Origin of the sequence: Acinetobacter beijerinckii CIP 110307 (assembly GCF_000369005.1) — a bacterium.
In the GTDB taxonomy this organism is placed as follows: Bacteria; Pseudomonadota; Gammaproteobacteria; order Pseudomonadales; family Moraxellaceae; genus Acinetobacter; species Acinetobacter beijerinckii.
The window spans coordinates 402,735-460,405 of the sequence record NZ_KB849766.1 but is presented as its reverse complement, the minus strand read 5'-3'; the positions used below and the strand labels follow the sequence as shown (position 1 = coordinate 460,405).

Genomic DNA, 57,671 nt, shown 5'->3' with positions numbered 1-57,671 from the left:
AAGCATTTTTTAATAAAATAATACGCATATAAGGGTAATCGTAAAAGCTATTAATAGGGTTTTTTCTTCTCATACCTGAAAAAGTTGCTAAGGGAACCTTGTCATGATCTATAGTATTTAAATCTACATTAATAGATTTCAAATAACCTTTAGTGATTGTTTGTAAGACATTAATAGCTAGGGAAACCTGAGAGCTGGTTATCCAGGAGGTTTTGATTGGACCAGATTTAGTAAATTTGCTAGTGTATCCATTTAAAATATAGATAGTTTTATTATTTAAATTTATTTTTTCATAGCAATTGAAAGGAAGAAGAAGAACTTCAGAGTGTCGCATCCCAGAAAACATAATTAATTTAATTTGTGCTAAATTAGCTATGTAAATAAAATGATGGCTTAATTTTAAGAAACTTGAAATTTTGTACCTTAAACAATAGTCATAGATATTATTCTCTTTGATGAAATCATAAAATTTTTTATTTTTTATATTCTTAATTAATAGGGATTTTTGAAGAAATATTGAGTGTTGATCAAAATTTTTTAATATCTCATCTATAAATAAATTTAATTTAAAGTAAATTCTTGATGGGATAACTAAAAATTGCTTATATGGTTCGTTACTCATAAGGGATTTTAGTGTTAGTAAGTGTTTTTGTTGTTCTTGATTTAAACTTAGGTCATGATTTTTAAAAACTATAGATATAGCTGATAGTTTTTTGAAAAGATTAGAGAAACGACCAAATTTACAACGCTTGTGAAATGAAATATATTCAAATATTTTTTTTATTAAAAAAATATTCTTTGAAAAATTATTTAAAGATGTATTGCACTCAATTGCAAATCTTAAAAAATTTTTTATTACTATGCTATAGTCTCCAAGTATAGTATGAATGGATGAAGATTTTGCAGTATTGGTGTTACAAAAAATGAAGCCATATATAATTATTTTATATTCATAAATAATTGTTTTTTTCAAATTTACATTACAATTATCAAAAACATCGAAGTAAATTTTTTTCTTTCCAGTCGGTCTGTGAGAATAATATGTGAAATCCCAGATGTCATCTTTGAACCTTGATAATATTTGTTGATTGGAATCATAGCTAATAGGTGTATCATCATTTGGATAACAAGATGAAAATTCATCATTAAAAAAGTGAATTTTATTTTTTGTACTGATATTTTTCATATTATATTGACTCCATTTCAATTAACATGTTTAAATGGTTGTTCCAATATTCATCCAAAAATCCTTCATTAACTTCTTCTGTAATTTTGATAATTGTTTCTTTCAGATTGTGATTGTTTTCTATAATAAAATTCAAAATTTCATCAATTCTGTAAATGATCCTTATTTTTTCTTCTTTTATTTGATTGTTGAATTCTAAAATAAATTTTAAAGATATTAATTTTCTTAAGTCTTCTTCGTTTAAAAAAATAACATAACTTTCACAAAATAAACAACTTTTTGGGTTTTTGCATTCTAAAGTTGTTATTTCTTTGTTAAAACCAGAGATTAATTGGGGGAGATGGGTGGAGCAATTCCCAATTACAGTATTTTTGGTGTGTTTACTTTTAAATTTTACTGGTATTATGTTGTCATTATTCCTTCCTTTTAGAATTATATTTTTTTCAAAATGATCAAAATAATCAGTGATTTGATAGGCCATTTCTTTGAAACTGGCATCAGAGTAAAACTTATCTAATATTTTTGGTGTATTACCTAGTTTGACAGAAGTTAGAATTAGACTATTAGTGGAATTTAAATAATTATTAGCAACATTTTTTCTTAATTCTCTGTTTGTTGCTGTTGTAACTTTAAAGATACTTTTATACTTTTCGTTAAATTTATCAAATAACACACTATCTATTTCAGTTATTTTATTTATACTTAAGAATCTTTTTATGGGTAATTTTATAAATAGTAGAGATTTATGGTAATCCGAAATATCATCTTTATAAATATTGTTTATTTTTTCTCTAAGTAAAATGTATTTTTTAAATAAATGTTTAAATTTTAATCCAAACTCAATATTAACTTTTTTTGAATTGGATCTATTTTTTATTCCATAGGCTCTTTTGCCTTTTTCATTGGAAATTGTTTCAAAGGCATCTATTTTTAACTTATAAATCGTTGATTCATTTGCACCTGAAACAGATATTAATAATTTTGCAAAACATATAATGCAGAAATTTGTCATAATTATTTTTATTTCACAATCTTTAAAATTTAGTGTATTTAAGTAATTGATTCTTTTTATTTTTCTTTTATACTGTGTTATGTATTTTTGCTTTTCATATTTGTCTTTTGTTTTTAAGTTTAACTTCGTTTCAAACTCATCAAGTGTAACTATTTTATCTTGTTCATACATGGTTTCTAAATAAAAATCATTGGCTTTGTTTATTAAATTGAGATCAATATAGACCTTTTTTAAGTTGTATTCATTTAAATCTATCATGCAAGGAAGTTCCTTGTTGTTTAAGATATGATCTGATAGTGTGTTGAAAATTTTTAATAATATTTTAATTTTATTAGTTATGCTCTCATCTATATTTTTTTTAATTTCAATATTTTTAACTCTATATGATTCAATCATTCTTATTAATGAATAAAAATGATTGATGTCAATCTGGGTACAATATGATAAAAATTTTGCAAGTTGTGATTGCTGATTTTTAAATGCTTCAGTAGAGACAGTTTTTCCAAGTTCATTCTTTTTAATTTCAATGTCGGCTATTAGCTTTTTGGAGTAACCTATATATATTTCTTCAGCATCTTTTAGATTGCTTAAATCATGTTTTTCAAAATTTTTATTAATAAATTTTATTATACTGCTTATGGTTTTGTAGAGACTATAAATTGAAGTATAAGCTAAATTCTTGTTAAAAATATCATTTATTATATTTTTAACACCTCTGATTCTATCCTTTTTTAAACTCTTTAATTTAACCAAGCAGCCATAATCTTCTGTAATATTTTTTCGGTCAAATTTAGTGTGGGTATAGCACCAAGAACCAAAATCCAAATGAAGTAGTCTATCATTTTTTTTTATTGTGCAAATTAGATTGGGTATGCTTTTGTCTTTAATTTTTAGAATTTTATCTATACTTCCTTTATCATTTAATAAGATAAATTCAATTTTACGTTTTGTATATAATTTAAGAATTTCAGTCATTAAGCATACTCCCAAATATTTTATTTTCTAAATCTTCCTGTGCTGTACTAAATTGATCAATTATTTCTTGATAATTCAAATAATTTAAAGTCGTTGATATATTGTTGTGACCCATAGCTTCTTTTAGTAATAGTAAGCATTGATCCTTGTTGAGATTTCTTTTAAGCAATAGTTTTAAATAATTCATTCCAAAAGTTGCCCTTAAATCGTGAAATTTAAAAGCCCTAAAATCATGGTGTTCTTCTTTTATCTTTTTTACCAATTCATCTAAATTTTTCCTAATGGCCTCACCATTTCTTATTACTATTTTTTGATTTTGAGTATTTTTTATCTCTAAAATTTCTTCTTTGCTAGTGTAGTAGGGTAGACCTGACTTTGTTATAAAAACATAATTTTCATCTGTTGTTCCATAAAAACTTTTTAATGCACGTTTATGCCAAGTTTTAGAGTTTATATAGTTATCTAATGAAAATATTAGGTTTTTGGGGAAGTATAAATTTAATGATTTGTTGAATTTTGTATCTACTCCAGTATTTGCCCCGGCTTGTAATATATATGTATTGTTGATCTGATTTTCTTTAATTTTTTTAATAAGTTGCTTTAAATGATATACTTTTAAAGTACCAATAGTTTGTATTCTTGCACCTGTTAAAAGTGAAATTAGACATATCAATTGTAATTGTCTATTCCCAAAACGTTCTAAATATTCTATAAAAATCTTTTGCTGGTTATCCGTTAGTGGTTTTAAACCTCCTCCATCATGAATCACATCATATTCTATATTTTTTTTCGGTTGACGTATTGCCAAATCAGAGCTTTTAATAATTTTTTGAAATTCGAGACCAAGAGTGTTGTTTAATGTTATACGTTTTATAATCCTTTCATAAGGGGGTCGTCTCAGGAAACGGAAAATATAGCACGCTAAGGATTTTCACTCCGACTTCTTTTAACGATATCCAACACGGTATTTTTGCTTAGATTGACCAGCCGACCGACTTGTCGATAAGAGTGTCCAGCAGACACCAACTCCAACACTTTAGGTGCCAGACGATCTGACTTGGTACGTTGACCAGGACGACGACCAAACACAACGCCCCGCGCTTGTGCCGCTGCTACACCAGAGCGCACACGTTCACGTAGTAAATCTCCCTCAAACTCTGCTAATGCAGACATCACAGAAGCCATGAGCTTTCCCTGAGATGTGGAAAGGTCAAACTGCAAACCTGTTTGTGCCACCAGAGATACCCCGAAATGCCCAAGATCTTGTAATGACTGTACGAGATCCACGGTGCTTCTGCCCCAGCGTGTCAATTCCGTCACCAAGATGGCATCGATTTCACGAGATTGCGCCATGGTCATCAAGTATTTTCTTTGCAATCTCTCATCCTTACTGCCTGATGCAGTTTCTTTCCAAACACCGACAACATCGTAGCCGCAACGATTGGCGTAGGCACGTAGGTCATATTCCTGTCGTTCGCAGGACTGATCGTTCGTTGATACTCGGCAATAAATGGCCGCATTCTGTCCCAATTGAACCTCCTTGCGAAATTGCAGCGCAAAGCTAAGCGTGGCGGTACAAAATAATGTACCTTTAATAGTTTAGTTTATTTGGGACTAATGAGCCATGCCGCGCCATTCTATTTTGTCGTCCACGGAATTGGGAAGCCTGTTCGAAATTCCAGATGATAGAGCTTTTATGCTTCAGCATTACACTCTGAGTGATTCTGATAAATCCATAGTCCATCAACATCGAGGGGCATCCAACAAGCTAGGCTTTGCAATTCAACTTTGCTACATGCGTTACCCTGGAGTGATATTGGGTATTAACGACGAACCATTCAAACCCTTACTTTTCATGATGGCTGCTCAACTTAGTATATCAGTGGACTGCTGGAATGATTATGGTCAGCGCGAGCAAACAAGACGAGAACATATTGCCGAATTGAAAAAAGTTTTTGGGTTCAAACTATTCACCTTGAGTGACTATCGGCAATCGGTCAATATGATGGTGGATTTGTCCCTTCAGACAGATAAAGGTCTTATTTTAGCCACAACTCTCGTTGAAAATTTACGACAAAAATCAGTCCTTTTGCCAGCTATAAATGCAATTGATAGTATTTGCGCAGAAGCAATCACATCTGCCAACCGCATAATTTATACTGCTTTGACGAGCTCACTTTCAGAAACTCATCGTCAAAATATAGATGCTTTGCTGAACCGTAAAGAGGGCAGCAAACTGACAATATTGGGGTGGCTTAGACAGTCACCAGCTAAACCAAACTCAAAGTACATGCTTGAGCACATTGAGCGGCTGAAGTGCTTACAAGCCATCGATCTACCTGAAGACATTGGAAAACACGTTCATCAAAATCGCTTACTGAAAATTGCTCGCGAAGGTGGGCAAATGACTCCTGCTGATTTGGCCAGATTTGAATCTCAACGTCGATATGCCACTTTGGTAGCAATCGTTGTGGAGAGTATGGCCACGATCACCGACGAAATTATTGACCTGCATGATCGCATTATTGGAAAGCTATTTGCTATCGCAAAAAATAAACACCAGCAACAATTTCAATCATCAGGTAAAGCGATCAACGACAAAGTGCGTTTGTATGGGCTTATCGGGAAAGCCTTGCTAGATGCCAAGCAAAATGGCAGTGATCCGTTTGCCGCCATCGAAACTGTTATTTCATGGGATGCTTTTGCAGCAAGTATTACTGAGGCAGAAAAACTGGCGCAACCCGAAGACTTTGATTTTTTACCACGAATTGGCGAGAGCTATGCAACTTTACGCCGTTACGCGCCAGAACTTCTTGCCATACTTAAATTGCGTGCTGCCCCAGCAGCAAAAGATATGCTTGCCGCTGTAGAGTTGCTCCGCAGCATGAATGTTGATAATACACGAAAAATCCCCTCTAATGCTCCAATAGCGTTTATCAAAAAACGGTGGGCAAGACTAGTCTTTACCGATGATGGTATTGATCGCCGCTATTACGAAATATGTGTGTTATCTGAACTTAAAAAATCGCTACGGGCTGGGGATCTCTGGGTACAAGGCTCTCGCCAATTCAAAGACTTCGATGAGTATTTAGTGACTGCTGATAAATTTAATCAGCTAAAACAGTCCAATGAGTTACCTCTAACCATTACTACTGATTGTGATCTATATTTGCAAAGTCGCCTTTCACTATTGGAGCAGAAATTAGCAATCATTAATCGCATGGCAGCGACCAACGATTTGCCTGATGCGATGATCAATCAATCTGGTCTAAAAATAACACCTCTCGATGCCGTGGCTCCTGATACAGCCCAAACTTTAATTGACCAAACAGCAATGCTGTTACCACATATCAAGATCACCGAATTATTAATGGAGGTCGATGAATGGACAGGCTTTACTCGACACTTCACTCATTTGAAAACGGATGACACTGCGAAGGATAAAGCGTTATTGCTCACGACCATACTGGCTGATGCAATTAATTTAGGGCTGACGAAAATGGCCGAATCATGTCCTGGTACAACTTATGCCAAACTCTCATGGCTACAGGCTTGGCATATCCGTGATGAAACTTATTCAACGGCATTGGCCGAATTGGTGAATGCTCAATTGAAACAACCTTTCGCTGAAAACTGGGGAGATGGCACTACCTCCTCATCAGATGGCCAACGCTTCCGCGCAGGTGGCAGAGCTGAAAGTACAGGACATATCAATCCAAAATATGGCGCAGAGCCTGGAAGGTTATTTTATACACACATTTCTGATCAATACGCACCATTTAGCAGTAAGCTGATCAATGTGGGCGTTCGTGATTCAACCTATGTTCTTGATGGGCTGCTGTATCACGAGTCTGATTTACGCATCGAGGAACACTACACCGATACGGCTGGATTCACCGACCATGTTTTTGCACTCATGCACATGCTAGGGTTTCGATTTGCACCACGAATTCGTGATCTGGGCGATACGAAACTCTATATTCCAAAGTCAGACATAGACTATGCCGCACTTAAACCCATGATTGGCGGCACACTGAATATCAAACAGATTCGTACTCATTGGGACGATATTTTGCGTCTGGCCGCATCAATCAAGCAAGGGACTGTCACAGCGTCGCTAATGCTACGTAAACTCGGTAGTTATCCACGACAGAATGGTTTGGCATTGGCATTACGAGAGCTGGGGCGTATTGAGCGCACACTGTTTATCTTGGATTGGTTGCAAAGCGTAGAACTACGCCGTCGGGTTCAAGCTGGATTAAATAAAGGTGAAGCCCGTAATGCATTAGCGCGCGCCGTTTTCTTTTATCGATTGGGTGAGATTCGAGATCGAAGCTTTGAGCAACAGCGTTATCGAGCCAGTGGCTTGAATCTAGTGACCGCCGCCATTGTATTGTGGAACACGGTTTATTTAGAGAGAGCGACTAACGCCCTACGAGGGCATGGTCGCACAGTCGATGATACCTTGCTGCAATATCTGTCACCGCTGGGGTGGGAGCACATCAATTTAACTGGGGATTATCTATGGCGAAGCAAAGCCAAGATAGGTGGTGGAAAATTTAGGCCATTGCGCGCAATTGAAAAACCTTAGCGTGCTATATTTTCCGTTTCCTGAGACGACCCCTATCATTACGACGAACTTGAGCTTCTCGGAATGGAGCAATGTATTTGGTGATGCTAAGTTGACGACTGCACTGCTGGATCGACTGACTCATCATTGCCATATCATCGAAACGGGTAATGAATCCTATCGTTTTAAGCAAAGCACGGAGGAAGCCAAGCAGCGTATAAAGAAACGAGAAGCAGAGAAAGGAGAGTTATTTTAACCGTCGATCAGTGAAGAAAAAGCAACAGCAATTGATCGATTTATCCACAGCAGTGTAGTACGCTACATTGCTTAAATGCCTGGTCAATATTCAACGAGCATCGCTGGTCAATATTAAGTGAGCGTCAACAATCTTGGGCATTTCGGGGTATCTCTGGTGGCACAAACAGGTTTGCAGTTTGACCTTTCCACATCTCAGGGAAAGCTCATGGCTTCTGTGATGTCTGCATTAGCAGAGTTTGAGGGAGATTTACTACGTGAACGTGTGCGCTCTGGTGTAGCAGCGGCACAAGCGCGTGGCGTTGTGTTTGGTCGTCGTCCTGGTCAACGTACCAAGTCAGATCGTCTGGCACCTAAAGTGTTGGAGTTGGTGTCTGCTGGACACTCTTATCGACAAGTCGGTCGGCTGGTCAATCTAAGCAAAAATACCGTGTTGGATATCGTTAAAAGAAGTCGGAGTGAAAATCCTTAGCGTGCTATATTTTCCGTTTCCTGAGACGACCCCTAACTGAAGACATTGACGGTGGATGGGCTGCAATGGGAATTAAAACCTCTACAGAGTTCACAGCGGGTTGCAAGCGTTGGGTTGAGTTGAGGTTATCGGATTGGAAGTGGAGGGCTGCCATATGATTGCCATCTCTGACATAGCGTTTTAAGGTATTTTTCTAGGGCGTATTGATGTTTCAACGTATTAACAATCATACGAACAACCTCATTCTCTCAGGTCATTTTCTTCTTGCCGATGGGTGATTTTTCGCCGATAAGCACTTGGTGATACACCAAACCAGCGTTTAAACGCGCGCCGAAAATTAGCAGAGTCGTGGTAATTCAGTAAGCTGGCAATTGCCTCGACCGATATTTGAGGGTCATGTAAATAACTACTGGCTTTCTCAGATAAAATCCGATCTCGAATCAGCCGGTAACTCGTGTTCTCTTTGACCAGACGTCTGGCCAGCGTACGCTTATTCATAAACAAGGCTGCAGCCAGATCCTCTTCACTCAGTTGCCCGAGCGGATAGGACAGCATGGCTTTTTGCACTTGGTAGGTGGTGCTGTGTTGTTGGGTCTTGAGCCGGTTGAGGATCATTTCGCATTGTTGCATCGCCAGCAGATAGCTATCGTGCTGCGCGGATGCATTGGCAATCAAGCACAACTCGGTCGGCACTCGGATCGACAGTTGTGGCTGATCAAACTGATAGGTACCGGCAAGATAATCCGCGTAACAGGCATGATGATCGGGGGCGGGATGGCTAAACTGAATCACCGCCTCGGTCAGCGGTCGTCCAACAATAAATTCGGCACATTCCGAAAAAATCACCGCAACAGTTTCGGACAGTAGCCGATGTACTGCATGACTCAAGGTCTGCTCAAAGAAAATCAAGCAGGTCGTCCACTCAGCATTGGTGTGTGTTTCGAGCCTAATCAAACTCATACGGGTCGGCAAAAAAGTTTGAAACGCTTGTAACACGGCCAATAAGTTCGGGCTGCTATTGATTAAAAAGCCCATCGAGCCATGTGTTGACGGCGTGAGCCGCTGCCCTAAACGCAAGCCAAACTGATCGGATGCGGACAACTCCAAGCTATTTTGTAAGATTTGAATCTGTTGGCTGGCCGTGATCATCGTGTCGTCACGCATCAGTTGTTCAGCGGTCAGCGTGGTGAATTTTAATAGTTTAGGTAGGTCACGCGCCTGCAAGTCCAGCTCTCGGCCAATCAGACGGGTATAGCTACAGGGGATATTAGCAGATTCACTTGTACTGGCGAGACCAGTCAGCAGACTTGGATGCAACATGGCTCAAACACCTCAATAACAGACCAGTATGAAAGAACATCGACTAGAAAAATGCAATCGACGATGGGGCTACAGCGCCATAATCGTCTTTTAATGACCCTATATTGTCAACAAGAGACCTGTAAGCAGTATGGATACATGTCTATTATGAGTAAAGAGGGATGGCTATTTTCATCGGCGTCACCAGCAACCGTATACCACACAGGAGTAGTAATAATGGGTCAAATTACATTGATCGAGTATGACGGTACCGCCACCGTACTTGACATCGAAGCGGGCAAGTCGCTGATGCAACTGGCTATCGATCACGGCGTATCCGGCATTGATGGAGATTGCGGTGGCGAATGTGCTTGTGGAACCTGTCATGTGATCGTTGACGGTGCTTGGCTGGCGGCGACAGGACAGCCCAATGACGAAGAGGCGCGCATGCTAGAGATGGTACCAGAAGGTACGGCGTCGTCTCGTTTGGCGTGCCAGATTCAATTGTCCGATGCAATGGATGGCATGGTGGTGCATTTGCCTGAGTTTCAAATGTAGTGACGGCAGATTTCAACAGCTGTTAAGCATCATCATTGAGGAATGAATCATGAAAAACATGCAAGCCACACTAAACCAAATTTCAGCCCTGCTGCCGATACCCATGCATTTACAAGTGAAAGGCATGCAGGTGTTCCAAAAGGTCAAGCAACGGGTGACACAGGCGCAACCGTTCCCTGATTTTGTAGAAAAGCCAATCCCCGATGTTGCCACGCTCAAGCTCGAAGACATCGATATGAGCAATCCGTTTTTATATCGACAGCATCAATGGCAGTCATACTTTAAGCGGCTACGCGACGAGCGTCCTGTTCATTACCAAAAAAGCAGTCCATTCGGTGCATTTTGGTCGATTACCCGTTATGACGATATTGTGTTCGTGGACAAATCCCACGAGCTGTTTTCGGCGGAACCGGTGATTGTGATTGGCAAGCCGCCCGCCGGACTGGATGTGGAAATGTTTATTGCAATGGATCCGCCTAAGCACGATGTGCAGCGTCAAGCGGTACAAGGTGTGGTCGCACCGAAAAATTTAAAAGAAATGGAAGGGCTGATCCGCAGTCGGGTACAAGAGATTTTGGATGATTTGCCGCTCGATACGCCGTTTGATTGGGTGGAGCGGGTGTCCAAAGAAATCACCGCACGCATGCTGGCGACCTTGTTAGATTTTCCGTATGAACAGCGGCACAAGCTGGTGTACTGGTCTGATACGTTGGCGGGCAGCGCAGAAGCCACGGGCGGTGAGATTAGCGACAACGATGTGCTTTTTAATGCCGCCGCTGATATGGCCAAGCAGTTTGCCGCGCTGTGGCATGCCAAGGCGGCTCAGCAAGCGGCAGGTGAGCCGATGGGATTTGATTTGATTAGCTTAATGCTGAGCAATGACGATACCAAGGATTTGATTCACCGTCCGATGGAGTTTTTGGGCAATTTGGCCTTGCTGATTGTCGGTGGGAATGACACCACGCGGAACTCCATGACCGGCGGGGTATATGCGCTGAACCTGTTTCCTGAGCAGTTTGTCAAACTGAAAAACCAACCGAGCCTGATTCCAAATATGGTGTCCGAGATCATTCGCTGGCAGACCCCACTGGCGTATATGCGTCGCATCGCCAAGCAAGACATCGAGATGCACGGCCAAACCATCCGTAAGGGCGACAAGATCTTAATGTGGTATGCCTCGGGCAATCGTGACGAGCGGGTGATTGAACAGCCAGATGCGTTTTTGATTGATCGTAAAGGTGCACGCAATCATTTGTCATTTGGCTTTGGTGTGCATCGCTGTATGGGCAATCGCTTGGCCGAGATGCAGTTGCGGATTCTGTGGGAGGAGTTATTGCTTCGCTTCGACAATATTGAGGTATTGGGTGAGCCAGAGTTGGTGCAGTCTAACTTTGTGCGCGGCTATGCCAAGATGATGGTCAAACTGACTGCCAAAGCGTAGGTATCAAAATAGGCGACAGAGGCATTTTGCAACTGTCGTCGGCAACAATTGATGCTGTGCATCAACCATGAACTGAGTGAATTCATATGCAAACAATCGTCATCATTGGCGCAAGTCATGCTGCGGCGCAGTTGGCGGCAAGTCTGCGGCCAGATGGCTGGCAGGGCGAGATTGTGGTGATCGGCGATGAGCCGTATTTGCCGTATCATCGACCGCCGTTGTCCAAGACCTTTTTATGCGGTGCACAACTGGTCGATGAGTTATTGATTCGGCCAGCCGCTTTTTATCAAAAAAATCAGATCGAATTTCGGCACGGGCGGGTGGTTGCGATTGATCGGGCAGCGCGCAGCGTGACACTACAAGATGGCAGTACGCTTGCGTATGACCAGTTGGCGCTGTGTACCGGTGCACGAGTCAGGACGGTGTCGCTGGCTGGGTCTGATTTGGCAGGTGTGCATTATCTTAGAAATATCAGCGATGTACAGGCTATCCAGCCATTTGTACAACCCAACGGCAAAGCAGTGGTGATCGGTGGTGGCTATATCGGTCTTGAAACAGCCGCCGCATTGACCGAGCAGGGCATGCAGGTGGTGGTCTTGGAAGCCGCCGAGCGGATTTTGCAGCGGGTAACTGCACCGGAAGTGTCGGACTTTTATACGCGGATTCATCGCGAACAGGGTGTGACGATTCATACCGGTGTGTCGGTCACGGCGATCACGGGTGAGGGGCGGGCGCAAGCGGTGCTTTGTGCCGATGGTTCGATGTTCGATGCAGATCTGGTGATCATCGGGGTCGGGGTTGTACCGAATATCGAGTTGGCGCTGGACGCGGGCTTGCAGGTGGACAATGGTATTGTGATTGATGAGTATTGCCGTACCAGTGCGCCAGAGATTGTGGCCATCGGGGATTGTGCCAATGCGTTTAATCCGATTTATCAGCGGCGGATGCGCTTGGAGTCGGTACCAAACGCCAATGAACAGGCCAAAATTGCCTCGGCGACCTTGTGTGGCTTACAGCGGACCTCGAAGAGTTTGCCTTGGTTTTGGTCAGATCAGTATGATCTAAAGTTGCAGATTGCGGGACTCAGTCAGGGGTATGATCAGATCGTGATTCGGGGTGATGTGCAGCAAAGGCGTAGCTTTGCAGCGTTTTATTTGCAGGCGGGTCGCCTGATTGCGGCGGATTGTGTGAATCGTCCGCAGGAGTTTATGCTAAGCAAAAAGCTGATCACGGCTGGTACGGCGGTCGATCCACTGCGGTTGGCGGATGAGTCGATTGCGGTACAGGCGTTGATGGGGTAGCTTAAAACTACATCAGGCTAGATTTGCATTACGCTGATTCAGATGTTAATCAGAATGGCATCGATAGATACCTGTGAGAGCAAGTCAGGTGCAGCTTTGGCTTTGTGTAATTCACCACCCGTGATCGCAAACACGATGGGTAATCCATACCCATCTACGGCAAGATGGATCTTACTTGTCTTGCTACCTCGACTTAAGCCAATCGCCTCCTGATCGTGAGTTGCAGCACGTGCATTATGTTGATGTGCCTTGACGTAATTGCTATCCATAACCCCTACTCTATATCAGAGTCAGTAGATAAAACCCTGAGTATGCTTTGGAAAAAACCTTTTGCTGACCAGTCGTTGTATCTTTTGTAGAGATTAGGCTGCTGACCAAACTCAGTCAGGAGGTAGGTCTAGCCATGGACATTTCACCCACATTCTGTAGAGCATGGCTTCTACGGTGAGCCGTAAATTTGGTTTGTGATCAATGTCCTGTTGCTTGAGCATAGGAGAAATCTTTGCTCAATGTTGGTCGTTCAGCATAAAGCGTGGCATGGTGGACTCGGATGGGGAGAGCTTTAATTCTCTGAGTCTGCCTCCAATTTGCAATCAATATTTTCAAACGTCAACACACTCTAATGTAAAAAAACTAACATTAAAAAAACACCTCTGCCAAAAGGTCTGGTAGCTATATTCGATGTCAAAGATGATCTGGCTCACCTGCTGCGTTGTTAACTCATTCTATCAAATTTTGAGGACAGGCTTGACATTTGGTCAATCGACCAATATATATTCAAAATATGCATTTGGTCATTTGACCAATACCCGTTGAATTCTTGTGTGATATTTGCTGTGCCTGACCAAGGTGAAAAATATTGCTCAAGGTCAAATGTGATAGCAGGTTTACAGACATTCGATGCCTTTACAAGGAAACTCTCGCCATGACTCATATGATCAATATCCAGCCACGTAAGCCGCGGTTTGATTTAAGTGATGTTCCAGTTTTTTGGAACGACGGTGACCCGGTGTTAACACGCTTCTTTGATGCACTTTCTATTCACTTCCCCGATGGAGAGCGTTTTTTTATTCAGTCGGTGCGTAACTATCAGGATCTGGTCACAGATCCTAAACTGAGAGAAGATATCAAAAACTTTTTTCGCCAAGAAGCGCAACATGGCATTGTGCATGACCAGTATAATGCGGTGATGCAGTCGCAAGGCATTCATGTCGAAAAGGTCATCGCAAGATTCAAATTATTTATTCGGCTCTCCCAAAAACACCTGCCCGCCAAGTATCTGTTGGCCATGACAGCTGCCTTTGAACATATTACTGCTGTACTAGGCGAGGGTGCTATGGAGGGTGAGGGTGAGATGTTCAAGAATGCTCATCCCGCAATGCGTGCCATGTTCATGTGGCATGGGGTAGAAGAAGTCGAACACAAAACAGTAGCCTTTGATGTTTACGAAACAGCGGCAGGTGGGGGGTATTTCACCCGCGCATCTGCTTTGATTATCGGAACGCTACTGGTACATGCGGTGGTTGGCTCAGTTCTTTGGCATATGTTGAAAATTGACAAACTACAAGGTCAGCCATTGGTGCTTGCTAAGGGATTTTATCGCCTCTATGGACCACGTGGCCTGATTACCAGACTTATTCCACGCTATCTGGACTGGTTTAAGCCAGGTTTCCATCCTAGCGACACCGAAATCCCAGAAAAGGTTAATTCTTGGCTGGCTGAATATGATAAGCATCAAGACCCTATGGAAGCGTCACGAATTGTTTTTAATGTCCCCATTGCAAAAGCTGTATAGATCAGGAGAGACCGTGAAAGACTCGACTCGACTTGACCAAGTCGAGTAACCTGTCTTATTGATATAATGTTATGAGTCAAACTATGTTGAGTAGTGAATCTACGCGAGTCGAAGTTGCTGACCGCGAGAGAGTATTAGCCGCTTCTGCCAAGCTGTTTCGAGAAAAGGGTTTTGAGCGTACCAGTGTGCGAGAAATTGCCAGTGCTTGTGGTATTCTTCCAGGCAGTCTGCATTACCGCTATCGTAGTAAAGACGATATTTTGGTTGATATGATGCGGCTTGCTATTGAGAGAACTATTTACAGGATTGTTGAGGCGACTTCCGCGATTCAAGATCCACTCAAAAAAATGCAATCGGCACTGCAGACACATGTCGATATCCTTATGTCGGGTGACGATATGGTTTATGTGTTGTTGTTTGAGTGGCGCTCGGTACATGGAGTCGCACGTGAGCAGATTATTGCTGAGAGAGACAGATACGAGCGATATTGGCAGACAATTCTTGATGATCTGCAGTCTTATGGTTGTATCCGAAACGATGTGGATGCAGATCTGTTAAGACTGATTGGGCTAGGAGCAATAAACTGGGCTGCCACTTGGTATAAAGAAAATGGTAAGTACAATCTTGAACAGATCGCGGATGCGATATGGCAGATGATGACAAGAGGCATCCTTAATCCAGATTTTCACGAAGAGGCAAAAAACCTGTGACCAACTATAAGACTCCATCCCGTATCACGCACGCCATCGGGAGGCATTGTGGCAGCTCCGCAATTCGTGATTTGCTCGAGTTTAATGGGCTGAATATTTCCGAGGCCATGTGCTTTGGATTAGGCTCAGGGCTTGGCGTGACCTATTTGGAAATGGCTGACGCCCCTGTGCCATTTTTAGTGCATGTGCGGTCTTTGGGGTTTGAAGCGCGCGTATTTGAAAGTATCGGTATACCCTTTGAGTGGCAAACCTTCGAGTCACCCGAATCGGCAGCCACCGCGCTGGAGAAATGTTTGGATGCGGGTCACCCCACCCTGTTGCTGACGGATATTTTTTATTTACCTTACTTCAACAGCAGCACGCACTTTCCCGGTCACGCCATAGCCGCTTGGTCGAGAAATCCAGAGACAGGTGCGGTATTTGTCACCGATACCGAGCGTCCGAGTGTTTTGTCGGTGACGCGAGAGGCACTGACCCGCGCACGTTTTTCTACACAGCCCCCATTTATTCACTATGGCAATATGTTCACGCCCACCGCGTTTCAAGGCGAAATTACCCCCGAGATGATTACCGGTGTCATCCATGACAACGCCAAGTCATTAGCTGTGAGTGGCATATCGGCACTGGAAACATGGCTGGCCGAACTGAGTCGTTGGGGAGCCACAGGCGATTGGCACTGGACGACCCGATTTGCCTACCAAATTATTGAAAAGCGTGGCACAGGTGGCGGCGGCTTCCGCAAAATGTACGCTGAATTCCTTGATGAAGCGGTTCACTATGACGCAAGTGTACAGCAATATCGACTGCCCCTGTTAATGAGGGCTTGCGAAAAAGCATGGACGGCATTAGCCATGTGTTTGAAGTCTGCCTCGGAAAGCACAAACTTTCCATATGCCGCCATTGAAGAGGCCATTGTGGCGGTGATGCAGGCCGAACGTAATTATACAGATGCCGCCCTTGCACTTTGAGACGTGCCGCTAATTTTTTCGCAATAAAATCAGCCAGCAATGGCGGGAGTTCAAAAATGGACAGTAATAACACGGCACACCTGACCATGGCTAAGGCGTTTTTTGGTACTAATCACCCTTTATTCAATATGTTCAATATTAGTGTTGGTGCAGTGAGCGATGGTCATGCCGAGATGACGATGCCCTTCTCTGAGCAACTCTCTGACCGTAAAGGCTCACTGCATCGAGGGGCTTTGGTGACGCTGCTGGATACGACTTGCGGCTTATCTATTTTTTCGTCATTGCGGTCGTTAGAGCCGATTGCCACTATTGATTTGCGTGTCGATTTTTTGCGACGTATTCCCTCTGCGGTAGGTTTAAAGGCGATAGTGGATTGCATTGGTAGAACCGATACGGTGGCCTTTATCACGGGCCGAGCGGTTGCAGAAGACAGTGGTGAGCTACTGGCTACTGTCACTGGTTCTTTCGCAATCGGCACGATGGGACCCTCTTTTGACAGCAATGAAGCGCGAGGCGAGTGATATGAGTATAGTAAATCAGATGAGCGCGGAAACACCCCCACTAAAATTGTGTGACGAGCCTTTTGTCGATTTTCTAGGTTTTCGTGAGGAAATGCAACATGGAGAAATACAGTACTTTATGGACTTTCGTGATTCGCATATCGGCAACCCGATGATTGGCACGTTTCATGGCGGCATTCTCGCGAGTTTTGGTGAAGTGGCCGCCGCCGCCTATCTTGCCCGTCAGCGTGGTGATAATGAGCTGCCCTTATGCTCCACGATGACCTTTGATTACCTGCGGCCAGCATTTATAGGTACGTTACAGGCAGTCCCCAGTATTGTTCGTGCGGGTCGGCGCATTACGACAGTATCGGTTCAGTTACTACTTGATGGCAAGTTGGTTTGTATCGGTCGATTCCTGTTTACGGTTAGCAGCAAATAAAATTGGAGCAAGCTCAGTTCAGGATGCCGACCCTGTTTTACTCAGAAAAATTTTCAATAGATAGACAAATAATATCAAATAGCTGGAACTACTACTGATACCGATACAGCGTTGGCGCAGAAATCCCAAACTCCTTCGCCAATGCTCGCTTGGTTTTGTAGTCGCCAGATTCAAGACGTTGATGCAGCAGAGCCACTTGTTCAGGAGTCAGTGACGGCTTACGGCCCTTGTAGGGGTCGTCTCAGGAAACGGAAAATATAGCACGCTAAGGTTTTTCAATTGCGCGCAATGGCCTAAATTTTCCACCACCTATCTTGGCTTTGCTTCGCCATAGATAATCCCCAGTTAAATTGATGTGCTCCCACCCCAGCGGTGACAGATATTGCAGCAAGGTATCATCGACTGTGCGACCATGCCCTCGTAGGGCGTTAGTCGCTCTCTCTAAATAAACCGTGTTCCACAATACAATGGCGGCGGTCACTAGATTCAAGCCACTGGCTCGATAACGCTGTTGCTCAAAGCTTCGATCTCGAATCTCACCCAATCGATAAAAGAAAACGGCGCGCGCTAATGCATTACGGGCTTCACCTTTATTTAATCCAGCTTGAACCCGACGGCGTAGTTCTACGCTTTGCAACCAATCCAAGATAAACAGTGTGCGCTCAATACGCCCCAGCTCTCGTAATGCCAATGCCAAACCATTCTGTCGTGGATAACTACCGAGTTTACGTAGCATTAGCGACGCTGTGACAGTCCCTTGCTTGATTGATGCGGCCAGACGCAAAATATCGTCCCAATGAGTACGAATCTGTTTGATATTCAGTGTGCCGCCAATCATGGGTTTAAGTGCGGCATAGTCTATGTCTGACTTTGGAATATAGAGTTTCGTATCGCCCAGATCACGAATTCGTGGTGCAAATCGAAACCCTAGCATGTGCATGAGTGCAAAAACATGGTCGGTGAATCCAGCCGTATCGGTGTAGTGTTCCTCGATGCGTAAATCAGACTCGTGATACAGCAGCCCATCAAGAACATAGGTTGAATCACGAACGCCCACATTGATCAGCTTACTGCTAAATGGTGCGTATTGATCAGAAATGTGTGTATAAAATAACCTTCCAGGCTCTGCGCCATATTTTGGATTGATATGTCCTGTACTTTCAGCTCTGCCACCTGCGCGGAAGCGTTGGCCATCTGATGAGGAGGTAGTGCCATCTCCCCAGTTTTCAGCGAAAGGTTGTTTCAATTGAGCATTCACCAATTCGGCCAATGCCGTTGAATAAGTTTCATCACGGATATGCCAAGCCTGTAGCCATGAGAGTTTGGCATAAGTTGTACCAGGACATGATTCGGCCATTTTCGTCAGCCCTAAATTAATTGCATCAGCCAGTATGGTCGTGAGCAATAACGCTTTATCCTTCGCAGTGTCATCCGTTTTCAAATGAGTGAAGTGTCGAGTAAAGCCTGTCCATTCATCGACCTCCATTAATAATTCGGTGATCTTGATATGTGGTAACAGCATTGCTGTTTGGTCAATTAAAGTTTGGGCTGTATCAGGAGCCACGGCATCGAGAGGTGTTATTTTTAGACCAGATTGATTGATCATCGCATCAGGCAAATCGTTGGTCGCTGCCATGCGATTAATGATTGCTAATTTCTGCTCCAATAGTGAAAGGCGACTTTGCAAATATAGATCACAATCAGTAGTAATGGTTAGAGGTAACTCATTGGACTGTTTTAGCTGATTAAATTTATCAGCAGTCACTAAATACTCATCGAAGTCTTTGAATTGGCGAGAGCCTTGTACCCAGAGATCCCCAGCCCGTAGCGATTTTTTAAGTTCAGATAACACACATATTTCGTAATAGCGGCGATCAATACCATCATCGGTAAAGACTAGTCTTGCCCACCGTTTTTTGATAAACGCTATTGGAGCATTAGAGGGGATTTTTCGTGTATTATCAACATTCATGCTGCGGAGCAACTCTACAGCGGCAAGCATATCTTTTGCTGCTGGGGCAGCACGCAATTTAAGTATGGCAAGAAGTTCTGGCGCGTAACGGCGTAAAGTTGCATAGCTCTCGCCAATTCGTGGTAAAAAATCAAAGTCTTCGGGTTGCGCCAGTTTTTCTGCCTCAGTAATACTTGCTGCAAAAGCATCCCATGAAATAACAGTTTCGATGGCGGCAAACGGATCACTGCCATTTTGCTTGGCATCTAGCAAGGCTTTCCCGATAAGCCCATACAAACGCACTTTGTCGTTGATCGCTTTACCTGATGATTGAAATTGTTGCTGGTGTTTATTTTTTGCGATAGCAAATAGCTTTCCAATAATGCGATCATGCAGGTCAATAATTTCGTCGGTGATCGTGGCCATACTCTCCACAACGATTGCTACCAAAGTGGCATATCGACGTTGAGATTCAAATCTGGCCAAATCAGCAGGAGTCATTTGCCCACCTTCGCGAGCAATTTTCAGTAAGCGATTTTGATGAACGTGTTTTCCAATGTCTTCAGGTAGATCGATGGCTTGTAAGCACTTCAGCCGCTCAATGTGCTCAAGCATGTACTTTGAGTTTGGTTTAGCTGGTGACTGTCTAAGCCACCCCAATATTGTCAGTTTGCTGCCCTCTTTACGGTTCAGCAAAGCATCTATATTTTGACGATGAGTTTCTGAAAGTGAGCTCGTCAAAGCAGTATAAATTATGCGGTTGGCAGATGTGATTGCTTCTGCGCAAATACTATCAATTGCATTTATAGCTGGCAAAAGGACTGATTTTTGTCGTAAATTTTCAACGAGAGTTGTGGCTAAAATAAGACCTTTATCTGTCTGAAGGGACAAATCCACCATCATATTGACCGATTGCCGATAGTCACTCAAGGTGAATAGTTTGAACCCAAAAACTTTTTTCAATTCGGCAATATGTTCTCGTCTTGTTTGCTCGCGCTGACCATAATCATTCCAGCAGTCCACTGATATACTAAGTTGAGCAGCCATCATGAAAAGTAAGGGTTTGAATGGTTCGTCGTTAATACCCAATATCACTCCAGGGTAACGCATGTAGCAAAGTTGAATTGCAAAGCCTAGCTTGTTGGATGCCCCTCGATGTTGATGGACTATGGATTTATCAGAATCACTCAGAGTGTAATGCTGAAGCATAAAAGCTCTATCATCTGGAATTTCGAACAGGCTTCCCAATTCCGTGGACGACAAAATAGAATGGCGCGGCATGGCTCATTAGTCCCAAATAAACTAAACTATTAAAGGTACATTATTTTGTACCGCCACGCTTAGCTTTGCGCTGCAATTTCGCAAGGAGGTTCAATTGGGACAGAATGCGGCCATTTATTGCCGAGTATCAACGAACGATCAGTCCTGCGAACGACAGGAATATGACCTACGTGCCTACGCCAATCGTTGCGGCTACGATGTTGTCGGTGTTTGGAAAGAAACTGCATCAGGCAGTAAGGATGAGAGATTGCAAAGAAAATACTTGATGACCATGGCGCAATCTCGTGAAATCGATGCCATCTTGGTGACGGAATTGACACGCTGGGGCAGAAGCACCGTGGATCTCGTACAGTCATTACAAGATCTTGGGCATTTCGGGGTATCTCTGGTGGCACAAACAGGTTTGCAGTTTGACCTTTCCACATCTCAGGGAAAGCTCATGGCTTCTGTGATGTCTGCATTAGCAGAGTTTGAGGGAGATTTACTACGTGAACGTGTGCGCTCTGGTGTAGCAGCGGCACAAGCGCGTGGCGTTGTGTTTGGTCGTCGTCCTGGTCAACGTACCAAGTCAGATCGTCTGGCACCTAAAGTGTTGGAGTTGGTGTCTGCTGGACACTCTTATCGACAAGTCGGTCGGCTGGTCAATCTAAGCAAAAATACCGTGTTGGATATCGTTAAAAGAAGTCGGAGTGAAAATCCTTAGCGTGCTATATTTTCCGTTTCCTGAGACGACCCCATAAGGGTTGTTTTCAAAATTCGATTTGCTTATAAACTTATTTTTTAAAAGTCTTTCATAGAAGTCCACAATTCGGTTAATTCTTCTGCTAGCAGTGGATTTGTGGTATTTACTCTTATGCACTTGGTCTAATAAATAACTTCTATATTGATATGTGGCTCTATATCTATTTAGTTGAGGGAAATAAAATATATCGATATTTCTTTCAGTCAGAAATTTATAGTAATCTAGCAGATCTATAGCTATTGCCTTGAGAGTGCTTCCTGTTATTTCATTACTTTCAATCATATATAGAATTAAATATAAATTAGCTAACTCCCAGATTTTTCCATCTTCTTTAATTATTATTGGAAACTTAGCAACATAAGAATTATATTTTATTTCATTTTCTGAATATTCTAATTTTAGATTTATTAAATTATCGGTAAGGTTATCTTTTTTTAATGGTGTAATTATTTTTTTTAATTGGAAATTAGAAACATATCTTATATGAGGTGTTAGATTGATATCTTCTTTATTATCAGACATTTGTGTCATTATTGTATCCATTCATTTTACTTTTCAAAAAATATATCATTTTTTCCACATTAGGAAAGTATAGGTATTGTTTTAGATATACAAAGTGTAGGGTAGGACAAGCAGTTTTATTACAACATCCTGAACAGGTCTGGATGATTGATACAGGTGGATCTTATGATGAGAGCAAATTTAGCTTAGGTGAGCGAGTGGTGATCCCTTTTCTTAGGCAACAAGGAGTTCGGTCTTTAGATCATGTGGTTTTATCTCATCTAGATCAAGACCATAGTGGGGCTTTTAATTCGATACAAAATGAGTTTGAAATTGGTAACGTACAGTCGAATGAACGAAATGAAAAAATTAAGGTTAAGGATAATTTTTCATTTTGCCAGCAAGGTCAAAACTGGTCATATGCGAATCTAAAGATTGAAATATTATTTCCACATCCACAAGAGTTGATTTATGCAAAAGATCAACAGAATGAATATTCATGTGTGGTTTACATCCAGTTTCTCAATGCACAACCTTATCAAAATTTTCTCATTATGGGCGATGCGGGATGGGAAACTGAATATAAGTTATTGCAGCAATATCCTGACTTAAAGGTTGATGTTTTAGTGCTTGGACATCATGGTAGTAAACATAGTTCTGCATATGATTTCTTAGCAGTATTAAAACCTAAAATAGCAATTGCATCAGCAGGCGATAACAATCGCTATGGTCATCCGAGTGAGGAAGTGAAAAACCGATTGGAAGCTTTAAATATTCCATTATTTAATACAGTACAAACAGGGACAATAAGTTTTAGCTTTGATAATGGAAAGGTAGAAATTAAACAACAGCGCCATGCACTCAAATGGCTAAATAGAGAATAGCCTAAGCAAACTTATCAGTTTTTACTTACGGATTTCAGCAATTTTGATGAGTGCAGTGTTTTCATCAATATCATAAATTTTCTTTAAAGCAGGATTGGCACTAAAGCGTTTATAGCTCCAATGATAATGTTCGGGATATTGCCGAATCAATTTTTCTAAAGTTTGATGAATCACCAAGGTGCCATCTTCGGCACTCCCTTCATAAATACGAGGATCAATAGGTTCAATAAACATATCAAAACCATCTTGCTCATTTCTTTTTGCATATATAAGTAAAGCTTTTGCTTTGGTTTTTTGAATCAGTTTCGCACTCAAACTACTTGAGGCTAGAGGTATACCAAAGTATTCAATCATTTCACCGCCATGATCTGGTGTATGATCAGGTAGTATTGCGGTCGTTCCACCTTGTTTTAATGCTTTAAAAATTTGTCGAACACCACTTTCATCAGTTGGTACTAAATGGGCTTGTTCACGACTACGTGCATCACGTACAAATTGATCGGCATCAGGATTTTTAACTGGTTTATACAATATCGTCATTTGAGTATATTGTGATAACCATGCATTCATGACTTCCCATGTCCCAAAATGAGGAACAATTAAAACCAAACCTTTCTGCTCTGCTAATGCATCATGTAAATATTGCTCGCCTACAACAGTCTGAACGCGCTTGATATTTTTTTCATTGCTAGCCCCCCAAATACTCAAAAACTCAAAATATGAAGTGAGCTCATTACGAATAGCACGGGCACTAAGCTGTTGGTATTCAGTTTCAGTGAGGTTTGGTAATGCGATCTTTATATTCAATCGAATAATTTTTGATATCTTTGACAGTGGAAGTCTAGTCACTAAACCAGCAACTAAGCCAGCGACTAAACGACCTAACTTAATGGGTTGACGGCTGATCAACTTGATCAGAGCATAATTACGGCGGTTCGCTTTTGATTGTGTCATTGATCAAAAATAAGAGAATTACAAGAAGAAAGTATAATGCATAAAATAATTATAAGTTAAAACATGTTATTTAAACAGTTTTGTGTAAATCAACGTATATAATAAACTCACTTTAAAATATTGGATTGGAATCTTATGTCCGATTGGCCACCAAAACCACAAAATGAATCTACAAATAGTAATAACGTGATAGGTAAAGAATGGCAGATATTAGAAAAAGCTGTTTTAGCCTCTGTCGAAGAACAACGTCGAAGCCGCCGTTGGGGTATCTTTTTTAAATGCTTAGGTTTTGCTTATTTGCTAATTGTATTGTTAGCAATGAGTAAGGGTTGCTCTACGTCTAATGAGAAATCAACAACGAGTATAAGCAGTAATCACTTGGCTGTGGTTGATATTATCGGAACGATTGATTCTTCAAGTAGTCAATCTACGGTAAATAGCGAAGATACCAGCAAAGCATTGAAGCGTGCATTTGAGGCGAGTGGAAGTAAAGCTATTGCTTTAAATATAAACTCTCCTGGTGGTTCTCCTGTTCAATCTGATGAAATTTGGCAAGAAATTCGTTATTTGAAAAAACAGTATCCTGAAAAGAAAGTTTACGCTGTTATTGGTGATATGGGCGCATCTGGTGCATATTATATTGCATCTGCTGCTGATGAAATTATTGTAAACCCATCTAGCTTAGTGGGCTCAATCGGCGTAATTATGCCGAATTATGGATTAAGTGGATTGGCTCAAAAGTTAGGTGTGGAAGACCGTACACTGACCTCTGGTAATAACAAAGATATTTTGAGTATGACCAAGCCCATTAACCCAGCACAACAAGCTCATGTACAATCTGTTTTAGATAATGTACACACGCATTTTATCAATGCAGTGAAAGAGGGGCGCGGTAAACGTTTAAAATCTAATGATCCTGCGGTTTTCTCTGGTTTATTCTGGACTGGAGAACAAGCAATTGCTTTAGGTGTTGCTGATCGTAGCGGAAGTTTAACCACATTAATGCGTGATCTTAAAGTTGATCAAAAAGTAGATTATACCGTTCAGCGTAATCCATTAGAGTCTATCTTGGGGCGTATGGGTGCAAAGATTGGTGAGGGAATAAGTAGTTCTCTAGCCGCTCAGCTAGAAACTCAGCAAAACGCAAAAATACAGTAGGATATAACTCTCATATCCCAATCAAAGCGTTGCTTTGATTTTAATTAGGCTGTGTACATCACAGCCTTTTTATTTGAAAAAATTACTACGGAGTTATCATTTTAATTTGCAATGCATATTTAGAACGAGATAATTGACCAATCATTGAAAAAATTAAAGACAAGCTTATGAAACCTTTGATTCATTTTGCCCATGCTAATGGTGTTCCATCTAAAGTTTATCAAAAGCTTTTTGATCAATTAAAAGATCAATACGATATTATCTATGTAGCTGAGATTGGTACAGATAAACGTTATCCAATTACGCATGGTTGGACGCATTTGGTTGATCAAATTATTGATAGTATTGTGCAACAATCACAAGGTCGAAAAGTCATTGGTTTAGGACACTCTTTAGGCTCAGTTTTGACCCTAATGGCTGCTTATCGCCGTCCTGAATTATTTTCGCAAGTGATTATGCTTGATCCTCCATTTATTATTGGTAAAGCTTCTTTTGCTTTTCATCTTGCTAAAATTTTTAATCCTAAATTAGTCGATAAGATTACACCTGCTGGATTGTCAGCACGTCGTCGTGATCATTGGGATTCACGTGAACAAGCGGCTGAGCTTTTAGGTTCTAGAGGGTTTTATCAGCACTTTGATATAGATTGTTTTCAGGCTTATATTGATTATGCTTTAACAAATGACCCAACGCGTGGCGGCGTAACGCTTACTATTCCAAAAAATGATGAAGTAAAATTATTTAGAACCACACCTTCGATGTGGTGGTTACCAATGCCGAAGCCCAAAGTAGCTGTAAATATGGTGGTGGGGACAGATAGTATTTTCTTAAAACAGAAACTCCCGCAAGTTGCTCAAAAGAAATTAGGTATTCCTTTTTCAGTTGTCGAGGGTGGTCATATGTTCCCACTTGAACATCCTGTTGAAACTGTAGAAAAAATTAGAAGTTTGATTAAATTCTAAATCAAGTAGCTTAATTAGAGGGTATGTATTTTAACTATCTTTAAAGTACATACTTTAGGATTTATATATTCTGATCTAGAAATTCTTGTGTTTGATTTATATAATCTAAAGTTAACGCATTGTTTTGTATATATTTAAGTATTAATAATGCTAAAAATTTGAAAACCTTAATATTCGATCCAACATCGCTATAAGCAGAAAAAAATTTTATTTTATACAAATGATTAAATCTCATAGAATTGGATGTTTCTAATATAAATTTTTTTAAATCTATAACATATTCAACTGTTAAGCCATATTTTACCTCATCAAGTTCAGTCAGAAAGTTAGATTGGAAAAGATGCTTTTCTAAATAATGATCCGTTGAATCTAATATGATTTCACTATTCTCTAAATCTATATTAACTTCTGCACCTAGTGAACCATATCGAAATCTACCACCACAGGGTTGGAAAAGTTCTAGGATAATCATGTATTTAGAAGGTTGTAATATATTTGTCAATGGGGAAATAAGATAGCTATTGTTCCAAAGCTTTATTTGTAGATTATTCTTCAGTACAAATTCAGATGAACTCATTTTGATTTGAATCTCATTATTTAAAATTATATATTTTCAAAAAACGCATCCGAAGATGCGTTTTATTTTAGAACCGAGCAAACTGAATTGGTCGTTCCAAAGGTTTTTTGTTGAAATAGGCTTGACCATTTTTCCAAGTCAACTGACCATTACATAGCCATTCTGCAACTTGAGGGTAAATGAAATGCTCAAGCTCATGTACACGTTGCGATAAGCTTTCTACATTATCATGTAAAGTTACTTGAATGATAGATTGTGCAATACTTTGTCCTGCATCAAGTTCAGCAGTGACAAAATGAACGGTACAGCCATGCAGGCGATCTCCAGTATTTAATACACGTTGATGTGTATTAATTCCTTTATAAAAAGGAAGTAGAGAAGGGTGAATATTTAACATTTTACCTTGCCATTGACTGACAAAGTTGGGTGTTAAGATTCGCATAAAACCTGCAAGAATGACTAAGTCAATTTCCCAAGCGAGTAATTGTTGATGCATAGCATCATCAAAACTTTCTCGATTCGGATAATCTTTATGTGAAATAACAGCGGTTGCAATATCGGCGTTCTCAGCACGCTCTAATGCATAGGCATTAGCTTTATTTGAGAGTACACCAATGATTTGCCCCGATAGTTGTTTACCAATTTGGGCATCTATCAGGGCTTGTAAGTTGCTACCATTGCCAGAGACAAGTACAGCAATTCTCATTATGCAAAGATCACGCGGATTTTTTCGTCTGCACCTTCAACTGATTCAGCATTTTCTTGGATATGACCAATTTTCCAAGCTTTTTCGCCTTGAGCTGTTAATACTTCAATTGTTTTATCAGCTTCGGTTGGATCAACTGCAATCACCATACCTACGCCACAGTTAAAGGTACGGTACATTTCAAAGCGTTCTACATTACCTTCACGTTGTAACAGTTGGAATAACTCTGACCATTCCCAGCTAGATTCATTGATAACAGCTTGAGCGCCATTCGGAAGTACACGAGGTAAATTACCAGGTAAACCACCACCTGTGATATGTGCCATTGCATGAACATCTACTTCTTTGCAAAGCTCTAACACTGGTTTTACATAAATACGAGTTGGTTCCATTGCAACATCTGCAAGTGGACGACCATCAATGATTTGAGTTAAATCAACGTTTTTAACATCTAAAATTTTACGAAGTAATGAATAACCATTTGAGTGAGCACCGCTTGATGCAACACCAATTAATACGTCACCTGATTTTACTTTCGAACCATCAATAATTTTACTGTGCTCAACAACACCTACAGCAAAACCAGCAAGATCGTAATCTTCACCTTCATACATGCCAGGCATTTCAGCAGTTTCACCACCTACCAATGCACAACCTGCAAGTTCACATCCTTTACCAATACCTGTTACAACATCTGCCGCAACATCAACATTCAAATGACCTGTTGCATAGTAATCCAAGAAGAAGAGTGGTTCAGCACCACATACAAGCAAGTCGTTTACACACATTGCAACTAAATCTTGACCAATCGTATCGTGACGATTTAAGTTAAGTGCTAAACGTAATTTTGTCCCTACGCCATCTGTTCCAGACACCAATACAGGTTCTTCATAACCTTTTGGGATTTTGCATAAGGCACCAAAACCACCTAATCCGCCCATGACTTCAGGACGAGTGGTGCGTTTAGCGACTGATTTGATACGATCGACTAGTGCGTCGCCCGCTTCAATGTCGACGCCCGCATCTTTATAGCTTAAACCAGTATTTGGGGTAGAAGTTGAGTTGCTCATAGTGAAGTCTCCGCATTGGCGGCAGATTATAACCCGAATATACGAAACTCTTATGTTATTTATGCTCGAAAATGCTATCTTTATTTAAATTTTTTTCTATTTATAACGACTACACAAAAAAAGGCTAGATTTTATGCAAGATCAGGTACTACGTCGTATCTTCATCCTCGCAGGGCTCGCATTATTACTCTGGATTTTATATCTGCTAAAACCAGTTGTGTTGCCTTTTGTAGGTGCTTTTTTTATAGCTTACCTTTTTAGTCCACTTGTAGATGTTCTTGTAAAAATAAAATTACCGAGATGGTTGGCGATCAGTTTAGTATTCGTTGGAATTGGCGTTACTTTAACGATTGTATTATGGTTCTTAGTACCTTTGGTTTGGAAACAATTGATTTATGCTCGGGATAGTATTCCAGCGGGTATACATTGGATTAATGCAACTTTTTTACCGTGGGTATCAAATACATTTAATGTCGTTCCGATGGAGCTAGACACTGAACAAATTTCAAAAGCTGTGATGGAATATATTCAAACCAATTACAGTGCAGATAGTATTCAAACAATGGCTTTGCGTTTGGCACAGTCTGGTTTGAATTTTATTCAGATAGGTGGCATATTTATTCTTATACCGATTATTTCTTTCTATTTTCTACTTGATTGGGAAAGAATGCTGCAAAGTTTACGTCGTCTGATTCCTCGTAAATATGAAGCATCGACCTTAACAATCGTGCGTGAGTGCCACAGTGTATTAGGGGCATTCGTTAAAGGTCAGTTCCTAGTTATGCTACTTCTAGGCATTGTATATGCAGTCGGATTGCAGGTGATTGGTCTAGAAGTTGGATTGATTATTGGAATGGTCGCTGGGTTGGCGAGTATTATTCCTTACTTAGGTTTTGGAGTAGGAATTATTGCAGCTGTCATTGCGACGCTCTTTCAATTTGGTCTTGATTGGACACAGCTACTTCTTGTTGGTGTGGTATTCATGATTGGTCAAATGATTGAAGGATATATTCTCCAACCATTTCTATTAGGGGATAAAATTGGTTTATCGCCAGTTGCTGTAGTATTTGCTGTTTTAGCAGGTGCTCAGTTAGGTGGTTTTCTTGGTATGTTGATTGCCTTACCTGTAGCAGCGGTGATTGTTGTGCTGTTAAAACATGCACGGGATAATTATGAGAAAAGCCAGTTTTATGTATTCCCTGCTGAAGTGACTGTGACGCAAAATGGCTCTCAGCATATCAATGTCGAAACACAGCAAGTAGAGCTTGATATTGAAATAAAAAACTCTCAAGATACAGAGACTTCAAACCCGAATGACTTAAAGTAATTGAGGGATTAACTACTTATATGCGTCAACTACAATTGGATATCGAACCTCAACTGGATGCAAGAATTAGTGATTTTTGTGGACCAGGTTGGGGGCATGTAGTTGATGCTATTCGACAGTTACATACAGGATTAGTAAATCGATTCTATGTCTATGGCGGTGCTGGAACTGGAAAAAGTCACTTATTATCTGCGATTTGTGATTCTTATTTAGAACTAGGGCGTCCCGCAATTAAGGTTTCACTATTAGAATTGTTAGATGCACCAATTGAAGCGATTACGTCATTAGAGTTTTATGATTTAGTCGCTTTAGATGATATAGATGCTATAAGTGGTGTACCACATTGGCAAAAAGCGATTTTTCATTTAATGAATAATCATGAAGGGCAATTGGTATTTTCTTCGAGAGTGGCACCAATTGAACTAAAGCTTGAACTCCCTGACTTACAATCGCGCTTAACTCAAACAGTCAGTGTCAAAGTTCCAAATGGCAGTTCTTATATAGATCGACACGCGCTACTACAATCGGTCATGACAAGACGAGGAATCCACTTCGATCAACAAATCGTTGATTATTTGCTGATGAATGGTCCTCATCAGGCTTCTATTCTCTTGCAGACACTTGCCCAACTAGAAAAGATGCTAAAGGGTGAAAAAACTAAGCTTTCGAATACAACACTCAAGCAAATTTATGCCTTGATAGATGAATATCGGCAATAGTATAAAATTTCTTGAGTAATTGAGAGAGCTATGACAAAGTACGCACAAAGGAATGTAGTTGCAAATTGATACTTTGCACAACTAAAAAAAATGAAAAATAGAAGGAGATTGGTATGCTCAAACGGACGCTTGCCTGCGCTTTATTTGCGATTACTGGACATGCATATTCTGCGGATATTCAAGTTACAACATTAGTTGATGACGAGAACTATACAGGCTGTTCATTACGAAATGCCATTGAATTTTTAAATAACCGCGGCCAAAAAGAATTTGAAAATGGCTATAAGGGGTGTGGAAATAAAGATTCATCCTCTGTGATTATTTTGCAGCGTGATAAAGAGTATCTTTTAAATAAGCAACTTGTAATTAAAGTTGATGCGACTATTAAAACTGCTGAAAGTACTGATTTTAATGATAATAAGAGAGGGTTAAATAATGCAACTCTTAAAATGGTCGGTACAGATCGTATCTTCTTAATTGATGATGGTACTGTTGAAAAAGAATTAAAAGTTGTCACATTGAGTGAGCTCAATTTAAAAGGCTCATCTACTAAGTTAAATGATGGTGGCTTGATCCAAAACCGTGAAGCTTTAAGTATTCAATATTCACGTTTGGCTGATGGATATGCAAATAAAGGCGGTGCCATTTACAATGTCGGAATCTGGTCTGCAGAAAATAAAAAAACAGCAGGTATATTATTAATTAGTAATAGTATTCTTCAAAATAATAAAGCAGATCAAGGTGCTGTAATCTATAGTGAGATGCCTTTATATTCAATCAAACAATCAATTATTCGAGATAACCAAGGTTCTGCAAATCCTGAAGGTGCCTTGATGTATGTTCAAACAAGTTTTACAGATGAAACTACTGGTGGTGCTTTACCACTTGGTGTTTCTGGTATCTATAATAGTACCTTATTTCATAATAAGGGTGGCTACGTTGCCAATATTAGAGAAGGTATGCTTTTAAACAATATTACAATGATAAAAAATGCCGCGGGTCTTTATTTACAAGCGCCGAAATGGAAAGTCAAAACATCCACCACAACTGATGGAACTACAACAACGACAGAAAAACTAAATCCAAGTGCATACATTTTAAATAGTATTCTTGTAGAAAATGGAACGGTAAATTGTGCTACTACAGCAGATAATTCTACTGTCGTTCAGAGTAACTTAACAAATCCACAATGCGATATAAACGCTACAGCGGAACTTCCTAACTTTATGATTGGCAACAATAAGTTAATTGCGGGTGGAACTAATGATGAGGGTGTCTGTGATGCACCGCCAAATGCTGGCTTATTGTGTCCATATATCACACCGAAAGATCAGATGCTTGGGTTTTTCAAACCTAGATTACTCATGTCATATACTAAATTATCAGATTCACTAATTGTTAATAAAGGTCGGGTTTATAGTGATGGTAGTAACTTGGGATTAGGGAGTTGTGAGCCAACTGACCAAAGAGGCAAGAATAGAAGCGGTTATGATGAACTTTGTGATTTAGGCGCAGTTGAGTTGGTTGTAAATCGTGCAGATGTGCCTATTGCTGGTCAAGATATTCTATATGGTCAACAAGCGAAATTTAGTATTTCAGATAGTTTGTTAGATGGTGAGTTACTAGATCCTGAATCTTGTAAAACAGTTTTAAATGCAGATTTAGATAAAAATGGTAAACCATGGCAACCAGGATGTTTGGAAATTCAGCAAACTCAAACAGTATCTAAAGGAAAGTTAACAATCGATCAAGATGGTAATGTTGTCTATATTCCAAATAGTAATTGGCATGGTGCTGATAAATTTAATATGCGTGTAATGACGACGACTACACGCTTCAATGATATGTCAAATTATTACATTACTATCCCAACTACGATCGTCCAAGATCCACCAAATAATTTCCAAAGTAAAACTGTAAATACTGGAGGTGGAAGTTTTGGAATTGGTATTATTTTAGGCTTATTGAGTTTAATAGGACTTCGCCGCTTTAAGTCATAATCAAGGAAGATGATGATATGAAAAATTATAAAAAAGCTACTTTAGCAACAATGGTATTGGCGACAATGCCTCTATTGGCAGCGACTAGTACAACGCCTATTAAAGTCACTACATTCGCCGATGAAGATGGCGAAAATACCAATGCCTGTTCTTTGCGAGAGGCATTGACAACTGCAGAGTTAAGAAAATCTTATGGTGGCTGTGCAGTAACAGATACCCTTTCCACAACGACTAAAGTGATTCAACTTGAAGAAGGCACTTATCTGTTAGATCGAGAGCTTACACCTAAAGTGGATGTCGTGATTTTGGGTAAGAGCCCAGTTGATTGGCAGAAGAAAAGTGTTTTAACAAATAATTATCCATCGCAAACGGCATTAAAGACAAAAATCGAAGCGAAGAATAATAGTCGAATTTTTAATACGACTTTGGCCAATAAGTCTCTTACGTTAAATAGTATTGCTTTGAATAAAGGAACGACCTCGGATCGAGGTGGTGCAATTTATGCGGGTGCAAACGTAAGTTTGATCAATAGTCAGATTTTGAATTCTTCTGCAGGCGTCAGTGGGGGGGCGGTATTTCTAGCAGGCCCAACCAGTGGTATAACCATAACAAATAGTTTAATTGAAAAGAACAAAGCACCTCTTGGCAGCGTCCTAGGGATGAGTTGCTTTAATGATAATGTTTATTCAAAACATGAAATAAACTTTATTTATAGTAGTTTAATTTCAAATGGTGATGCTCAGTCCACCAGTATGCTTGATTTTTGTGGTGAGCCAGTCATTAAACTAGAAGCGAATACGATAGCTTCAAACATTGCTAGTACAGTGAATGGAAGCTTAATTAAATTCACTGGCGATACAAAGTCTGGAGGCACAACTGGAAATACTTCGACCATATTAAGTGATAGAAGTAGTTTAACTATGCTGAGTAATACTATTGTTGAAAATACTGCTTATAGTACTTTTCTATATGATGCATTAGGTTTGAAACAACTTGATTTTAATATCTTAGCTTTTAATACGGGCGGTTTAGCTTGTCGCTATTTGCTTGGTGATGCAACCGAATTAGAAAACATCAAAATAGGTTTAAATTACAATGCAATCGCATTAAACGGAAACAATAAGTGTGATTTGCCAAAAATTGAACTTAAAGAAGAAGGCTCTGATAAGCATACAAATTTAGATGTAAGCGCTAATAGTATATCTCAGTTACTCACCGCGCGTAGAACGCCATCTGAATACACAGCATTTTTACCAATCTATTATCCAAGGCTTGGAGTAGTTGGTGAAGAGAAAGATTTAGTTGATGTGGCTAAAGAAGGCGCTGATGCTTGTAGCACGGTAGATCAAAGAGGTATTGCACGTATCACAAATGGCACATTATATTTTGATCCAAATGCAAGAAATAGTTGCGATATTGGTTCTGTTGAGTTAATGAAATTCACAGCTGGAGATTTAGAAGATTTATCTAATACTTCTCTGACAGATATTGTAAAACTATATCAACAGCAAGTTGATAAATATGAGTTTCTAGTCAAAAATCCTGATGACCCTAATTTAACAACTTCAGATAAAGAGCAACTTGAAAGATTTAAAAACTTATTAGCTAAAACTAAAGACAATATCCATTATAGAGCGATTTATATTGATTTGAAAAACTACCAATTACCACTTCCTCAAGAGGTAGAGGATGGTAATGGAAATAATAAATTAATATTCTTTAACAAGGATTTATATAATGTGCAAACTGAAGTTCTAGGCACTGGACAGATTAAAGACTTGGAAGAAAATCAAGATAAAGAGGAAGTGAAAAAAGAAAAAGAAAAAATTGTATGTCAATGGAATCAAGATTTAGAACAAATCATTCTTTATCGTAAAGATGACCAAATTACTCAGGCTGGTGATAAAGTTCACTGTAAATATACCATTAGTTCAAAACCTGAAAGCGGAATGAATGTGCAGTCTTCTGGTCTGATCAAAGCTGCTTTTGTTAATATTGCACCAGTAGTTAAAGATACATCAGTCACTTTAAGATACCAAAAGCAAGATAAAGTTGCGTTGAACCTCTTAAATTTTGCAAATGATTGGGGTGATACTGGAGAGGGTGGTAAAGGGCCTGATAATAATATAAACAAGCCACAATTTTGGAAAAATGCTGACGGTGTAGAATTACCAATCCGTCTTTCAAATCTTCCAGGATCAAATCTGATAATTACTTCTGATCGTAAAGGCCCATGTCCAGTACCAGATCAAAAAGAAACATGCTACGGTGGAAACATTTATATTGAAGAAGGTAATACTTTTAACCAATTTGATTACTCGTTTAATTATCAGGTATACGATAATGATATTACCCCGACACTTTCAAATTTAGGTACAGTTAAAGTGATTAGTACTGCTAACACAACGGACAATAAACGTAATGCGAGTCGTGGTGGGGGGAGTACAACTATATTTTCATTATTAGGATTAATGAGTCTGCTAGTAATCCGTCGTTTCAAAAAATAGTTCTTCGTAAAAATAAAGCGCCACAAGGCGCTTTATTTTTATTTCCTATTTGGAAATCAGTATATTTTTTATATTAATGCTCAGCGTATTTAGTTAAATATTCTTCTCTTATATTTAATCTTTCATCTGCGCTCGCATTTTGCATACGTTTCCGCAAGATATTCCGCTCTTGAGTATTCATTTTTTGCCACACATCACGCATCTTCTGTTTTTCATCTTCAGAGAGTTGCGTAAACCATTCCATTCTTTGTTGAAGCTGCGAGCTTTGATCAGTTGGAATCTCTTTTAAAGTTTGATAACGTTTAATAAGTACGCGCTGTTCTTCAGGTGATAAGTCATCCCAAGCTTCTTCTGTAGCTGCTTTATTTGGCTTAGAGAAAACCCAAAAACGTTCAGAACCAGCAAAACTTGTTTGTAGTAAACCTAATGTGCACACAACAAGTACTAATCGTTTAGCTGCCATGTGGAGCTTTATCCTCACCTAATACCATTAACATTTCCATATCCTCGACCATTTGAGGGGAGAGTTTAGGATTCACTATGACCTGATTTTGAGGTTTACCAGCCAATTGCAAAGAGCTAGGAAGCACGACAATGCCTGTTAAAGCTGCCGCTAATGCAAATCCACCCATTTTCCAAATACTATAGTAAGAAGTCGGTTTCTTTTGTACAGTATCTAAAACATGATTCATCACTAGCATTTTGTTGTGATGTTGATCTTTTGCAAGTTGATCGAGTTTGGAAGTCACTTGTTTAGTGAATTGATCTTTATTCATTTGATGATCCTCCCGTATTTGGATTTAAATGCTGTAAAGCAGTTCTAAGTCCTTGAATTGCTCGATGGTAATGTGTTTTAACACTTCCTTCACTGCAATCCATAATTTGCGCTGTAGTCATGGTATCAAAACCTTCCCAAGCTCTTAACATGAATGCCTGTTGTTGGCGGACTGGAAGTTTATTTACAGCTTCCTGAATCTCTGCCATTGTGACTTCTTGATCAAGAAACTCTAGTGGGTTAGGTGTTGATTCATCAACAACATCTATAATTTCTTCATCATTATCTAAATTAATTTTTTTAAATAAAGAAAACGGATTTGCTCGTCGCGCTTCTTTTCGTCTCCAATCTTGAAGCTTGTTATTTAAAATTGTATAGAACAGGGGGTACCATTCTTCGGTATTTTTATCTGCATAAGATTTATGTAGTGAAATAAAGGCTTCTTGGACTAAGTCCATGGCAATACCTTGTTGACCCTGTGTAGCACTTTCCATCATCACAAGTGCACGACCAGTAACGTCTTGCATAAAAAAACGCAGACGTTGTTCAACAGTACCACAATCAGTACCGTTTTCGGTTCGAGCCTGTTTAGGTGCTAAATCCATAGAGATGGAAAATCCTGTCATGGAAACCCACCATTATTATTTCAATTCATTAATCATATAACGTTGAAAATGGTGAGTACGTTGACAACTCAAGCAAATATTTTTAACAGTGTAATAGATTTTCTGATTAAAAAAATCGGAATTAAAATAATTTAACGTTTTACTGACGTTGGCGTACCATTTCAAAGATGCAGATAGATCCTGCAATTGCAACATTGAGGGATTCTTGCCCACCAGGTTGTGGGATTGTTACTGCTTGTGCTTGTTCTAATGCATATTCAGATGCGCCTTGTCCTTCATTACCTAAAATCCAAACACAGGGCTGGGTTAAATCTTGAGTATATAAACTCGTTGAACGATGTGAACTTGTCACAAAAACAGGAATTTGAAATTTCGGAAGAATATCGGCTAATTGAAAATTTTCAAAGCAATGTAAGCTGAAATGAGCTCCCATACCTGCTCTTAAAACTCGTGGTGACCAGAGTGAAGCAGAACCTTGAGTGCATATGACTTGTTTGATATTTGCTGCGGCAGCTGAACGAAGTAAAGTGCCGACATTACCCGGATCTTGAATATTTTCTAAGATTAATGTGTCTACATTAAAATCAATTGTCATTGATGTTTTAGGCAAATCAATAATCGCTAGACAAGGTAAGCTTGTACCCAACGTACTTAAATCTTTGTATAAGACTTCACTTATTACAAAGACATGACCTTGATGTAGTTCGATTACTTCTTGTAAATCAGGATGTTCTAAAGCTTGTTCAGTAGTGAATAATGAAAAAAGTTTTTTCTGTTGCTGTAACCAAGCTACACAAAGATGGCTTCCTTCAATAACTGTTTGTTGATGCTTTTTTCGAGCGCTATTGAGTTCGATTAAGCCACGCAAATGTTTGATTTTTGCGTTGTCTTTTGATTCTAAAAAAATAACCGCCATAAGAAAACATCCAAGAGGGCATCAATATGAATTGATGCCCGAAATAATTAAGTTATTAATGATAGCTTGTTACACGTTCTACTTCGTTTTTAGAACCAATAATCACAGGGACACGTTGATGCAATTCAGTTGGTTGAATTTCCATAATGCGTAAGCGACCTGTAGTAGACGCGCCACCAGCTTGTTCGATTAACATACTCATTGGGTTGGCTTCATACATTAAACGTAAACGACCCGCTTTTTTTGGATCTTTTAAATCATAAGGATAAAGGAAGATACCGCCACGACATAAAATACGGTGAATATCACCCACCATACAAGCAACCCAACGCATGTTGAAATCTTTTTCACGCACTGAAGTTTTTCCAGCAAGTAGTTCATCAATATAACGTTTTACAGGATTTTCCCAATGACGTTGGTTTGATGAATTAATCGCAAATTCTTGTGTATCTACTGAAACTTGAACCTGCTCAGTTGTAAGCACGAAAGTTTGAGTGGTTGGATCAAACGTAAAGAATACAACACCTGCACCCACTGTAAGTGCTAGCATGGTTGAAGGACCATAAAGTACATAGCCCGCAGCAACTTGCTCAGTACCTGCTTGCATAAAGTCAGCAGATTGAGTCACTGCATTCTTTGCTGGCAGAATAGAGAAAATCGTACCAACACACATATTGATATCAATGTTGCTTGAACCGTCTAGGGGATCAAACAATACTAAATATTTGCCATTTTCTTGAGCAGGAGTGAAGTCGTCTAATTCTTCTGAAGCAAGACCACTAACTTGAGGATGTACTTTTAGTGCATCAATTAGGTAATCATTCGAAATCACATCTAATTTCTTTTGTGTTTCACCTTGCACATTTTCATTACCAGCACTTCCTAAAATACCTGCTAAAGCGCCTTTTTGAAGAGCTTGATCAATTGTCTGACATGTATTTGCAATTGTTTCGATGACCTCTGCCAACTCTGGTGTCAAATTCCCATTTTGTTGTTGTAAATATTGGGACAATGTAAGGTTTGACATATTGAATAGCTCCGATTTAACAGCGTCAGGAATTGTTAAAAAATAATGTCGCTATTCTAGATGAGATCATCCGAAAAGAAAAATTATCTTACTTTATTTATGTTGCTTTTATGATTACAAGAACAGCTTTACATGCTATGTTGGATAGATACTAGACAGGACGTTTGGAGCATAGCAATGTCAACCAAAAATTTTGAAGCTACACCAACCCCAAGTGAAGCCATTAATTTGGATCAGATTTCAAAAGAGAACGTGAAAGATGCTTGGAAGGAATATGAGGCGAAGCCAGAATATAAAGAGTTTAATAAACACGACATGATTGAATCGATGCAACCCTCTGAAAAAGATGATGCTAAACCGCAAACATAAAAATGCTCACTAGATGTGAGCATTTTTTGATTCTGCCTGCATGTTATTTTAACAATGGCGGAACGGCTTCATAATTAATTTCTACGCGACGATTTTCTTTCCAAGCTGCTTCATCGTGTCCTGCATTCACTGGTGCTTCTTTACCATAGCTTACAGCTTCGAGTTGCTGTGGATTAACACCGTTAGTAATTAAGAAGCTCTCAACAGCTTTTGCACGACGCTCACCTAAAGCCATGTTGTATTCACGAGTACCACGTTCATCAGTATGGCCAGTAAGAGCCACTTTTGAATTGGCATTGGCAACTAAAAACTGTGCATGTGCTTGAAGTGTTTGATAATCATCATTCGATAAATCACTACTATCGTAATCAAAATGCACTACACGTTTAGCTAAAAATGCTTTGTTCGCTGCTGTAACGCCTTTTGATGATGCGCCTGCAAGGTTTTGCGCATTTAACGCTGCATCTTCGCTTAATCCTTCTGTACTAACAGTTGTAGAACCATTCGGCGTATTACCTGCGGTAATTTCAGCCGCAGGCTTACGACTTGCACAGCCTGTGAATACAAGTGTCGCTGCAATAAGTGGAAGCGTTAAATATTTAATATTCATATGATTCTCCAATAGGTTAAATTATTTTGGTGCCCAAGCGGGTTCACGAACTTCACCTTGTTCACTTGGTAAATTCATGCGGAAACGTCCATCTGTAGACATGATTGCTAATAAGCCTCGATTTCCTTCACGAGTAGCATAAACAACCATCTGACCATTAGGTGAGAAGCTTGGTGATTCATCTAAGCTTGTCGGTGTCAAGATATTGGTAATTCCAGTATTAATGTCTTGTAATGCAACTTTATAATTGCTGCCACTTGGACGATGTACTAAAGCAATTTTTTTACCATCAGCACTTAAAGTACCACGTGCATTGAAAGCACCCTTAAATGTTAATCGTTTTACTGAGCTATCATCAAAGTTAAAACGATAAATTTGAGGAGAACCGCCACGGTCAGAGGTAAAGATAAATGATTTACCGTCTGGGGCATAACGTGCTTCTGTGTCAATCGCAGAGTCATTGGTCATACGTTGAACTTGGCGAGTACTGAGATTCATCTGATAAATTTCAGGATTACCATGCATAGAAGCGGTAAATAACATTGATTGGCCATCAGGGGAGAAGCTAGGTGCTCCATTTAATCCTCTAAAGCTCGCCAAAACTTCACGTTGACCTGTTGCTAAATCTTGAACGTAAATCGCAGGACGTTTGGTTTCAAAAGAAACATATGCAATTTTCTTAGCATCAGGCGTCCATGTTGGAGAAAGTATTGGATCACGTGATGAAAGTACGGTTTTTGGTTGCTCACCATCAGTATCCGCGATTTGTAAGGTGTAGCGTTGCGCTGGAGTAGCCGGGTTGCGGAGGACATAGGCAATACGTCCACTGAAATCACCTGCAATACCTGTTAAGGCTTGATAGATTGTGTCACTAATCATATGCCCAGCTTGACGAACACGAGAGCTAGGTACAGTTAAAACTTCATTTAATAAGTATTGCTGTTTTTGTACATCATAGAGTTGATAGTGCACTTCAAAAGAATTTGCATCAATTGCTTTAATTTGTCCAACGACAACATAAGGTACACCTGCATTTTGCCAATCGCCTGCCTGAATTTGATTAAGTGAGGCAGTTGCAGGTAAATTTTTAGATGCACTGGTAAAACGACCTGAGCGATTTAAGTCATTTTCTACAATTGGATATATCGCATTATCATTTGTAAAAGGAATGATTGCAATTTTCGGTGCTTGTTCAGGTGCTTTGGCAATTTCAAGATGTAATTGAGCAAAAGTTGCAGTGGGTACAACTGTGCTAAATGCAGCAAAAACAGCTAAAGTGATGAGATGCTTACGAGTCTTGTCCATAGTTACAATTACTTGCGTTCATATTTTTGTGGCTGATCATTATTTAACATAGTTACATGCTTTCTGCTATTAAAAGCATGTAATGTTAACTATTCATTACTATTTTGCAGTAAAGCTTGAAGTAAAACTTCTTGCTTCACGACGAGCATCAGGATCATCTGGCATAGGATAAGGAGCTGCTGCTCGAACTGCTGCTTCGATACTAGCTTTCATGTCAGGATCAGAAGAATTAACAATGACAGACATAACTGCACCACTATCATTCAGTGTGACCCGAGCTGTAGCTTTTTGACCAGATGAGCTTAATGGAATATTCCAAGCACGTTTGATTTTGTTCTCAAAATCACGCTTAGCTGTTGAGGCAATTTTTTTAGATTCTGCCTTTTTCTGAGCTGCTTCTTGTTCTGCTTTTTTTGCAGCAGCAGCTTTGGCATCTGCTTCTGCCTCAGCTTTGCGTTTAGCATCAGCCTCAGCTTTTGCTTTCGCGTCTGCATCAGCCTTGCGTTTAGCATCAGCGTCGGCTTTTGCTTTCGCATTTGTCTCAGCTTTGCGTTTAGCGTCTGCATCGGCTTTACGTTTAGCGTCTGCATCCGCTTTTGCCTTCGCATCTGCATCAGCCTTACGTTTAGCGTCTGCCTCAGCTTTGCGTTTAGCGTCTGCATCCGCTTTTGCCTTCGCATCTGCATCAGCTTTACGTTTAGCGTCTGCCTCAGCTTTTGCTTTCGCAGTTGCTTCAGCTTTGCGTTTAGCATCCTGTTGTGCTTGAAGTTTTGCATTCTCGGCAGCTTTTTGCTGTCTTAATTTCGCGTCTTGTTCTGCTTTTTGGCGAGCTTCAGCGTCGGCTTTGGCGTTTCGTTCAGCTTTACGCTTCGCATCAGCCTCAGTCTTCGCTTTTGACTCCGCTTGTCGTTTGGCTTCAGCATCAGCACGTTGTTTTTGTGCTTGAACTTCTGCAAGTTTACGCTGTTGTTCAACTTGCTGAGCACGAGCAGCTTCATCCGATTTACGTCTTTGTTCAGCTAATTTTTCCTGTTGAGCTTGTTCAGCTTTCAGTTTTTCAGCAGCAAGTTGTTGTGCAGAGGGTGTAGGAGGGATAACGGGAATATTTTCAGCTAAGCTTTTATCTACGACAGGGCTTTGTATCTCAGCAGCTTCATTCTCAGCCGTTGTTTCTTGTTCAACCTGTGTTAATGGTTGTGGCAAATCTTCTGGTCTGACTAAGACAGTCTTGAGCTTTTTAGGCTCTTCAGGTGGTTTACTTAAGCCTAAGAATAATAAGCCAACAATCGCAATAGCATGGACTCCGATAGTAAATCCGAGCGCAATTGCATTCTGCTTAAAATGTGGCTCTTTAAAATTTTTCATAGCTTATTTGAGCGGCTCTGTGAGTAAACCAACTTGTGTTAAACCTGCTTCTTGTAGGCTTGCCATTAATGAAACAATTTCGCCGTACGGACGAGATTTTTCACCGCTAACAAGGACAGTGAGTTGTTTATTTTCCTGTTCTGCTTGTTTTTGGGCATCACTCAAAACAACTTCAAGTTGTACAAGAGAGAGTGGTTCACTGTCTTTATGGTCTTGATATTGAAGATAGATATTTCCATCTTTACCAATGGTCACCATGGCTGGCATATCTTTTGATTCAATCGGGTGATTATTAGCTTGTGGTAAATCAACTTTAATACCACTGGTAATCATGGGTGCAGTCACCATGAAAATGACTAACAGTACCAACATCACGTCGATATAGGGAACGACATTCATATCGCTTTTTAATGGTTTTTTGACGCGCTCAAAACGTCCAGATCGTTGAATCGCCATTATTCATCTACCTGTGTCGATCCAATCGATTGGCGTTGTAAAAGAGCAACCATTTCTTCTGCAAATAATGCACGATCTGAATAGATTGACTCACCTTTAGCTGTGTAGTGGTTAAATGCCAATACAGCTGGAATTGCAGCAAATAAACCAATTGCAGTTGCAATCAATGCTTCTGCAATACCAGGAGCAACAGTTGCTAAAGTCACTTGATCAACTGCTGCAAGACCGATAAAAGCATTCATGATGCCCCAAACAGTACCGAATAAACCAATATAAGGTGCGACAGAACCAATACTTGCGAGTGCACCGAGACCAACTTCTAAACCACCTTGATCACGGCTTAAACCTACACGTAGGATACGTTCAGTGCCTTCAATTGTTTGGTTGATATCAGCCTTGCGTTTTTGCAATTTAAAAAACTCACCCAAACCTTGATAGAAAATATCTTCTAGACCACGGCGTTTAGAGTTAAGTTGAGCGTTGTTATAGAGTGTATTTAATTCGGCACCTGACCAGAACATTTTTTGAAAATGCTCATCTTCTTGTCCTGCTTTTTTAAAGCCCATATGTAATTTGGCGATCAAATACCAACTATAGACTGAAGCAAGTAACAAGATCAGCATGACCAGTTGTACCACAGGACTTGCTTGTAAAATTAGATCAGAAATATGCAATGAAGATTCTAAATTAGTTGCCATAGGTTACTGTGCCGAAAGTTTATTTTAGTCCTGTGCTAATTCTTTTTGAATTAGATCACGAATTTCTTCGGGAAGTCTACGTGGCATTAACTCTTTGTTTAAACATGCCAACGTAACCTCACCAGAAGCCAGCAAGATTTCACCACGATAAATATTTTGTTGCAACACAAAAGATGCGGCTTTACACGAAATAACACGTGCTGTAACGGTAATTAAATCATCCATTAATATTGGACGTACATATTTGACCTGAATTTGATGCACAACAAAGTTGTAATCTTGTTGATGCCAATAGTGATCTACGCCTGCTGCGCGTAACCATTCGGTTCTTGTGCGCTCCATGAAGCGGATGTGATTAGCGTGGTAAACAATACCACCAGCATCTGTATCTTCGATGTATACGCGAATGTTGAACTCAAAATGATTTGCCATGATAAAAATCCATTCTTGATACGAGGTATTGATTAGTGTCGCAGTTTAGCATATTGATTTTTTGGGCAAATGGCACAAGCGATCAAGCAAGCTATTCGTTTGAATTTTTATCTAAGATTAAAACCCGTGATGCGTAATCCTCTAGGTGTCCAGCAAAATAACCTGCGACATCCAATGTTTTTAAAGGATCATATTTTACTTTATTGTATTGGATGTAATTTTTTATAGTGTCGTAGAGCAGGCATAAACCTAAAAAACCAACTGCAAAAATGATAAAGACTAGCCATTTTTGAGCTTGATTAAACAAGTAAAATGAAATACCGAGCATACACAAACTGGTCAATAGAATTACCAAGTTTTTAAAACTTAGTATTGGTTGACGAGGTGTGTGATGCTCCTCAATTATTTGCTTTAAATCATCTTGAAAATACAATGAAATAAAGAATGCAGCGTGTGGACGGTCAAAATTAAGTGTTGTGAGAGACCAATCTAAATGCGATGTGATATTGAATTGTTCAAGCTGTTCTCTAGGAAAAGAAACAGTCTGTGGGTTTGCATTTAAAAATTGGCAAGAGAGTGATAGAGCAGAATTCCCCTTGAGAAGCGCATCTAATAAACGTATTTGTTCGTTACTATATTCTGAGAACTTAACATTTCGCGGCAATGCTTCGATAGACGGTAAATCAGAAATAATCTCTTGATACGATACTTTAATTCTTTCTATAAGCTATTGTTCATCTTGGGTTTGAGTCATGATTTATCTATATTTATGATTCGGGTGGAGTCATACCAAATTGTAAATAAGCCATATTGGTTGCAATACGACCTCGAGCAGTACGCATGACATAACCTTGTTGAATTAAATAGGGTTCAATCACATCTTCAAGTGTTCCACTATCTTCAGCCATTGCTGCGGCTAAGGCCTCAACACCAGTCGGTCGTCCTTCAAAACGTTCTAAGAGCATAGATAAATAACGGCGATCTAAAGTATCTAAACCATCTTTATCGACATTGAGCATATCCAAAGCACGTTGAGCCATATCTTGTGTGACTTCACCAGTTCCTTTAACTTGAGCATAGTCTCTTACACGACGCAACAAGCGATTGGCTATACGTGGTGTACCACGTGCACGGCGAGCAATTTCTGTTGAACCCTCTTTAGTAATTGGCACATCCATTAAATTGGCTGAACGAGTAACAATATGCGTTAAATCTTCAACTGAATAGAATTCTAAGCGCTGCACAATACCAAAGCGATCGCGTAAAGGAGAGGTGAGTAATCCTGCACGTGTGGTTGCAGCGACCAAAGTAAATGCAGGCAAATCAAGCTTAATTGAACGCGCAGCTGGTCCTTCACCGATCATAATATCGAGTTGATAATCTTCCATTGCTGGATAGAGAATTTCCTCAATAACAGGTGAAAGACGATGGATCTCATCAATAAATAGAACGTCGCCTTCTTCTAAGTTGGTCAACATTGCTGCCAAATCACCAGCACGTTCTAAAACTGGACCCGAAGTCGATTTTAAATTACCCCCCATTTCACGGGCGATAATATTGGCTAAGGTCGTTTTACCTAAACCCGGTGGACCAAAAATCAGTGTGTGATCTAAAGCTTCACCACGTCCACGAGCAGCGCCAATAAAGATTTCCATCTGCTCACGAACCACAGGCTGACCAATATAATCAGCTAGGGATGTTGGGCGAATCGCACGATCAAAATGATCTTCTGGTTTTTCAGAACCACTGATTAAACGGTCTTGCATAATAACTTCAGTCTGTCTTTATTTATTCAATGATTTTAGTGCTGCACGAATGATATCACTGGCTTCAGTAAAATCTGCTTTCACTGATTGAATCAGTTTTTGTGCTTCAAGCGGTTTATAGCCTAAAGATTGTAAAGCAGCTTCTGCTTCAGCAACAGCTGAGTTTGCTGTAAATTGAATTTGAGTTGATGTTGAATTATTTGGAGTTGAATTGGTTGAAAATGCTTTGAAGCGATCACGTAATTCAATCATTAAGCGTTCAGCGGTTTTAGTACCCACACCTGGAACTTTAACTAATGTTTTGACATCACCGTTTTCAACAGTATGGATTAACATATCAATGCTCAGGGTTGAAAGGATACCAAGCGCCATTTTAGGTCCGACACCATTTACTTTAAGCAAAGTACGGAAAATGATTTTTTCTTGTGCGTCAATGAATCCATAAAATTGTTGAGCATCTTCACGAACGACCAAATGTGTCCATAAAGTGACTTTCTGTCCTTTTTGCAATTGGCAGAATGTTGAAAGTGGCGTATCAATTTCATAGCCCACACCATTTACATTGAGTAATACAGTTGGGGCTTCTAAGGCAAACACTTCGCCAATTAAACATCCGATCATCGAGTCTTTCACTTATTTTGTTAATGGTTGAATAGTAGATGCCATTTCTTCTAAACGCAAAATGGCTTTTAGAATTTCTTTACGATTTCGTGTGGATTTTATCCAAGCAGGTAAGCGGGAAAAATAACTACCATTTCCAGTTTGAGAGGTTCGCTCTCGTAACCCAGCTTGAATAAATGTTTTGAGTTCTTTTAAGTGTTCAATATTATAAACAGAAATCACGCCATGCTGAGTTTGGGTTTTTAAATAGAGCTCTAAGCCGTAAAAGGTGTAGCCGATGTTTTGATCTAAAATGAAATTTAGTCCATATTGCTCAAACTTTGATATATGTTGGCAAAGGCGACACCTTGCCCGAATAAATGGGGGTAATGAGCCTACATTCAGCAATTTTTGCTTTGCTCTCAACCAGACTCCACCACATTTTTGGCAGCGTTGGTATGTTGTTGCTTCATAATGTCCATTATGAAGCTGAGGAGTATCATGATTTTGGTTTGGGTTAATTTGATAAGCGCAATTTAAACAGCTCAGAAAAAATGTACCTTGATACCTGTTTTTTTCAGGCGCTTGAGGTTTATGATATTTTAAGAGACTTGGCTGATTACATTTAGGGCATTTAACCCATTGATCAAGATAAATAAAACTTGATAGATAAACGCCATTATCTATATGCCGCCCAAGCATTAAAAGAACCCAACTTTATTACCTTGTAACTCTTGTGCCAAGTTATAAGCTTGATGGTCAGAAAACTTACTAATGATATCTAGGACTTGCATAATATTATTATAGTGGTTGTTTTGCAGATTTACCCCTGAATGCTGCAAAATTGACATTAAACGTTGTTCTTTAAAGCTTAATGTTTTGTGCGGCATAGTCAAAGGAATAAAAGCATCCAAAATCGTTTGTAAGCTTTGATGCGCAATAATTTCTAAACCCGACTTTTGTGGATGTTCAAAAATTCGATCACGTGCAAGATTTTTCGCCGTTTGAATACCTGTTTCAATATCTGATGAGCAATACTGCAAAAGGCTTCCTTTGAGTTGCCCTGTAATAATTTCATAATGTTTTTTTGCAAAAGCAGTGGTCACTTCATCAACCAAACGCTTCATGACACGCCCACGCAAAGCCGCAATTTTTTGCTGCCAAGTCGTGTGAGGTAAATGTAATTCTTCTGGACGACCAAAGTCAGCAATTAGGTTCAGGAAAATAGGCTCAACTTCTTCATAACTCAGCATGTTTAGAATAATGCCATCTTCTAAATCTATCAGTGCGTAACAAATATCATCTGCTGCTTCTAATAGATAAGTGAGTGGGTGACGACAATAATGATAATCGCCGAGTTGAATGAGACCGAGTTGTTCTGCAAGTTGTTTTAAAATTTCTTTTTCAGATTGATAACAACCAAACTTGTCACGTTGATGCGATGGCGTGTCACCTTGTTCTTCAATAGTCTTTGAAAGCCATGGATATTTTAAGTAAGCACCTAGTGTCGCGCAGGTGAGGCGCATACCACCATCATCAGGATGGTAGTCAATACGGCTGAGAAGACGAAGTCCTTGCGCATTGCCTTCAAATTGACGCACATCGGCTGCTTCTTCTGGAGTCAGTTTAGTTAGAAAGTCTCTATGTGATGCATCATCAAACCATTCACGAATGGCATATTCACCTGCATGACCAAATGGCGGATTGCCAATATCGTGAGCTAAACATGCCGCTTGAATGATCGCACCAACATCTGCGGGAGAAATCCACATCGGTAATTCATCTTTGATTTTTTCTGCGGCTAACATGCCAAGTGAACGACCAATACAAGAGACTTCAAGCGAATGAGTTAATCGTGTATGAATTCCATCATGTTGAGTGAGTGGATGAACCTGTGTTTTTCTATTTAGTTGACGGAAGCTTTGAGAAAATATAATTCTGTCATAATCTTTGTGGAATGGGCTTCGAGCCAATTCAGTACTACTTTTTTTGCTACCTAAACGAATTGCAGAAAGCAACTCTACCCAACGCATTTGTTCCATTCATCATTATTCACTATGAGTTCAGGTTCATGATGCCAAAAAAAAGATTAAAGCACTAGAGTCGGGCGACACAAGTTGTCTTAGATAGGTGGGTCATCGTTTATAATTTTGTATTTAATAATCATTTGACTAAGCTAAATCATCTGAATATTAAATTTTCAGATCAGTTTATTCAAAACACAGAAGAAATAGTTTCAATTACTTTAAATTAGGAATGGAGAAACTGAACACTATGTGTTTAAGCAGTCAAAGTATGCAAATTTTCTTAGACATCATTCAATATAAAACGTTATTTATGCACACACAACTCTCATTAATTCGTGAAGATGGAATACACAAGACTAGTGCTTTGAATGATCAATTCTTAAAAAATGCTTGTTATTTCTAGAAAAGGAAAGTCATAGGTTGGAAAATTGATATATGTATCACGTTAAATGAATTGTTACGAATAAAGTAAAACCAATCAAGTGAGACAGAATTAAAGCATTCATCGTCGAAAACTCTGATTTTTAAGTTGGATATGGCTAGCTGAAAAGAGGCTTTCACAGTAGAATATGCGCTCTCTCATAAGTCACATTGTGGTAGGTTCGTTAGACCCGCCCGTGGAGCCAAAGTCAACATGTTTATCGTGGCCGGTGCGTCAGCACATTCTTCTTTTAAGAAAGCTCAACTCTTAAACCGTTTAGCGTCAATGAGTTCTGTTCAATCTTTTGACAGCCAGTGGGTTTATTTGTTTGATCAAGCGCTCAACGAGCAGCAACATCAATCGGCATTACAACTTTTAAACGATGGTAAATCTTTCGAACTTCGCCAAGCTGCAAGTGATGAAATCCAAATTTTAGTGACACCGCGTGTTGGCACAATTTCTCCGTGGTCATCTAAAGCAACAGATATTTTCCAAAACTGTAATACGCCTATTCATCGTTTAGAACGTGGTCTGTTATTCACCTTGAAAGGTGTGAAAGAGATTTCAAATGAAGTGAAATTGGCTTTACATGACCGTATGACAGAGAGTGTTTTTGCTCAGATTGATGATGCAAAAGCTTTATTCTTAGAAACAGCGCCGAAACCATTGAACTCAATTGATATTTTGAGTCAAGGTAAAGAAGCGTTAGTGAAAGCCAATAATGAATTTGGTTTTGCGCTCTCTTACGAAGAAATTGATTATTTAGTTGCAGCATTTACCAAACTCGGTCGTAATCCAAATGACATCGAATTGATGATGTTTGCACAAGCAAACTCTGAACACTGTCGTCATAAAATCTTTGGTTCTGAATGGACAATTGATGGTGAAAAACAGCCATTATCATTGTTCCAAATGATTAAAAATACTTATAAAGAATCTCCAACGGATGTGTTATCAGCATATAAAGATAACGCTTCTGTGATTGTAGGTTATGACACTATGCGTTTTTATCCGAAAGCGGATGAAAATGGTCACTTCGTTTATAAATATAAGAGTCAAGCTGCTCATATTCTAATGAAGGTTGAAACACACAACCATCCAACTGCAATTGCTCCATTTGCAGGTGCTGCAACAGGTTCGGGCGGTGAAATCCGTGATGAAGGTGCAACGGGTCGTGGTGGTAAACCAAAAGCAGGTTTAACAGGCTTCACCGTTTCAAACTTAAATATCCCTGGTTTTGAACAACCTTGGGAAGAAAACTACGGTAAACCTTCACGTATGGCATCGCCATTACAAATCATGATTGAAGGTCCATTGGGTGGTGCTGCGTTTAACAACGAATTCGGTCGCCCTGCATTAAATGGTTATTTCCGTACCTTTGAACAGAATGTCAATGGTGACGTGAAAGGCTTCCATAAGCCAATCATGATCGCTGGTGGTTACGGTAACATTCGTCCTGACCATGTTGAAAAAGATGCGATCCAACCGGGTGACTTGCTCATTGTATTGGGCGGCCCTGCAATGTTGATCGGTCTTGGCGGTGGTGCAGCGTCTTCTGTAGACAGCGGTACTATGGGCGAGAGCTTAGATTTTGCTTCTGTACAACGTGAAAACCCAGAAATGGAACGCCGTTGCCAAGAAGTCATCGATACGTGCTGGCGCTTAGAAGACTTTAACCCAATCGTGTCTGTACATGATGTGGGTGCGGGTGGTGTATCCAATGCAATGCCAGAACTTGTAAATGATCATGAGTTAGGTGCAGTGCTTAACCTCCGTAAAATTCCATCATTAGAGCCAGGCATGAGCCCGATGGAAATCTGGTCAAATGAAGCACAAGAACGTTATGTACTTGCCATTCGTCCAGAGTCTTTAGAACAGTTTGAAGAAATTTGTGCACGTGAGCGTTGTCCGTTTGCGGTGCTTGGTGAAGCGACTGAAGCGCGTCACTTAACTGTTGAAGATCCGTTGTTTGAGAACAAGCCTGTTGATATCCCAATGCAGGTGATCTTAGGCGGTACACCGCGTATGCAACGTTCGTATGAAACGATTGAGCGTAAAGGTAATGACTTTGATGCTGCAAAAGTTGATTTGAAAGATGCGATTTTCCGCGTATTGAAGAATCCTACAGTGGCATCTAAATCGTTCTTGATCACCATTGGTGACCGCTCGATTACTGGTATGGTTGCACGTGATCAAATGGTGGGTCGTTGGCAAGTGCCTGTGGCAGATGCAGCAGTGACGACAACTAGCTTACAAGGCTTCACGGGTGAAGCAATGGCAATGGGTGAACGTCCACCTGTTGCATTGTTAAATCCAGCAGCTTCTGCGCGTTTAGCAGTTGCTGAGGCGATTACCAATATTGCATGTGCTAACATCGAACAAATCAGTGATATCAAGCTTTCTGCAAACTGGATGGCTGCTGCTGGTCAAAAAGGTGAAGATCAAGCCTTGTTTGAAGGTGTCAAAGCGATTGGTATGGAAATGTGTCCTGCTTTAGGCATTGCCATTCCTGTCGGTAAAGATTCACTTTCAATGCGTACTACTTGGAATGATGGCGAAGATAAAGCCGTTACTTCTCCAATGACAGGCGTGATCACTGCATTTGCACCAGTTTTAGATGTACGTAAAACATTAACACCAGAACTTAAGAATTTAGAAGACTCAGTGCTTGTACGTATTGATTTATCTAAAGGTCAATTCCGTTTAGGTGGTTCAATCCTTGCACAAGTATATAAAGCAATCGGTTCAGTTACCCCTGATGTTGATAGTTTTGATGACTTCAAAGCATTCTTTGCCTTAATTCAAGACTGGAACAATCGTGGTGTGATCAAAGCTTACCATGACATCGGTGATGGTGGTCTATTGGCGACTGTTGCTGAAATGATGTTCGCATCGCGTTTAGGTGTGGCTTTAGAAAACCAAAGTACTGAAAGCTTATTTGCTGAAGAAATTGGTGCTGTACTTCAAATTACTGCTGCTGATTGGGCGCAGTTAGAAGTTGAAGTTGCGACATCTAGCTTGAAAGATGCTATTGCAGTTGTTGGTCGTGTCAATACAACTGATCAATTGGTTGTAAATGGTTTAACACTTGAGCGTGCTGAATTACAACAAGCTTGGGCTGAAGTTTCACATCAGATCCAACGTTTACGTGACAACGTTGAAACAGCTGATCAAGAATTTGCCTTAATTGCAGATAAAAACCATAAAGGTTTAATTGCTCAACCAACTTATGACTTAAATGAGCCAGTTGAAGCGCCGTTTATCAATACACGTCGTCCAAACATGGCAATCTTGCGTGAGCAAGGTGTGAATGGTCATGTTGAAATGGCAGCTGCTTTTGACAAAGTCGGCTTCAATACCATCGATGTACACATGAGTGATTTACTTGCAGGTCGTGTGAGCTTGAGCGATTTTGAAGGTTTAGTGGCTTGTGGTGGCTTCTCATATGGTGACGTAATGGGTGCTGGTGGTGGCTGGGCGAAATCAGTATTGTTCAACCCGAAATTACGTGATCAGTTTGAACAGTTCTTCCATCGTGAGAGCACTTTCAGCTTAGGCGTATGTAATGGCTGTCAAATGATGTCGCAACTTGCACCACTGATTCCAGGTGCAGAACATTGGGGCCGTTTCCACCGCAATACATCAGAAGTATTTGAAGCACGTGCCGTGAATGTTCGTGTAGAGAAATCAGTTTCTGTATTGCTTGAAGATATGCAAGGTTCGATTTTACCAATCGCGGTTGCGCATGGTGAAGGTCGTTTAGTTGCAACCGAACAGCAACTTGCTGCTTTAAATGCAGATAATCAAGTCATCTTGCGTTATGTAGACAGTTTGGGTCACCCAACTCAACATTATCCATTGAACCCGAATGGTTCACCTGAAGCGATTACAGGTCAAACCTCTAAAGATGGTCGTGCAACAGTGATGATGCCGCATCCAGAACGTAACTTCCGTGCTTTACAGCATTCTTGGAAGCCTGAAGATTGGGCTGAAGATGGTGCTTGGTTACGTATGTTCCGTAACGCGCGTAAATTTATTGGTTAATTAAACAACCGATGAGTGAAAATGCCACTTTTTTAGTGGCATTTTTTTTGGCAAGTTGTCGATTTTGCAGAAGAATAAATTTCACAAGGGTATTAAAAATAAGCTATTGATAATAAATATTATTTTAAATTTTATTGATTTTATGTGCTATTCTTCTTCGCTTGATGGGGAGTAACTATGATGAAAAAAATACTGATTTTATCTATGCTATTAACAGGATGTTCGACTGCATACCAACCTAATAGCTTATTAGGCCAGCAAGGATTTGCAGAAAAAGAATTATCTCAAAATCACTATAGAGTCAGCGTTAAAGGTAATGAAAAGACATCCGAACAACGTGCAACTGATTTTGCATTATTGAGAGCATCCGAACTTATGCTTGCAAAGGGTTGTATAAATTTTAAAGTGTTTAATACTGCAAGTGAGATGAAAAGTAGTTTAATCTTTCCGCAAACACACAAAGTAAATGCATTTTCGAGCTCTATAGAAAATCGGATTTACAGCAAAGCTGATAGTTTTTCTAAACTATATGCACCACAGTCAACAATCGAAGTTGGATGTGCTACAGAAAATGTAAGTGATGAAAATAAAATCTATGCTTCAGCTTCGATAAAAGAGTCTATTCAACTCAAATACCAACTTTTAGAAAAATAAGAGATTTACAAAAGTATTGATCTAGTCGAGTTTTTAAATCTTATAAGTGATCTCTATTTTTAACCATCAGCGTCTATGCTCGATTTAGAAAGAGGATTGCATTGATCATTTACTACCATTAAGCTGTACCAACCACCGCAAGGTGGTTTATTCGTTTAGGGCAGTTAAAATTCAATTCGTGGTCTTGATAGAGAAAAATAATGAAATCAAAAATCCATTTTCAAGAATTTGCTTTGTTGATGGCATTATTAATGTCGATCGTTTCTTTCTCAATTGATGCCGTATTACCAGCTTTAGGTGAGATCGGAAAAGTTTTTATTTTACAAAGTGATAATCAAGCACAATGGGTCATCATCACAATTTTTTCTGGAATGACCTTAGGTCAGCTGATTGCAGGACCATTATCGGATGCGATTGGACGTAAACGGATTTTATTTACAGGCATCCTAATCTACTTTTTAGGAAGCTTGTTGTGTTATTCCACACAAAGTTTTGAATGGTTTTTAGTTGGGCGATTTATTCAAGGAATAGGGGTTTCTGGACCTTATGTAGCCTCCATTTCCATTGTTCGGGACAAATATAGCGGTGCTCAAATGGCACGCATCATGTCTTTGATCATGATGGTATTCATGGTTGCACCTGCTGTTGCACCAAGTTTAGGGCAATTGATTATTCATTTCTTTGAATGGCGAGATATTTTTGTTTTATATATGGTTTATGCCACCATCGTTGGGTTATGGGTTGCATTACGTTTAGAAGAAACCTTAATTCCAGAAAATCGTTTACCTATGCGTGTACAAGCATTCAAAGATGGTTTTAAGGAAGTGGTGAGTAATAAAACCACCATGAGCTATCTATTGTGTGCTGGCTTTTGTTTTGGTGGGTTTATTGGTTATTTAGGAACTTCACAACAAATTTTTATGCAGCAATTTGGTAAAACAGGTGCAGAGTTTAGTGCTTATTTTGCTGTGTTAGCAGGTGTGATGGGGATTGCTTCATTTACTAACTCTAGAATCGTAATGAGGTTTGGCATGCGTCCAATTTGTATTTATGGTTTCTTAGGTTTATGTTTAATTTCTTTGATATTCCTGATTATTCAGCTTGTTGGCGTTCAGATTTCTTTTTGGATGTTTATGTTGTATGCATGCATTCTATTTTTATTGTTCGGAACATTATTTGGTAATTTAAATGCAATCGCTATGGAGCCGATGGGGCATGTCGCAGGGATGGCTTCAGCGATTATCGGGGCATCATCATCAATACTTTCTTTGATTCTCGCTTCGATCATTGGGCAACTTTATGATGCTACATTAATTCCAATGACATGTGGTTTTGTGATTTTATGTGGTTTGGCTTTTACGATGACAATATATGAGAAGCGATATGTAAAAGTTTTAGAGCGTGTAGGTGGTTAAACTTATAGACCTAAGATAAATTACTACTCAAGCTGAATTTTAGGCTTTCTTAGAGAAAAAACATGAAAAAAGTTGTCCCTGTAATTATAAGACATCCAACGCAAGGTTTGGAAATATTAGCTTTTCGGCATCCACTTGCAGGGAGCCAATTAGTTAAAGGGACAATAGAGCAAGGAGAAAAATATGATGAAGCTGCAATTCGTGAGTTATTTGAAGAAGCAGGTCTGACAGCTGAACCAAACCCTAAGTTTATAGGAAGTTTTATGCTCAAATCTAATCATCAAGATTGGCATTTCTATTTATGTGAAACGCTGGCTGAATTATCAGAGACTTGGGTACATCATTGTCATGATGGCGGTGGTTTAAATTTTGAATTCTTTTGGTTTCCGTTACATCAGAAACCTAGAGAAGATTGGCATGAAACTTTTCAAGGGGCGTTATCATTTCTGAAAAAGATTTTAATTATCTAATGGTACTAAAGCCCATCTTCTCTTGGTGAAAGCCAATCTTTATATTTATCCCTTAAAGCATTCCTTTTTGCTTCGTTAAAAATAATAAAATCAATACCTCCATCATAGGGTGCAACTATGATGTTCTGCTCAAAAGAAAGCATAAAAGCTCGAACCTCATCATCAGCGATCTTTATTAATAGCTCATTGTGTTGATTAGTTTGCCAAGTTGTTTCTGTAGAAAATGGTCTAAAAAAATAATCTTCACCTTCTTCATAAAAATCTTCAAGGTTTACTTGTTTTAGATTAATGCTTTTTTCTGCATGAAATAGGTAAGGAGGAAGCACAAATACAGGTTCATAATCTTCATCATTAGAGGGCTGACTAAAATAGTGACCTGAAACTATAAAGATAGAGGTATTTTCCCCAAAACAATCTGTAATAATTTCATTATGTCGATTTAATAACAATTCATATTCGGCAGGCGTATCCGCATACCTTTTTGATTCGGGCAGACTATGGATTCTTAACCAAGATTGTGGAAAGTAGTGCTTAAGTAGGTGAGAAATTGGGAGGTTGTTGGGATAGAATTGATCCCATTGAGATTGGAAAGAGTTGCTCATATTTTGAAATCGAAGAATTTAGTAATATATTATTAATATAATTTGGAATAATTAATTTAAGAAGTAAAAATTTAGGAAAATAGATTCATATTAATTTTTACTTTGAAAAAATGGTTCAATTTTTGCTTTCTCAATAATGATCATAAGAATCGGAGAACAACATGATGAAAAATGCAAATCACATGGGAACAATCCCTAGCAAAGATAAAGGTTGGTTTTGGTTTGGCTTAACGGTTGCTATCCAAGTTGTATTCATTGCTGTTAGTTACCTAGTGATGAATATTTCGCTTTGATATTTCATTGTTTTTAAGCTTATGATTGATGATTAGATAAAGATCAATTCATTATGAATATGCTAAAACTTATTTATTATGTGCCTGAATCACACCTTGAATCAACCAAACTTGCTATCTTTGACGCTGGTGCAGGTGGTATTGGAAATTATGAGCATTGTGCTTGGCAAGTGAAAGGAACAGGGCAGTTTAAGCCTGTTAAAGGTGCAAATCCGTTTTTAGGGCAATTAGACGAATTAGAGCAGCTTGAAGAATGGCGTGTAGAGACGATTGTGCCTGAAGAAAAAGCCAGTGTTGTGGCAAAGGCATTAAAGGCAAGCCATCCTTATGAAGAGCCTGCCTTTGAGTTTATCCAAATATTAGATATTGAATAATTATACTTTTTGAATAAATAAATCACGGTCAAAACGATATTGCGGGAAGAACACGCCATCTTTGGCACGTTCACCTGCACCAATCACCATCACAGGATACTGTTGATCATTTAATTTTAAAATTTTACGAACCGAAGGTTCATCAAAACCTTCCATCATGCAACTATCAAAACCATAAGCACGTAATGCCAATACAAGATTTTCACAGGCTAAAGCTGTGGTTTTAGTTGCCCATAATTTGGCATCGGCAGGGTTAAATGCAGTCACAGGAAGTTGTTTATCGAGAGTACGTGCTACTTTAAATGCAACTTTTTTAAAGTTACCTAATGCATTGAAATAACCTGTTTTATAGTTGTAGGGAATAAAACGGTAATACTTTTGAACTGCTGGTGGCGCTTCGGGAAATGGAAACTCAGTGATATTTAGTTTTGCCATTTCATCAACACGATCTGTTCTAGCGACACATACGATCAATTCTGATGCAGTTTTAGCAGCAAGTTGTCCTAAACACGCTTTAACCAGTTGTTTTTTCTTGCTTGGATTTTGCACCACATAGAATGTCCAAGGCTGTAAGTTTGATGAGTTTGGTGCAAGTAATGCTAAATCTAAACAATCATCTAAAACTTCAGCTGGAATCGGTTTATCCGTGAACTTACGTACTGAACGACGGCTTTCAATGACTTTACGGAAATTGGCAACATCAATATCTTGAGGGGCAGGTTCGAAATAGCGTTTTTTTTCGGTTTGATTTTGTTCAGACATGAGAATAAATGTTCCTATAAGTTTGTTGTTAATATTGGGACGTTAAATAAAAAAACCATCCAGTGTTGACTAAGTGGTTTATAGAAAAATAGTGCAATGTATTAATTGAACTGTGAGAAGTCAGGCTTACGTTTTTGCATAAATGCTTGTACAGCTTCCATCATTTCAGGTGAACGTACACGCTGCATAAAGATCTCAGCTTCTTCATCGACACATGCAATAATTTCAGCTAAATCTTGTTTCATCAATGCTTTACTTTGTTTTAGAGATGCTAAAGGTAATGCTGCTAAATGTTGAGCTGTTTTTTGAGCTGTTGCATAAACATCTTCAACTACATCATTTACGAGATTTGCTTTCACAGCTGTTGCAGCATCAAATTTCTTCGCTGTGAATAATAATTCAGCCGCTTTTTGATAACCTGCTTGCTTCACTAATAAACGACTCGCAGCCCCTTCTGGAGAAAGACCTAAGCTTACGAATGGAATTTGGAATAGGGCAGTATTGTCTGCAAATACGATATCAGCATGTAATAGGATTGTTACACCAATACCAATCGCTACGCCTTTCACCCCAATAATCAGTGGCTTAGAAAAACGAGCCGCAGCTTTTAATAATACAAATGGAGGTTGATCGCCTGCTTTGCCTTCATATGGCTTTTGCATAAAGCCCATGAAGTCTTTCATATCATTACCCGCAGTAAAATCTTGTTCTGCACCACGAAAAATCACAACACGTACATCTTTATTTGTATCAGCTTCATCTAATGCTTTTGCAATCCAAAGATAAAGTTCACCGTAGAGTGCATTTTTGGCTTCTGAACGGTTAATGGCTAAGGTGAGTA

Annotated in this window: 55 protein-coding genes and 3 pseudogenes (2 of these 58 cut by a window edge); 26 read left to right on the top strand and 32 right to left on the bottom strand. The window is 39.5% G+C overall.

Annotated features, from left to right (window positions below; translation table 11 throughout):
• From F933_RS15385 to F933_RS15370, 4 genes are all read right to left on the bottom strand, one after another.
• Window positions 1-1,186: the 5' portion of a hypothetical protein gene (locus F933_RS15385; protein WP_005062684.1), read on the bottom strand. Its footprint begins 734 nt before the window's first position; the window shows 1,186 of its 1,920 coding nt (coding positions 1-1,186); its start codon is at window positions 1,184-1,186; the stop codon falls past the left edge of the window.
• Between the two features lies 1 nt (window position 1,187).
• Entirely contained in the window at window positions 1,188-3,173 is a 1,986-nt protein-coding gene (locus tag F933_RS15380; RefSeq protein ID WP_005062683.1) for a hypothetical protein, read from the bottom strand.
• Window positions 3,166-3,981 (bottom strand): site-specific integrase, encoded by an 816-nt coding sequence (locus F933_RS15375; protein ID WP_005062681.1) that lies wholly within the window; start codon window positions 3,979-3,981, stop codon window positions 3,166-3,168. Before F933_RS15375 ends, F933_RS15380 begins: the two co-directional genes overlap by 8 nt.
• 113 nt (window positions 3,982-4,094) lie before the next feature.
• The gene (locus F933_RS15370) at window positions 4,095-4,703 is read right to left on the bottom strand and encodes a recombinase family protein (protein WP_004726718.1); all 609 of its coding nucleotides are present in this window, start codon (window positions 4,701-4,703) and stop codon (window positions 4,095-4,097) included.
• Between the two features lie 94 nt (window positions 4,704-4,797).
• Between F933_RS15370 and F933_RS15365 the strand changes: the two genes are divergently transcribed.
• The 3 genes and pseudogenes from F933_RS15365 (at window position 4,798) to F933_RS15355 (ending at window position 8,470) form a co-directional block, all read left to right on the top strand.
• A complete protein-coding gene (locus F933_RS15365; protein ID WP_005062678.1) occupies window positions 4,798-7,764 on the top strand; it encodes a Tn3-like element ISAcsp1 family transposase in 2,967 nt (988 codons plus the stop codon).
• Between the two features lie 16 nt (window positions 7,765-7,780).
• A pseudogene (locus F933_RS15360) lies at window positions 7,781-7,999 on the top strand (ATP-binding protein); the annotation flags it as partial.
• A 117-nt stretch (window positions 8,000-8,116) separates the two neighbouring features.
• Window positions 8,117-8,470: a recombinase family protein gene (locus tag F933_RS15355; protein ID WP_009516421.1), complete on the top strand. Its 354-nt coding sequence runs from the start codon at window positions 8,117-8,119 to the stop codon at window positions 8,468-8,470.
• Window positions 8,471-8,710: 240 nt separating this feature from the next.
• Here F933_RS15355 and F933_RS15350 read toward each other — a convergent pair whose 3' ends face one another.
• The gene (locus F933_RS15350) at window positions 8,711-9,790 is read right to left on the bottom strand and encodes a transcriptional regulator CypR (protein ID WP_004658508.1); all 1,080 of its coding nucleotides are present in this window, start codon (window positions 9,788-9,790) and stop codon (window positions 8,711-8,713) included.
• Between the two features lie 216 nt (window positions 9,791-10,006).
• Between F933_RS15350 and F933_RS15345 the strand changes: the two genes are divergently transcribed.
• The 3 genes from F933_RS15345 to F933_RS15335 all read left to right on the top strand — a co-directional run bounded on the left by F933_RS15345 (window position 10,007) and on the right by F933_RS15335 (window position 13,069).
• Window positions 10,007-10,327 (top strand): 2Fe-2S iron-sulfur cluster-binding protein, encoded by a 321-nt coding sequence (locus F933_RS15345; protein WP_004658513.1) that lies wholly within the window; start codon window positions 10,007-10,009, stop codon window positions 10,325-10,327.
• 58 nt (window positions 10,328-10,385) lie between these two features.
• Window positions 10,386-11,768, top strand: coding sequence for a cytochrome P450 (locus tag F933_RS15340; protein WP_009516417.1), 1,383 nt, complete (start codon window positions 10,386-10,388; stop codon window positions 11,766-11,768).
• A gap of 86 nt (window positions 11,769-11,854) precedes the next feature.
• Window positions 11,855-13,069 carry an NAD(P)/FAD-dependent oxidoreductase gene (locus tag F933_RS15335; protein ID WP_001193555.1) on the top strand — a complete coding sequence of 405 codons (1,215 nt, stop codon included), beginning with the start codon at window positions 11,855-11,857 and terminating at the stop codon, window positions 13,067-13,069.
• Between the two features lie 38 nt (window positions 13,070-13,107).
• On the opposite strand, the gene F933_RS15330 is transcribed toward F933_RS15335, so the two are convergent.
• Window positions 13,108-13,338 (bottom strand): IS5 family transposase, encoded by a 231-nt coding sequence (locus F933_RS15330; RefSeq protein WP_004656998.1) that lies wholly within the window; start codon window positions 13,336-13,338, stop codon window positions 13,108-13,110.
• Window positions 13,339-13,994: 656 nt separating this feature from the next.
• On the opposite strand from F933_RS15330, the gene F933_RS15320 reads away from it, so the two are divergent.
• The 5 genes from F933_RS15320 (at window position 13,995) to F933_RS15300 (ending at window position 17,484) form a co-directional block, all read left to right on the top strand.
• Window positions 13,995-14,864, top strand: a complete 870-nt coding sequence (locus F933_RS15320) for a metal-dependent hydrolase (protein ID WP_000149466.1) — start codon at window positions 13,995-13,997, stop codon at window positions 14,862-14,864.
• A gap of 83 nt (window positions 14,865-14,947) precedes the next feature.
• Complete coding sequence (locus tag F933_RS15315; RefSeq protein WP_000952904.1) at window positions 14,948-15,574, top strand: TetR/AcrR family transcriptional regulator; 627 nt, start codon at window positions 14,948-14,950, stop codon at window positions 15,572-15,574.
• Complete coding sequence (locus F933_RS15310) at window positions 15,571-16,542, top strand: BtrH N-terminal domain-containing protein (protein ID WP_000186299.1); 972 nt, start codon at window positions 15,571-15,573, stop codon at window positions 16,540-16,542. Before F933_RS15315 ends, F933_RS15310 begins: the two co-directional genes overlap by 4 nt.
• 56 nt (window positions 16,543-16,598) lie before the next feature.
• Window positions 16,599-17,063, top strand: a complete 465-nt coding sequence (locus F933_RS15305) for a PaaI family thioesterase (RefSeq protein WP_000378064.1) — start codon at window positions 16,599-16,601, stop codon at window positions 17,061-17,063.
• Window position 17,064: 1 nt separating this feature from the next.
• Entirely contained in the window at window positions 17,065-17,484 is a 420-nt protein-coding gene (locus tag F933_RS15300) for a PaaI family thioesterase (protein ID WP_000029507.1), read from the top strand.
• 91 nt (window positions 17,485-17,575) lie between these two features.
• Here the strand turns inward: F933_RS15300 and F933_RS17090 are convergent.
• A pseudogene (locus F933_RS17090) lies at window positions 17,576-17,698 on the bottom strand (helix-turn-helix domain-containing protein); the annotation flags it as partial.
• A gap of 51 nt (window positions 17,699-17,749) precedes the next feature.
• Window positions 17,750-20,716 (bottom strand): Tn3-like element ISAcsp1 family transposase, encoded by a 2,967-nt coding sequence (locus tag F933_RS15295; RefSeq protein ID WP_005062678.1) that lies wholly within the window; start codon window positions 20,714-20,716, stop codon window positions 17,750-17,752.
• 94 nt (window positions 20,717-20,810) lie between these two features.
• Between F933_RS15295 and F933_RS15290 the strand changes: the two genes are divergently transcribed.
• Complete coding sequence (locus tag F933_RS15290) at window positions 20,811-21,419, top strand: recombinase family protein (RefSeq protein WP_004726718.1); 609 nt, start codon at window positions 20,811-20,813, stop codon at window positions 21,417-21,419.
• Here the strand turns inward: F933_RS15290 and F933_RS15285 are convergent.
• The gene (locus F933_RS15285) at window positions 21,363-21,989 is read right to left on the bottom strand and encodes a hypothetical protein (protein WP_005062675.1); all 627 of its coding nucleotides are present in this window, start codon (window positions 21,987-21,989) and stop codon (window positions 21,363-21,365) included. The genes F933_RS15290 and F933_RS15285 overlap by 57 nt on opposite strands.
• 95 nt (window positions 21,990-22,084) lie before the next feature.
• Between F933_RS15285 and F933_RS15280 the strand changes: the two are divergent.
• Window positions 22,085-22,843 (top strand): annotated as a pseudogene (locus F933_RS15280) (ComEC/Rec2 family competence protein); the annotation flags it as partial.
• Between the two features lie 21 nt (window positions 22,844-22,864).
• On the opposite strand, the gene F933_RS15275 reads toward F933_RS15280, so the two are convergent.
• Window positions 22,865-23,797: a lysophospholipid acyltransferase family protein gene (locus tag F933_RS15275; RefSeq protein WP_005062672.1), complete on the bottom strand. Its 933-nt coding sequence runs from the start codon at window positions 23,795-23,797 to the stop codon at window positions 22,865-22,867.
• A 135-nt stretch (window positions 23,798-23,932) separates the two neighbouring features.
• On the opposite strand from F933_RS15275, the gene sppA reads away from it, so the two are divergent.
• Both sppA and F933_RS15265 read left to right on the top strand, forming a co-directional pair.
• The gene (gene sppA, locus F933_RS15270; RefSeq protein WP_005062670.1) at window positions 23,933-24,955 is read left to right on the top strand and encodes a signal peptide peptidase SppA; all 1,023 of its coding nucleotides are present in this window, start codon (window positions 23,933-23,935) and stop codon (window positions 24,953-24,955) included.
• Window positions 24,956-25,122: 167 nt separating this feature from the next.
• Window positions 25,123-25,917 carry an alpha/beta fold hydrolase gene (locus F933_RS15265; RefSeq protein ID WP_005062668.1) on the top strand — a complete coding sequence of 265 codons (795 nt, stop codon included), beginning with the start codon at window positions 25,123-25,125 and terminating at the stop codon, window positions 25,915-25,917.
• A 61-nt stretch (window positions 25,918-25,978) separates the two neighbouring features.
• Here the strand turns inward: F933_RS15265 and F933_RS15260 are convergent, their stop codons facing one another.
• From F933_RS15260 to purM, 3 genes are all read right to left on the bottom strand, one after another.
• Window positions 25,979-26,494 (bottom strand): hypothetical protein, encoded by a 516-nt coding sequence (locus F933_RS15260; protein ID WP_005062666.1) that lies wholly within the window; start codon window positions 26,492-26,494, stop codon window positions 25,979-25,981.
• 67 nt (window positions 26,495-26,561) lie between these two features.
• Window positions 26,562-27,203, bottom strand: a complete 642-nt coding sequence (purN, locus tag F933_RS15255) for a phosphoribosylglycinamide formyltransferase (RefSeq protein WP_171065975.1) — start codon at window positions 27,201-27,203, stop codon at window positions 26,562-26,564.
• Window positions 27,200-28,270, bottom strand: coding sequence for a phosphoribosylformylglycinamidine cyclo-ligase (gene purM, locus F933_RS15250; RefSeq protein WP_005062663.1), 1,071 nt, complete (start codon window positions 28,268-28,270; stop codon window positions 27,200-27,202). The genes purN and purM overlap by 4 nt, the downstream gene beginning before the upstream one ends.
• A 133-nt stretch (window positions 28,271-28,403) precedes the next feature.
• On the opposite strand from purM, the gene cxpE reads away from it, so the two are divergent.
• The 4 genes from cxpE (at window position 28,404) to F933_RS15230 (ending at window position 34,823) form a co-directional block, all read left to right on the top strand.
• Window positions 28,404-29,597 (top strand): chloramphenicol efflux transporter CxpE, encoded by a 1,194-nt coding sequence (cxpE, locus tag F933_RS15245; RefSeq protein WP_005062662.1) that lies wholly within the window; start codon window positions 28,404-28,406, stop codon window positions 29,595-29,597.
• 20 nt (window positions 29,598-29,617) lie between these two features.
• On the top strand, window positions 29,618-30,316 hold the full coding sequence (locus tag F933_RS15240) for a DnaA ATPase domain-containing protein (protein WP_005062659.1): 699 nt from the start codon (window positions 29,618-29,620) through the stop codon (window positions 30,314-30,316).
• 113 nt (window positions 30,317-30,429) lie between these two features.
• Window positions 30,430-32,316 carry a rhombotarget A gene (rbtA, locus tag F933_RS15235; RefSeq protein ID WP_005062657.1) on the top strand — a complete coding sequence of 629 codons (1,887 nt, stop codon included), beginning with the start codon at window positions 30,430-30,432 and terminating at the stop codon, window positions 32,314-32,316.
• A 17-nt stretch (window positions 32,317-32,333) separates the two neighbouring features.
• The gene (locus tag F933_RS15230) at window positions 32,334-34,823 is read left to right on the top strand and encodes a CSLREA domain-containing protein (protein WP_005062655.1); all 2,490 of its coding nucleotides are present in this window, start codon (window positions 32,334-32,336) and stop codon (window positions 34,821-34,823) included.
• 73 nt (window positions 34,824-34,896) lie between these two features.
• Here F933_RS15230 and F933_RS15225 read toward each other — a convergent pair whose 3' ends face one another.
• From F933_RS15225 to F933_RS15205, 5 genes are all read right to left on the bottom strand, one after another.
• Entirely contained in the window at window positions 34,897-35,286 is a 390-nt protein-coding gene (locus F933_RS15225; protein WP_005062654.1) for a DUF3106 domain-containing protein, read from the bottom strand.
• Complete coding sequence (locus F933_RS15220) at window positions 35,276-35,599, bottom strand: hypothetical protein (protein ID WP_005062652.1); 324 nt, start codon at window positions 35,597-35,599, stop codon at window positions 35,276-35,278. Before F933_RS15220 ends, F933_RS15225 begins: the two co-directional genes overlap by 11 nt.
• Window positions 35,592-36,203, bottom strand: a complete 612-nt coding sequence (locus F933_RS15215; RefSeq protein ID WP_005062651.1) for an RNA polymerase sigma factor — start codon at window positions 36,201-36,203, stop codon at window positions 35,592-35,594. The genes F933_RS15220 and F933_RS15215 overlap by 8 nt, the downstream gene beginning before the upstream one ends.
• Before the next feature lie 160 nt (window positions 36,204-36,363).
• Entirely contained in the window at window positions 36,364-37,140 is a 777-nt protein-coding gene (locus tag F933_RS15210; RefSeq protein ID WP_005062649.1) for a TrmH family RNA methyltransferase, read from the bottom strand.
• A gap of 55 nt (window positions 37,141-37,195) precedes the next feature.
• Complete coding sequence (locus tag F933_RS15205) at window positions 37,196-38,167, bottom strand: class 1 fructose-bisphosphatase (protein WP_005062647.1); 972 nt, start codon at window positions 38,165-38,167, stop codon at window positions 37,196-37,198.
• A 177-nt stretch (window positions 38,168-38,344) separates the two neighbouring features.
• Here F933_RS15205 and F933_RS15200 point away from each other — a divergent pair, with 177 nt between their 5' ends.
• Window positions 38,345-38,536 (top strand): NF038105 family protein, encoded by a 192-nt coding sequence (locus F933_RS15200; protein WP_005062646.1) that lies wholly within the window; start codon window positions 38,345-38,347, stop codon window positions 38,534-38,536.
• A 43-nt stretch (window positions 38,537-38,579) separates the two neighbouring features.
• Here the strand turns inward: F933_RS15200 and pal are convergent, their stop codons facing one another.
• The 11 genes from pal to F933_RS15145 form a co-directional block, all read right to left on the bottom strand.
• Entirely contained in the window at window positions 38,580-39,146 is a 567-nt protein-coding gene (gene pal, locus F933_RS15195) for a peptidoglycan-associated lipoprotein Pal (RefSeq protein WP_005054986.1), read from the bottom strand.
• Between the two features lie 21 nt (window positions 39,147-39,167).
• Window positions 39,168-40,451, bottom strand: coding sequence for a Tol-Pal system beta propeller repeat protein TolB (tolB, locus tag F933_RS15190; RefSeq protein WP_005062644.1), 1,284 nt, complete (start codon window positions 40,449-40,451; stop codon window positions 39,168-39,170).
• A gap of 99 nt (window positions 40,452-40,550) precedes the next feature.
• On the bottom strand, window positions 40,551-41,816 hold the full coding sequence (gene tolA / locus F933_RS15185; protein WP_005062642.1) for a cell envelope integrity protein TolA: 1,266 nt from the start codon (window positions 41,814-41,816) through the stop codon (window positions 40,551-40,553).
• Window positions 41,817-41,819: 3 nt separating this feature from the next.
• On the bottom strand, window positions 41,820-42,272 hold the full coding sequence (tolR, locus tag F933_RS15180; RefSeq protein ID WP_005062640.1) for a protein TolR: 453 nt from the start codon (window positions 42,270-42,272) through the stop codon (window positions 41,820-41,822).
• Window positions 42,272-42,970 carry a protein TolQ gene (gene tolQ, locus F933_RS15175; RefSeq protein ID WP_005062639.1) on the bottom strand — a complete coding sequence of 233 codons (699 nt, stop codon included), beginning with the start codon at window positions 42,968-42,970 and terminating at the stop codon, window positions 42,272-42,274. The genes tolR and tolQ overlap by 1 nt, the downstream gene beginning before the upstream one ends.
• Window positions 42,971-42,994: 24 nt before the next feature.
• Window positions 42,995-43,402, bottom strand: coding sequence for a tol-pal system-associated acyl-CoA thioesterase (gene ybgC, locus F933_RS15170; RefSeq protein ID WP_004661168.1), 408 nt, complete (start codon window positions 43,400-43,402; stop codon window positions 42,995-42,997).
• A gap of 91 nt (window positions 43,403-43,493) precedes the next feature.
• Window positions 43,494-44,066, bottom strand: coding sequence for a hypothetical protein (locus tag F933_RS15165; protein ID WP_005062636.1), 573 nt, complete (start codon window positions 44,064-44,066; stop codon window positions 43,494-43,496).
• Between the two features lie 103 nt (window positions 44,067-44,169).
• Complete coding sequence (ruvB, locus tag F933_RS15160) at window positions 44,170-45,168, bottom strand: Holliday junction branch migration DNA helicase RuvB (protein ID WP_005062635.1); 999 nt, start codon at window positions 45,166-45,168, stop codon at window positions 44,170-44,172.
• Window positions 45,169-45,186: 18 nt separating this feature from the next.
• A complete protein-coding gene (ruvA, locus tag F933_RS15155; protein ID WP_005062632.1) occupies window positions 45,187-45,789 on the bottom strand; it encodes a Holliday junction branch migration protein RuvA in 603 nt (200 codons plus the stop codon).
• A gap of 12 nt (window positions 45,790-45,801) precedes the next feature.
• On the bottom strand, window positions 45,802-46,470 hold the full coding sequence (locus F933_RS15150; protein WP_005062630.1) for a hypothetical protein: 669 nt from the start codon (window positions 46,468-46,470) through the stop codon (window positions 45,802-45,804).
• Window positions 46,470-47,810, bottom strand: coding sequence for a deoxyguanosinetriphosphate triphosphohydrolase (locus F933_RS15145; protein ID WP_005062629.1), 1,341 nt, complete (start codon window positions 47,808-47,810; stop codon window positions 46,470-46,472). The genes F933_RS15150 and F933_RS15145 overlap by 1 nt, the downstream gene beginning before the upstream one ends.
• A gap of 619 nt (window positions 47,811-48,429) precedes the next feature.
• Here F933_RS15145 and purL point away from each other — a divergent pair.
• The 4 genes from purL to F933_RS15125 all read left to right on the top strand — a co-directional run bounded on the left by purL (window position 48,430) and on the right by F933_RS15125 (window position 54,799).
• Entirely contained in the window at window positions 48,430-52,260 is a 3,831-nt protein-coding gene (purL, locus tag F933_RS15140; RefSeq protein WP_005062626.1) for a phosphoribosylformylglycinamidine synthase, read from the top strand.
• 177 nt (window positions 52,261-52,437) lie between these two features.
• Window positions 52,438-52,914 (top strand): CC0125/CC1285 family lipoprotein, encoded by a 477-nt coding sequence (locus F933_RS15135; RefSeq protein ID WP_005062625.1) that lies wholly within the window; start codon window positions 52,438-52,440, stop codon window positions 52,912-52,914.
• Window positions 52,915-53,114: 200 nt separating this feature from the next.
• The gene (locus tag F933_RS15130) at window positions 53,115-54,329 is read left to right on the top strand and encodes a multidrug effflux MFS transporter (protein ID WP_005062624.1); all 1,215 of its coding nucleotides are present in this window, start codon (window positions 53,115-53,117) and stop codon (window positions 54,327-54,329) included.
• A 62-nt stretch (window positions 54,330-54,391) separates the two neighbouring features.
• Window positions 54,392-54,799: an NUDIX hydrolase gene (locus F933_RS15125; protein WP_005062623.1), complete on the top strand. Its 408-nt coding sequence runs from the start codon at window positions 54,392-54,394 to the stop codon at window positions 54,797-54,799.
• A 5-nt stretch (window positions 54,800-54,804) separates the two neighbouring features.
• On the opposite strand, the gene F933_RS15120 is transcribed toward F933_RS15125, so the two are convergent.
• Complete coding sequence (locus F933_RS15120; RefSeq protein ID WP_005062621.1) at window positions 54,805-55,401, bottom strand: DUF3885 domain-containing protein; 597 nt, start codon at window positions 55,399-55,401, stop codon at window positions 54,805-54,807.
• Window positions 55,402-55,562: 161 nt separating this feature from the next.
• On the opposite strand from F933_RS15120, the gene F933_RS17485 reads away from it, so the two are divergent.
• Both F933_RS17485 and F933_RS15115 read left to right on the top strand, forming a co-directional pair.
• The gene (locus F933_RS17485; RefSeq protein ID WP_005062620.1) at window positions 55,563-55,694 is read left to right on the top strand and encodes a KGW motif small protein; all 132 of its coding nucleotides are present in this window, start codon (window positions 55,563-55,565) and stop codon (window positions 55,692-55,694) included.
• A 59-nt stretch (window positions 55,695-55,753) separates the two neighbouring features.
• Window positions 55,754-56,068: a YqfO family protein gene (locus tag F933_RS15115; RefSeq protein ID WP_034711211.1), complete on the top strand. Its 315-nt coding sequence runs from the start codon at window positions 55,754-55,756 to the stop codon at window positions 56,066-56,068.
• On the opposite strand, the gene F933_RS15110 is transcribed toward F933_RS15115, so the two are convergent.
• A complete protein-coding gene (locus F933_RS15110) occupies window positions 56,069-56,830 on the bottom strand; it encodes a nitroreductase family protein (RefSeq protein ID WP_005062618.1) in 762 nt (253 codons plus the stop codon). It lies immediately after the preceding gene.
• A gap of 101 nt (window positions 56,831-56,931) precedes the next feature.
• On the bottom strand, window positions 56,932-57,671 hold the 3' portion of the coding sequence (locus F933_RS15105) for an enoyl-CoA hydratase-related protein (RefSeq protein ID WP_005062617.1). Its footprint extends 61 nt past the window's final position; 740 of the gene's 801 nt are visible here — the last part of the coding sequence; the start codon falls outside the window, past its right edge; the stop codon is at window positions 56,932-56,934.

Excerpts from the sequence above, each read along its gene's own strand:
- F933_RS15380 (WP_005062683.1), bottom strand. The coding sequence starts at position 3,173 with ATGACTGAAATTCTTAAATTATATACAAAACGTAAAATTGAATTTATC.
- F933_RS15365 (WP_005062678.1), top strand. The coding sequence starts at position 4,798 with ATGCCGCGCCATTCTATTTTGTCGTCCACGGAATTGGGAAGCCTGTTC.
- F933_RS15350 (WP_004658508.1), bottom strand. The coding sequence starts at position 9,790 with ATGTTGCATCCAAGTCTGCTGACTGGTCTCGCCAGTACAAGTGAATCT.
- F933_RS15345 (WP_004658513.1), top strand. The coding sequence starts at position 10,007 with ATGGGTCAAATTACATTGATCGAGTATGACGGTACCGCCACCGTACTT.
- F933_RS15340 (WP_009516417.1), top strand. The coding sequence starts at position 10,386 with ATGCAAGCCACACTAAACCAAATTTCAGCCCTGCTGCCGATACCCATG.
- F933_RS15335 (WP_001193555.1), top strand. The coding sequence starts at position 11,855 with ATGCAAACAATCGTCATCATTGGCGCAAGTCATGCTGCGGCGCAGTTG.
- F933_RS15330 (WP_004656998.1), bottom strand. The coding sequence starts at position 13,338 with ATGGATAGCAATTACGTCAAGGCACATCAACATAATGCACGTGCTGCA.
- F933_RS15320 (WP_000149466.1), top strand. The coding sequence starts at position 13,995 with ATGACTCATATGATCAATATCCAGCCACGTAAGCCGCGGTTTGATTTA.
- F933_RS15315 (WP_000952904.1), top strand. The coding sequence starts at position 14,948 with ATGTTGAGTAGTGAATCTACGCGAGTCGAAGTTGCTGACCGCGAGAGA.
- F933_RS15305 (WP_000378064.1), top strand. The coding sequence starts at position 16,599 with ATGGACAGTAATAACACGGCACACCTGACCATGGCTAAGGCGTTTTTT.
- F933_RS15300 (WP_000029507.1), top strand. The coding sequence starts at position 17,065 with ATGAGTATAGTAAATCAGATGAGCGCGGAAACACCCCCACTAAAATTG.
- F933_RS15295 (WP_005062678.1), bottom strand. The coding sequence starts at position 20,716 with ATGCCGCGCCATTCTATTTTGTCGTCCACGGAATTGGGAAGCCTGTTC.
- F933_RS15285 (WP_005062675.1), bottom strand. The coding sequence starts at position 21,989 with ATGACACAAATGTCTGATAATAAAGAAGATATCAATCTAACACCTCAT.
- F933_RS15275 (WP_005062672.1), bottom strand. The coding sequence starts at position 23,797 with ATGACACAATCAAAAGCGAACCGCCGTAATTATGCTCTGATCAAGTTG.
- sppA (WP_005062670.1), top strand. The coding sequence starts at position 23,933 with ATGTCCGATTGGCCACCAAAACCACAAAATGAATCTACAAATAGTAAT.
- F933_RS15265 (WP_005062668.1), top strand. The coding sequence starts at position 25,123 with ATGAAACCTTTGATTCATTTTGCCCATGCTAATGGTGTTCCATCTAAA.
- F933_RS15260 (WP_005062666.1), bottom strand. The coding sequence starts at position 26,494 with ATGAGTTCATCTGAATTTGTACTGAAGAATAATCTACAAATAAAGCTT.
- purM (WP_005062663.1), bottom strand. The coding sequence starts at position 28,270 with ATGAGCAACTCAACTTCTACCCCAAATACTGGTTTAAGCTATAAAGAT.
- cxpE (WP_005062662.1), top strand. The coding sequence starts at position 28,404 with ATGCAAGATCAGGTACTACGTCGTATCTTCATCCTCGCAGGGCTCGCA.
- F933_RS15240 (WP_005062659.1), top strand. The coding sequence starts at position 29,618 with ATGCGTCAACTACAATTGGATATCGAACCTCAACTGGATGCAAGAATT.
- rbtA (WP_005062657.1), top strand. The coding sequence starts at position 30,430 with ATGCTCAAACGGACGCTTGCCTGCGCTTTATTTGCGATTACTGGACAT.
- F933_RS15230 (WP_005062655.1), top strand. The coding sequence starts at position 32,334 with ATGAAAAATTATAAAAAAGCTACTTTAGCAACAATGGTATTGGCGACA.
- F933_RS15225 (WP_005062654.1), bottom strand. The coding sequence starts at position 35,286 with ATGGCAGCTAAACGATTAGTACTTGTTGTGTGCACATTAGGTTTACTA.
- F933_RS15220 (WP_005062652.1), bottom strand. The coding sequence starts at position 35,599 with ATGAATAAAGATCAATTCACTAAACAAGTGACTTCCAAACTCGATCAA.
- F933_RS15215 (WP_005062651.1), bottom strand. The coding sequence starts at position 36,203 with ATGGATTTAGCACCTAAACAGGCTCGAACCGAAAACGGTACTGATTGT.
- F933_RS15210 (WP_005062649.1), bottom strand. The coding sequence starts at position 37,140 with ATGGCGGTTATTTTTTTAGAATCAAAAGACAACGCAAAAATCAAACAT.
- F933_RS15205 (WP_005062647.1), bottom strand. The coding sequence starts at position 38,167 with ATGTCAAACCTTACATTGTCCCAATATTTACAACAACAAAATGGGAAT.
- F933_RS15200 (WP_005062646.1), top strand. The coding sequence starts at position 38,345 with ATGTCAACCAAAAATTTTGAAGCTACACCAACCCCAAGTGAAGCCATT.
- pal (WP_005054986.1), bottom strand. The coding sequence starts at position 39,146 with ATGAATATTAAATATTTAACGCTTCCACTTATTGCAGCGACACTTGTA.
- tolB (WP_005062644.1), bottom strand. The coding sequence starts at position 40,451 with ATGGACAAGACTCGTAAGCATCTCATCACTTTAGCTGTTTTTGCTGCA.
- tolA (WP_005062642.1), bottom strand. The coding sequence starts at position 41,816 with ATGAAAAATTTTAAAGAGCCACATTTTAAGCAGAATGCAATTGCGCTC.
- tolR (WP_005062640.1), bottom strand. The coding sequence starts at position 42,272 with ATGGCGATTCAACGATCTGGACGTTTTGAGCGCGTCAAAAAACCATTA.
- tolQ (WP_005062639.1), bottom strand. The coding sequence starts at position 42,970 with ATGGCAACTAATTTAGAATCTTCATTGCATATTTCTGATCTAATTTTA.
- ybgC (WP_004661168.1), bottom strand. The coding sequence starts at position 43,402 with ATGGCAAATCATTTTGAGTTCAACATTCGCGTATACATCGAAGATACA.
- ruvB (WP_005062635.1), bottom strand. The coding sequence starts at position 45,168 with ATGCAAGACCGTTTAATCAGTGGTTCTGAAAAACCAGAAGATCATTTT.
- ruvA (WP_005062632.1), bottom strand. The coding sequence starts at position 45,789 with ATGATCGGATGTTTAATTGGCGAAGTGTTTGCCTTAGAAGCCCCAACT.
- F933_RS15150 (WP_005062630.1), bottom strand. The coding sequence starts at position 46,470 with ATGCTTGGGCGGCATATAGATAATGGCGTTTATCTATCAAGTTTTATT.
- F933_RS15145 (WP_005062629.1), bottom strand. The coding sequence starts at position 47,810 with ATGGAACAAATGCGTTGGGTAGAGTTGCTTTCTGCAATTCGTTTAGGT.
- purL (WP_005062626.1), top strand. The coding sequence starts at position 48,430 with ATGTTTATCGTGGCCGGTGCGTCAGCACATTCTTCTTTTAAGAAAGCT.
- F933_RS15135 (WP_005062625.1), top strand. The coding sequence starts at position 52,438 with ATGATGAAAAAAATACTGATTTTATCTATGCTATTAACAGGATGTTCG.
- F933_RS15130 (WP_005062624.1), top strand. The coding sequence starts at position 53,115 with ATGAAATCAAAAATCCATTTTCAAGAATTTGCTTTGTTGATGGCATTA.
- F933_RS15125 (WP_005062623.1), top strand. The coding sequence starts at position 54,392 with ATGAAAAAAGTTGTCCCTGTAATTATAAGACATCCAACGCAAGGTTTG.
- F933_RS15120 (WP_005062621.1), bottom strand. The coding sequence starts at position 55,401 with ATGAGCAACTCTTTCCAATCTCAATGGGATCAATTCTATCCCAACAAC.
- F933_RS17485 (WP_005062620.1), top strand. The coding sequence starts at position 55,563 with ATGATGAAAAATGCAAATCACATGGGAACAATCCCTAGCAAAGATAAA.
- F933_RS15115 (WP_034711211.1), top strand. The coding sequence starts at position 55,754 with ATGCTAAAACTTATTTATTATGTGCCTGAATCACACCTTGAATCAACC.
- F933_RS15110 (WP_005062618.1), bottom strand. The coding sequence starts at position 56,830 with ATGTCTGAACAAAATCAAACCGAAAAAAAACGCTATTTCGAACCTGCC.